This is a genomic window from Nocardioides sp. (assembly GCF_036503465.1).
Taxonomy (GTDB): domain Bacteria; phylum Actinomycetota; class Actinomycetes; order Propionibacteriales; family Nocardioidaceae; genus Nocardioides.
In genome coordinates, this window is the sequence record NZ_DASXWU010000014.1 from 1 (window position 1) to 56,784 (window position 56,784).

General features: G+C 70.9%; 51 protein-coding genes and 1 tRNA gene (1 of these 52 only partly in view). 14 read left to right on the forward strand and 38 right to left on the reverse strand.

Going from position 1 to position 56,784, the window contains the following annotated elements:
• Positions 1–397: 397 nt before the first annotated feature.
• The 5 genes from VGK78_RS01535 to VGK78_RS01555 form a co-directional block, all read right to left on the reverse strand.
• Positions 398–471: transfer RNA gene (locus VGK78_RS01535), tRNA-Met, on the reverse strand.
• Between the two features lie 38 nt (positions 472–509).
• The gene (locus tag VGK78_RS01540; protein WP_331525497.1) at positions 510–1,265 is read right to left on the reverse strand and encodes a hypothetical protein; all 756 of its coding nucleotides are present in this window, start codon (positions 1,263–1,265) and stop codon (positions 510–512) included.
• Between the two features lie 24 nt (positions 1,266–1,289).
• Positions 1,290–2,069: a methyltransferase domain-containing protein gene (locus VGK78_RS01545; protein ID WP_331525498.1), complete on the reverse strand. Its 780-nt coding sequence runs from the start codon at positions 2,067–2,069 to the stop codon at positions 1,290–1,292.
• A gap of 30 nt (positions 2,070–2,099) precedes the next feature.
• Positions 2,100–2,465, reverse strand: coding sequence for a DsrE family protein (locus VGK78_RS01550; protein WP_331525499.1), 366 nt, complete (start codon positions 2,463–2,465; stop codon positions 2,100–2,102).
• A gap of 86 nt (positions 2,466–2,551) precedes the next feature.
• Positions 2,552–4,114 (reverse strand): HD domain-containing phosphohydrolase, encoded by a 1,563-nt coding sequence (locus VGK78_RS01555; RefSeq protein WP_331525501.1) that lies wholly within the window; start codon positions 4,112–4,114, stop codon positions 2,552–2,554.
• Between the two features lie 242 nt (positions 4,115–4,356).
• Here VGK78_RS01555 and VGK78_RS01560 point away from each other — a divergent pair, with 242 nt between their 5' ends.
• The 3 genes from VGK78_RS01560 to VGK78_RS01570 all read left to right on the forward strand — a co-directional run bounded on the left by VGK78_RS01560 (position 4,357) and on the right by VGK78_RS01570 (position 7,523).
• Entirely contained in the window at positions 4,357–6,189 is a 1,833-nt protein-coding gene (locus VGK78_RS01560; RefSeq protein WP_331525502.1) for a CocE/NonD family hydrolase, read from the forward strand.
• A gap of 84 nt (positions 6,190–6,273) precedes the next feature.
• Positions 6,274–6,774: a SigE family RNA polymerase sigma factor gene (locus tag VGK78_RS01565; protein WP_331525503.1), complete on the forward strand. Its 501-nt coding sequence runs from the start codon at positions 6,274–6,276 to the stop codon at positions 6,772–6,774.
• Positions 6,771–7,523 (forward strand): hypothetical protein, encoded by a 753-nt coding sequence (locus tag VGK78_RS01570; protein ID WP_331525505.1) that lies wholly within the window; start codon positions 6,771–6,773, stop codon positions 7,521–7,523. The genes VGK78_RS01565 and VGK78_RS01570 overlap by 4 nt, the downstream gene beginning before the upstream one ends.
• Before the next feature lie 14 nt (positions 7,524–7,537).
• Here the strand turns inward: VGK78_RS01570 and VGK78_RS01575 are convergent, their stop codons facing one another.
• Positions 7,538–8,662, reverse strand: a complete 1,125-nt coding sequence (locus VGK78_RS01575; protein ID WP_331525506.1) for a YibE/F family protein — start codon at positions 8,660–8,662, stop codon at positions 7,538–7,540.
• A gap of 267 nt (positions 8,663–8,929) precedes the next feature.
• On the opposite strand from VGK78_RS01575, the gene VGK78_RS01580 reads away from it, so the two are divergent.
• The 3 genes from VGK78_RS01580 to VGK78_RS01590 all read left to right on the forward strand — a co-directional run bounded on the left by VGK78_RS01580 (position 8,930) and on the right by VGK78_RS01590 (position 11,070).
• A complete protein-coding gene (locus VGK78_RS01580) occupies positions 8,930–9,625 on the forward strand; it encodes an alpha/beta hydrolase (RefSeq protein WP_331525507.1) in 696 nt (231 codons plus the stop codon).
• 414 nt (positions 9,626–10,039) lie between these two features.
• Positions 10,040–10,171 (forward strand): hypothetical protein, encoded by a 132-nt coding sequence (locus VGK78_RS01585; RefSeq protein ID WP_331525508.1) that lies wholly within the window; start codon positions 10,040–10,042, stop codon positions 10,169–10,171.
• The gene (locus tag VGK78_RS01590) at positions 10,168–11,070 is read left to right on the forward strand and encodes a patatin-like phospholipase family protein (protein ID WP_331525509.1); all 903 of its coding nucleotides are present in this window, start codon (positions 10,168–10,170) and stop codon (positions 11,068–11,070) included. The genes VGK78_RS01585 and VGK78_RS01590 overlap by 4 nt, the downstream gene beginning before the upstream one ends.
• Here VGK78_RS01590 and VGK78_RS01595 read toward each other — a convergent pair.
• Genes VGK78_RS01595 through VGK78_RS01610 form a run of 4 tightly spaced genes read right to left on the reverse strand, consistent with a single transcriptional unit; the run spans position 10,958 to position 13,417 of the window.
• Complete coding sequence (locus tag VGK78_RS01595) at positions 10,958–11,683, reverse strand: OsmC family protein (protein ID WP_331525510.1); 726 nt, start codon at positions 11,681–11,683, stop codon at positions 10,958–10,960. The genes VGK78_RS01590 and VGK78_RS01595 overlap by 113 nt on opposite strands.
• A 42-nt stretch (positions 11,684–11,725) precedes the next feature.
• Positions 11,726–12,511, reverse strand: a complete 786-nt coding sequence (locus VGK78_RS01600; protein WP_331525511.1) for a methyltransferase domain-containing protein — start codon at positions 12,509–12,511, stop codon at positions 11,726–11,728.
• 34 nt (positions 12,512–12,545) lie between these two features.
• On the reverse strand, positions 12,546–12,803 hold the full coding sequence (locus VGK78_RS01605) for a hypothetical protein (protein ID WP_331525513.1): 258 nt from the start codon (positions 12,801–12,803) through the stop codon (positions 12,546–12,548).
• Positions 12,800–13,417: an RNA polymerase sigma factor gene (locus VGK78_RS01610; protein ID WP_331525514.1), complete on the reverse strand. Its 618-nt coding sequence runs from the start codon at positions 13,415–13,417 to the stop codon at positions 12,800–12,802. Before VGK78_RS01610 ends, VGK78_RS01605 begins: the two co-directional genes overlap by 4 nt.
• A gap of 120 nt (positions 13,418–13,537) precedes the next feature.
• Between VGK78_RS01610 and VGK78_RS01615 the strand changes: the two genes are divergently transcribed.
• Positions 13,538–14,320, forward strand: coding sequence for a class I SAM-dependent methyltransferase (locus VGK78_RS01615; protein WP_331525515.1), 783 nt, complete (start codon positions 13,538–13,540; stop codon positions 14,318–14,320).
• A gap of 1 nt (position 14,321) precedes the next feature.
• On the opposite strand, the gene VGK78_RS01620 is transcribed toward VGK78_RS01615, so the two are convergent.
• The 6 genes from VGK78_RS01620 to VGK78_RS01645 all read right to left on the reverse strand — a co-directional run bounded on the left by VGK78_RS01620 (position 14,322) and on the right by VGK78_RS01645 (position 21,533).
• The gene (locus tag VGK78_RS01620; RefSeq protein WP_331525516.1) at positions 14,322–16,031 is read right to left on the reverse strand and encodes an ATP-binding cassette domain-containing protein; all 1,710 of its coding nucleotides are present in this window, start codon (positions 16,029–16,031) and stop codon (positions 14,322–14,324) included.
• A 167-nt stretch (positions 16,032–16,198) separates the two neighbouring features.
• The gene (locus VGK78_RS01625) at positions 16,199–19,087 is read right to left on the reverse strand and encodes a UPF0182 family protein (RefSeq protein ID WP_331525517.1); all 2,889 of its coding nucleotides are present in this window, start codon (positions 19,085–19,087) and stop codon (positions 16,199–16,201) included.
• Positions 19,080–19,637, reverse strand: a complete 558-nt coding sequence (locus VGK78_RS01630) for a PPA1309 family protein (RefSeq protein ID WP_331525518.1) — start codon at positions 19,635–19,637, stop codon at positions 19,080–19,082. Before VGK78_RS01630 ends, VGK78_RS01625 begins: the two co-directional genes overlap by 8 nt.
• The gene (locus VGK78_RS01635) at positions 19,634–20,695 is read right to left on the reverse strand and encodes a YlbL family protein (protein WP_331525519.1); all 1,062 of its coding nucleotides are present in this window, start codon (positions 20,693–20,695) and stop codon (positions 19,634–19,636) included. Before VGK78_RS01635 ends, VGK78_RS01630 begins: the two co-directional genes overlap by 4 nt.
• Positions 20,696–20,722: 27 nt before the next feature.
• The gene (locus VGK78_RS01640; RefSeq protein WP_331525521.1) at positions 20,723–21,004 is read right to left on the reverse strand and encodes a hypothetical protein; all 282 of its coding nucleotides are present in this window, start codon (positions 21,002–21,004) and stop codon (positions 20,723–20,725) included.
• A 55-nt stretch (positions 21,005–21,059) separates the two neighbouring features.
• Entirely contained in the window at positions 21,060–21,533 is a 474-nt protein-coding gene (locus VGK78_RS01645; RefSeq protein WP_331525524.1) for a molybdenum cofactor biosynthesis protein MoaE, read from the reverse strand.
• Positions 21,534–21,572: 39 nt separating this feature from the next.
• Between VGK78_RS01645 and VGK78_RS01650 the strand changes: the two genes are divergently transcribed.
• Positions 21,573–22,886, forward strand: coding sequence for a zinc-dependent metalloprotease (locus VGK78_RS01650; protein ID WP_331525526.1), 1,314 nt, complete (start codon positions 21,573–21,575; stop codon positions 22,884–22,886).
• Between the two features lie 10 nt (positions 22,887–22,896).
• Here the strand turns inward: VGK78_RS01650 and VGK78_RS01655 are convergent, their stop codons facing one another.
• Together VGK78_RS01655 and VGK78_RS01660 are read right to left on the reverse strand one after the other, a co-directional pair.
• Positions 22,897–23,439 (reverse strand): M48 family metallopeptidase, encoded by a 543-nt coding sequence (locus VGK78_RS01655; protein WP_331525528.1) that lies wholly within the window; start codon positions 23,437–23,439, stop codon positions 22,897–22,899.
• Between the two features lie 111 nt (positions 23,440–23,550).
• Positions 23,551–24,615: a PHP domain-containing protein gene (locus VGK78_RS01660; protein ID WP_331525529.1), complete on the reverse strand. Its 1,065-nt coding sequence runs from the start codon at positions 24,613–24,615 to the stop codon at positions 23,551–23,553.
• Between the two features lie 647 nt (positions 24,616–25,262).
• Between VGK78_RS01660 and VGK78_RS01665 the strand changes: the two genes are divergently transcribed.
• Positions 25,263–25,421: a DUF5679 domain-containing protein gene (locus VGK78_RS01665; protein ID WP_331500056.1), complete on the forward strand. Its 159-nt coding sequence runs from the start codon at positions 25,263–25,265 to the stop codon at positions 25,419–25,421.
• 112 nt (positions 25,422–25,533) lie between these two features.
• Positions 25,534–26,340 (forward strand): hypothetical protein, encoded by an 807-nt coding sequence (locus VGK78_RS01670; protein WP_331525530.1) that lies wholly within the window; start codon positions 25,534–25,536, stop codon positions 26,338–26,340.
• 3 nt (positions 26,341–26,343) lie between these two features.
• Here the strand turns inward: VGK78_RS01670 and VGK78_RS01675 are convergent, their stop codons facing one another.
• The 5 genes from VGK78_RS01675 to VGK78_RS01695 all read right to left on the reverse strand — a co-directional run bounded on the left by VGK78_RS01675 (position 26,344) and on the right by VGK78_RS01695 (position 29,777).
• Positions 26,344–26,502: a hypothetical protein gene (locus VGK78_RS01675; protein WP_331525532.1), complete on the reverse strand. Its 159-nt coding sequence runs from the start codon at positions 26,500–26,502 to the stop codon at positions 26,344–26,346.
• A gap of 98 nt (positions 26,503–26,600) precedes the next feature.
• On the reverse strand, positions 26,601–26,801 hold the full coding sequence (locus VGK78_RS01680; RefSeq protein WP_331525534.1) for a hypothetical protein: 201 nt from the start codon (positions 26,799–26,801) through the stop codon (positions 26,601–26,603).
• 72 nt (positions 26,802–26,873) lie between these two features.
• On the reverse strand, positions 26,874–27,209 hold the full coding sequence (locus tag VGK78_RS01685; protein WP_331525535.1) for a WhiB family transcriptional regulator: 336 nt from the start codon (positions 27,207–27,209) through the stop codon (positions 26,874–26,876).
• A 124-nt stretch (positions 27,210–27,333) separates the two neighbouring features.
• A complete protein-coding gene (locus VGK78_RS01690) occupies positions 27,334–27,555 on the reverse strand; it encodes a hypothetical protein (RefSeq protein ID WP_331525536.1) in 222 nt (73 codons plus the stop codon).
• Positions 27,556–27,692: 137 nt separating this feature from the next.
• Entirely contained in the window at positions 27,693–29,777 is a 2,085-nt protein-coding gene (locus VGK78_RS01695) for a UvrD-helicase domain-containing protein (RefSeq protein ID WP_331525537.1), read from the reverse strand.
• Positions 29,778–29,849: 72 nt separating this feature from the next.
• On the opposite strand from VGK78_RS01695, the gene VGK78_RS01700 reads away from it, so the two are divergent.
• Entirely contained in the window at positions 29,850–30,113 is a 264-nt protein-coding gene (locus tag VGK78_RS01700; RefSeq protein ID WP_331525538.1) for a mycoredoxin, read from the forward strand.
• Positions 30,114–30,124: 11 nt separating this feature from the next.
• On the opposite strand, the gene nudC is transcribed toward VGK78_RS01700, so the two are convergent.
• A complete protein-coding gene (gene nudC, locus VGK78_RS01705) occupies positions 30,125–31,042 on the reverse strand; it encodes an NAD(+) diphosphatase (RefSeq protein ID WP_331525539.1) in 918 nt (305 codons plus the stop codon).
• Positions 31,043–31,135: 93 nt separating this feature from the next.
• A complete protein-coding gene (locus tag VGK78_RS01710) occupies positions 31,136–31,990 on the reverse strand; it encodes a hypothetical protein (RefSeq protein ID WP_331525540.1) in 855 nt (284 codons plus the stop codon).
• Between the two features lie 173 nt (positions 31,991–32,163).
• Here VGK78_RS01710 and VGK78_RS01715 point away from each other — a divergent pair, with 173 nt between their 5' ends.
• Together VGK78_RS01715 and deoD are read left to right on the forward strand one after the other, a co-directional pair.
• Positions 32,164–33,129: a glycosyltransferase family 2 protein gene (locus tag VGK78_RS01715; protein ID WP_331525541.1), complete on the forward strand. Its 966-nt coding sequence runs from the start codon at positions 32,164–32,166 to the stop codon at positions 33,127–33,129.
• 8 nt (positions 33,130–33,137) lie between these two features.
• A complete protein-coding gene (gene deoD / locus VGK78_RS01720; RefSeq protein WP_331525565.1) occupies positions 33,138–33,833 on the forward strand; it encodes a purine-nucleoside phosphorylase in 696 nt (231 codons plus the stop codon).
• Between the two features lie 86 nt (positions 33,834–33,919).
• Here deoD and VGK78_RS01725 read toward each other — a convergent pair whose 3' ends face one another.
• Positions 33,920–37,123 (reverse strand): ATP-dependent DNA helicase, encoded by a 3,204-nt coding sequence (locus VGK78_RS01725; protein WP_331525542.1) that lies wholly within the window; start codon positions 37,121–37,123, stop codon positions 33,920–33,922.
• 70 nt (positions 37,124–37,193) lie between these two features.
• A complete protein-coding gene (locus VGK78_RS01730) occupies positions 37,194–40,487 on the reverse strand; it encodes an ATP-dependent DNA helicase (RefSeq protein ID WP_331525544.1) in 3,294 nt (1,097 codons plus the stop codon).
• 49 nt (positions 40,488–40,536) lie between these two features.
• On the opposite strand from VGK78_RS01730, the gene VGK78_RS01735 reads away from it, so the two are divergent.
• Positions 40,537–41,718, forward strand: a complete 1,182-nt coding sequence (locus VGK78_RS01735) for a CoA transferase (RefSeq protein WP_331525545.1) — start codon at positions 40,537–40,539, stop codon at positions 41,716–41,718.
• A gap of 1 nt (position 41,719) precedes the next feature.
• On the opposite strand, the gene VGK78_RS01740 is transcribed toward VGK78_RS01735, so the two are convergent.
• The 11 genes from VGK78_RS01740 to cutA form a co-directional block, all read right to left on the reverse strand.
• Positions 41,720–42,523, reverse strand: coding sequence for an HAD-IIA family hydrolase (locus tag VGK78_RS01740; protein ID WP_331525546.1), 804 nt, complete (start codon positions 42,521–42,523; stop codon positions 41,720–41,722).
• A 95-nt stretch (positions 42,524–42,618) separates the two neighbouring features.
• The gene (locus VGK78_RS01745; protein WP_331525548.1) at positions 42,619–43,725 is read right to left on the reverse strand and encodes a ring-opening amidohydrolase; all 1,107 of its coding nucleotides are present in this window, start codon (positions 43,723–43,725) and stop codon (positions 42,619–42,621) included.
• Positions 43,726–43,768: 43 nt separating this feature from the next.
• Positions 43,769–44,701 carry a carbamate kinase gene (locus VGK78_RS01750; protein WP_331525566.1) on the reverse strand — a complete coding sequence of 311 codons (933 nt, stop codon included), beginning with the start codon at positions 44,699–44,701 and terminating at the stop codon, positions 43,769–43,771.
• 67 nt (positions 44,702–44,768) lie between these two features.
• Positions 44,769–45,638 carry a hypothetical protein gene (locus VGK78_RS01755; protein WP_331525549.1) on the reverse strand — a complete coding sequence of 290 codons (870 nt, stop codon included), beginning with the start codon at positions 45,636–45,638 and terminating at the stop codon, positions 44,769–44,771.
• Positions 45,639–45,853: 215 nt separating this feature from the next.
• Entirely contained in the window at positions 45,854–47,815 is a 1,962-nt protein-coding gene (locus tag VGK78_RS01760) for a hydantoinase B/oxoprolinase family protein (protein ID WP_331525550.1), read from the reverse strand.
• Positions 47,812–49,941, reverse strand: a complete 2,130-nt coding sequence (locus tag VGK78_RS01765) for a hydantoinase/oxoprolinase family protein (RefSeq protein ID WP_331525552.1) — start codon at positions 49,939–49,941, stop codon at positions 47,812–47,814. The genes VGK78_RS01760 and VGK78_RS01765 overlap by 4 nt, the downstream gene beginning before the upstream one ends.
• Before the next feature lie 37 nt (positions 49,942–49,978).
• A complete protein-coding gene (locus VGK78_RS01770) occupies positions 49,979–50,647 on the reverse strand; it encodes a lysophospholipid acyltransferase family protein (RefSeq protein ID WP_331525553.1) in 669 nt (222 codons plus the stop codon).
• 42 nt (positions 50,648–50,689) lie between these two features.
• Positions 50,690–51,523, reverse strand: coding sequence for a GNAT family N-acetyltransferase (locus tag VGK78_RS01775; RefSeq protein ID WP_331525554.1), 834 nt, complete (start codon positions 51,521–51,523; stop codon positions 50,690–50,692).
• Positions 51,524–52,497: 974 nt separating this feature from the next.
• Positions 52,498–53,892 (reverse strand): amidase, encoded by a 1,395-nt coding sequence (locus VGK78_RS01780; protein WP_331525555.1) that lies wholly within the window; start codon positions 53,890–53,892, stop codon positions 52,498–52,500.
• Between the two features lie 106 nt (positions 53,893–53,998).
• Positions 53,999–54,622 carry a carbon monoxide dehydrogenase subunit G gene (locus VGK78_RS01785; RefSeq protein ID WP_331525556.1) on the reverse strand — a complete coding sequence of 208 codons (624 nt, stop codon included), beginning with the start codon at positions 54,620–54,622 and terminating at the stop codon, positions 53,999–54,001.
• Positions 54,619–56,784, reverse strand: the 3' portion of a protein-coding gene (gene cutA, locus VGK78_RS01790; protein ID WP_331525557.1) for an aerobic carbon-monoxide dehydrogenase large subunit. The gene runs 321 nt beyond the window's last position; only the last 2,166 of its 2,487 coding nucleotides appear in the window; its start codon lies beyond the right edge, outside the window; its stop codon occupies positions 54,619–54,621. Before cutA ends, VGK78_RS01785 begins: the two co-directional genes overlap by 4 nt.

Sequence of the window (56,784 nt, forward strand, 5' to 3'; positions counted from 1 at the left end):
CGTTCAGGCCGTGGGTGTAGGTGTCGATCGTGCCGGGAGCCTTGGCCTCGGCGCGCATCGCCGCCTGCCACTGAGGCAGCAGGGTGCGGGCGTCGTCGGTGGTGAACTGGGCGAGCTGCGTGAGGTGGTCCATGCAGCCAGCGCACCAAGGCCAGGGCTTCCTCGGCTCGGTCCCCGGCTCAGCAAGGACTGCAGTCTTGGGCCGAACCCAGCGATGACGAGCACCCGCAGATCCCGGAGCAGGCAGGGAAGTCACGAGACCGTGTCGACACGACCGTCACGAGAGACGGCGTCGTCGTTGCGGCTGAGTCCGGTTAACCCGGCCCCAAGTGGACACATGATCAAGTCCCACAAACCTTTCAGGCGCGGAACCCGTAGGTTCCGCGCCTGAAATTCGTAGCGGGGGCAGGATTTGAACCTGCGACCTCTGGGTTATGAGCCCAGCGAGCTACCGAACTGCTCCACCCCGCGTCGGTGACTGTCACTCTACGGGAGGTCGGCGGGCGCGTTCAAATCGTCCGGCCCGTCTCCCGCGACCGCCCGATGGTGGCTGTCGAGGTCGTGGTTCCCGACCGCGGGGTGACGAAGATGCGACCGACGGCGAAGATCCCGCGCTGCGGGAAGTAGAAGTCGGCCAGATGTGCCTGCTCAGCCAGCGGACCGACCGGTCCGAGGTCCTCACCGTCGATCGCGGCGTGGCTGGCGGTCACGGACCAGATCTTCAGCGGGTTGGCGTCGAACTGCTGGCCGTTGGAGGTCTCCCCGGTGAGCCGCACCGTCCCCACCCGCAGCACCCGGCCGGCGGCGAGGCCCAGGGCGCCCAGCACCCGGGTCGACTGCCAGGCCCGCATCGGGAGCCCCGCCCCGGTGAGGCTCATCAACCGGGTCATCGGCGTGGCTCCGAGCTCGATGCTCCAGTCGACGTGGCCGTTGTCGACCGTGCGGACTCGTAGCTGTCGCTCGCCCGTCCAGGCCAGGTCGATCCGCTCGACGTACACCTGGTCCGCCTCGTCGCCGAAGTACCGGGTGCACGCGGCTTCGGCGCCCGCCGACTCGTAGAACGTCCAGCGGCCGGCAGGGTCCCGGTGCCAGACCGAGGTGAAGCCCGCCCCGATCGAGGATGCGGTCCACCGGCGCAGACCGAGGACGTGGCCGGAGGCGAACGGCAGTCCCAATACCCCGTACCCGACGAGCCGCTCTCCCGGTCCCGGCGGCAGCGTCGGGTGGTCCTCCGCCTGCTTCGCCACCTGGGACGGTGCCTTCATGCCGGACCCCTTCGGCTGGCTGGGCTAGGTCCGACGCGCGAGGATGCTCACGCTGGTCACGCCGTAGGCGCTCGTCGCCCCGACGGCGCGGTCGGAGACGAAGCGGTAGTCGTTGTCCCGGACGGTCTCCACCGAGAACCCGGCATCCTCGATCATCGCCAGGTAGTCGTCGCGTTGGGCGGCGCCGCCGATGCACGCCGCCCACAAGGACGCGTCACACGTCACGCCCTCGGGAAGCTGCGTGGCGCTGACGATGTCGGCGATCGCGAGCCGCCCGCCTGGCCGCAGAGCTGCCGCGGCGCTGCGGAAGACGGCCGGCTTGTCGGCGGACAGGTTGATGACGCCGTTGGAGATGACGCAGTCCACGGAGCCGGCCGTGGCCGGCGGCCGCTCGATGTAGCCCTCGACGAACTCGACATTTCCGAAGTCCGCTTCGTCGGCCAGCTGTGTGGCCTTCGCCAGCTGGGCCCTCGTCATGTCGACGCCCGTGACTGTGCCGGTGGATCCGACGGAGCGGGCAGCCAGCAAGCTGTCGGTTCCGCTGCCGCTGCCCAGGTCGAGCACCGTCTCGCCGGACGCGAGGTCGGCCAGGTCGAGGAAGTACCCGACGCCGGCGAACGACGCGATGGCCTCGGCCGGGATGGCGTCGAGGCCGGCTACGGGGTAGCCGAGGTGTTCGGCGAGTCCGCGGCCGGTCTCGAAGTGGAAGGGCTGGTCCGGTTCGAGGGCCACCAGCTCGTACATCGACTTGACCCTGGCTTCGAGGTCTGCGGTGTCGAGCCGTCTGGTGACGGTGTCGTTCATCGGATCTCCTCTTGCGATGGGGACGCGCGGTCAGTAGCTGAACGTGGTGGCGGGCTCATCGCCGATCCAGTTCCACATCGGGACTGTGCCGTTGAGCTCGGCCCCCTCGATGAGCTGCTCGGCGTCAAGCTCCTTGGCGTTGAAGCAGATGGGGCACACGTAGTACTTGCCGCCTGCGGCCTCGAATCGCTTGGCGAGGTCCTCGATCGGGGGGCAGCCTGCGCACGACGTGCCCAGCGCGACGCCGGGCAGCGCGAGCCGGACGGCTTCCTTGGTCAGGAACATCAGGGTCTCGCGCCCGTTCTCGGCGGCCCCTACGGCCACCAGGTACGCGATCATCACCTTCTCGGGGTCTTCCATCCCGGTGGACAGGTTGACGACGGCCTTCGTGGACATGGCTTCCTCCCTCAGTCGGGTCTGCTGTCGAATCCAGCAGCTCGCACGCTAGGGACGAAGGGAGGCGCCGTCGTCGGGTGAACTCCCTACAAATCGAGCGGGTCGAGCAGCCCGTTCCGGAGCGCGAAGATGGTGACCGTGGAGCGGGAGTGGGAGCCGGTCTTGGTGTAGATGCGTTCGATGTGGGTGCCGGCGGTCTTCTGGCTGATGCCGAGCTGGTGGGCCACGTCGCGGGTGGCGGCACCGCGGGCGATGAGGAGGAGCACCTCGACCTCCCGGGCAGTGAGACCCGCCGGCCCTGGGGTCGGTCGCCGGGTTCCGGCGCCGGCGGCAGCGAGGACAGCGTCGGTGGCAGCGGGGTCGAGGCGGCCGGCCGTGGCCTCGGAGCGGAGACGAGCAGCCGCCTCCTTCACGGTCCGCCCGGGGCCGTGCGTGCGGGGTGCGACGAGCTCGGCGAACGCGCATGCGGTCGCGAGTACTCGACCGGGGAGCGGTATGGCTGAGCCCTGAAGTCCTCGGTGATGGCCGGTGCCGTCCAGCCGTTCGTGTGCCAACGCGGCGACGGCCCCGACCCGGGCCAACGCGGGTGGTCGGGCGAGCACCCGCTCGGTGTAGTAGGAGCTCGCCCGAAGTCGCTCCTGCTCGCTCGCGGTGAGCGGCGTCTCCTTCATCAGGATGGTGGCGGGTACGCCGTGCAGCCCGACGTCGTGGACCAGGCCGGCTCGGCCGAGCGTGATGGTCTCCTCCGACGACAGGCGCAGGTGGCCGGCAGCGGCCACGGCGAGCTCGGAGACGCGTCGCGAGTGACCGGCCCGGGTCGGGCAACGCAGGTCGGTGAAGTCCGCCAGCGCGGTCAGAGCGTGGTCGAGCTCGGCGTGGGTCAACGGCACCGCGAGCTCGGGCTCGGCCACGATGCGACCGGAGGCGTCGTACACGTCGGGGACGTCGCGCAGGATGTCGTCCGCGGCGTCGCTGAAGACGTCGACGATCTCGGGGTCGAACTGTCGTCCGCGGCGCCGACGGGCTTCGCGCACCGCACCCGGGACTCCGCCGCGCCGGTCGTAGACCTCGACGACGTCAGCGAGGTGGAAGATGCGTACGGGTAGGGCGATGTCGGTGCCGCCGAGGCGACGCGGGACCCCTTGCCCGTCCCAGCGGGCGAAGAACTGACGGAGTGCGGTGGCGACGTCGGTGCCCAGGCCGAGGTCCTCGGCCAGGACCGAGGTCACCAGGCAGTGACCCTGAATGCCCTGGGCGACCCGACTCCCACCCGAGGCCAGCAGCGCGCTGATCGACCGCGCGCGTTGCCCGAGCGACCCACCGGCACCCGCATGGCTGAGAAAGAAGGCCAGGGCCGCCATCCCGCCGAGGTCGACGTCGTAGGAGTCGGCGCGGAACACGATGTCGTCTCCGAAGTTCGCCGCTACCTCGGGAGCGTCGGCCACACACCCCACCCACGCCAGCATCGCGACGTAGAACAGGTCGGGACGATCGACGGGTGCACGCATCCGCTCGGCGAGCCGGACCGAGATCTGCCACGACCTGAGCAGGTGCGACATCGGCTGCCCGAGCCCCAGGTCGGTCGCCAAGGAGAAGGCCCCCAGCAGATCCGGCAGCGTGATTTCTGAGCTCTTGGTGGTCTCGTCCATGGCGACGTCCGCTCCGTCACGGGCGGCCCACCGCCGGACCGCATTCAAAGCCTAGAGCGCTTCGTCCGCGACCGCAGCAGTGGTCTGACGCCCACTGGGTGCCGCAGCGTCTCGGCGTAACCGTCGAGGTACGGGTTCGTTTGGCTGTCGAGAGGGACACAGCGTCCCGTGGTCCGCGAAGGAATCGACGTCACCACCGTCGATCCGACCGAGGCCACTGACCTCAGCGAAGCGAGATCACCGTGAGACGAGGCCGACCCGCCATCATCGCCGCCCTCGGCGCGGCCGCCCTGGTCCTGTCGGGGCTCGCATCGGCGGGCCGTGCGCAAGCGACCGGCGTCGGCTACTCGCTCGAGCACGTTCATGTCGACGTCATGATCGGCCCGAACGGCGACCAGCCGTGCGGCATCACCGCTGACGTGTACCGGCCCGACGGCGTCTCCGCCGCCGACCCGGCGCCGGCGATCCTGACCACCAACGGGTTCGGCGGCAGCAAGGACGACAGCAACCAGGCAGCCATCGGCAAGGGCTTCGCCCAGGCGGGTTACGTCGTCCTCTCCTACTCCGGGCTCGGATTCGGCGGCTCCGGCTGCAAGATCACCCTCGACGACCCGGACTGGGACGGCAGGGCGGGCAGCCAGATGGTCGACGTCCTGGCCGGGACGAGGTCCTTCACCGACGAGACCACCGGTCAGACCGGTCGGATCGACTACGTGGCGCAGAACTCCCCCGGCGACCCCCGCGTCGGCATGATCGGAGGCTCGTACGGCGGCGAGATCCAGTACGCGGTCGCGATGCAGGACCCGCGGGTGGACGCGCTGATCCCGCTGATCACCTGGAACGACCTCTCCTACTCACTGGCGCCGAACAACACCAGCCTCGCCCACGGGGTCACCTACGACACGCCGGGCGTGGCGAAGAAGGAGTGGATCGATCTGTTCTTCGGTGAGGGCGTCGTCGACGGCGTCCAGGGTGCGCAGGTCGACCCCACCCGTGACGTCGGCTGCCCCAACTTCACCGACCAGGCGTGCACGTCGGCCGCCCAGCTGAGCACCGCCGGCTACCCCGACGACGCCACCCTGGCGCTGGCCCGCCATGCCTCGGTCGCGACGTACGCCGACAAGGTGAAGGCACCGACCCTGCTGGTCCAGGGCGAGAAGGACACGCTGTTCAACCTGCAAGAGGCAGTGTCCACGTTCCACGCCCTTCGGTCCCAGGGCACACCGGTCAGGATGGTGTGGCAGTCGTGGGGCCACTCCGACGGCACACCCGCGCCGGGCGAGCTCGACTTCAACGCCGCGTCTCTGCGCGACTCCTACCTGGGCAACCGGTTCCTGGACTGGATGAACCACTACGTCGCCGGGGACGACAGCGCTCCGGTCGGGCCGCTCTTCTCCTACTTCCGCGACTGGGTGCCCTACGACACCTCGCCTGCCAAAGCCGGCGCCGCTGTCGCGAAGGCCTACGCCACGAGCTCGACGTTCTCCGAGCAACCCACCGCGACCCTGTACTTCTCCGGCTCGGATGCGCTCACGCCGTCCCAGGACCAGATCCTCGCCGGGTCCGCAAGCTACGCCAACGCGTCCGAGGTTCCCACCTCCTACTCCGAGACCTCCGGGCTCGAAGGCAACCAGGTGAACAACCCGCCCTCGGACCAGCCCGGGACGTACGCGGCCTTCACCAGTCCACCGCTGGCGAAGAGCGTGGCACTTGTCGGCTCGCCCCACGTGACCCTCCACCTCCAGTCACCCAGCGCCGCCCTCAGCCAGACCGCAGGTCCGGCAGGACAGCTGATTCTCTTCGCCAAGATCTACGACGTCGCCCCGGACGGCACCCAGACATTGAAGAACCGCCTGATCTCCCCCGCACGGGTCGCAGACGTCAACCGACCTGTCGACGTCGCTCTCCCCGGGGTCGTCCAACAGTTCCCCGCTGGGCACCGGATACGGGTCGTGATCGCGGCCAGCGACGCGGCGTACGCCGACAATGCGGCCCCACAGACCGTCACCGTCACCACCAGCCCCCAGCAACCCAGCACGCTGCGACTGCCGCTCACCGGAGCCCTCAAGTTCTGACCCACTGAGGCGCGCCGCTCGCGTGCACAATCCGGTGCGAACGACGTGTCACCCGGCAGCGGGTCCACGGCGTCCAATAGGGGTATGAGGGAGTCACGCGCCGAGACGGAGTTCACGGCGTTCGTGCAAGGGGCTGGGACACGGCTGGAGCGCGCCGCAGTCCTGCTGACCGGGGACCGGCTCCTGGCCGAGGACCTCCTACAGGTCACTTACGCGAAGGTGTACCTGGCATGGAAACGGGTGGAGCAGGACCCGCTCGCCTATGCCCGGACCACACTCCTCCACGTCTACATCTCGCATCGTCGCCTGAGACGCAACGCCGAGGTGCCCACCGAGATTGCCTCCCGCGGCGAGCTCCCGGCGACCGACGGCGATGCCGCCAGGCGCCTGGACGTCTTGGACGCGTTGGCGACGCTCTCGGCCCTCAAGCGGGCAGTCGTCGTGCTGCGCTACTGGGAGGACCGCAGCGTGGCTGACACCGCGGTGGATCTGGGGCTCACCGAGTCGGTGGTGAAGACCCGTGCGCGGCGGGCTCTGGGAAAGCTGCGTCCACTGCTGGAACTCGACGAGAGGACCCCGTCATGAGCGAGCACGAGACCAATGTGAGGCATCTGGAGCGACTGTTGCGAGACCGGGTTCTCGACGTACACCCAGACCTGGAGGCCCGAGCTGCCGACGGTATCCGGGCGGGGTCACGCCTCCGCAGACGGCGGCGCCTGTGGGGAGCGCTCGCGGCCTCGGCCGGCGTGGTCGCACTGATCGCGGTCGGGACTCAGCTCGACGTCTCGCTCGGCTCCGCCTCCCCCACCCCCGGCGTCGCGACGGATCCCGACTCCGCGACCTCCTCCGGTGCGCCACCGTCCCCCACGAACTGCCCGACGCCGGCTGCATCGCAACGAAAACTCGCGACCATCCCGACCCCGAGCGCAGGCGGTCCCGTCAGCAGGGCCGTCAAGGAGAGGCTTGCCCGCCGGGCCGCGCATCAGGGGAGCCCGGCACGCATCACCGCCGAGTGCAAGAAGAGCATGCGGGCTGCTTCTCTGTCGGCAGGTACCACAGCACCCGAGCAGCTGCCCGTGTCCCTGGCTGCCCCCGGCTGGACCTGTCATCCACCCGGAGACGCGAAGTTCACCTGCACCGATGGAACCGCTTCGGTTGTCGTCACGGTCAGGCCCGCGCACGAACACGACGCCTACCTACACGACCCCGACAAGGCGAGCCCGGACCAGTACGTCAGCGATGTCCACGGCAAGGTCTTCGCGACGCTCGAGCGAGTCGCGAACGCACAGGGCATCTCTGTCGACGATCTGGGTCACCAGCTGGCTTGGAAGTGATCGGCGCAGCCCCATCACTCCGGTCGGGACTCGAGAGGGCTCGTTGCCTGGTCCGGCGCGGCCGAGGCCACCAGCGTCGCGATGGCGGTGGTGACCGGTACAGCCAGGATCAGACCGGTCGCAGTGACCAGGGTGCGGGCGATCTCCTCGGCGAGGGACTCACTGGAGATCAGCTGGATCAGAGGCCGGTCGTAGATGGTCAACAGCAGCAGAACAGCCAGAGACGCACCGGCGTAGGCGAACGCAATCGTGTAGATCGTCGAGGCAATGTGGTCCCGGCCGATCCGCATCGCACTGACGAACAGTCGGCGCCGCGACATCTGGGTGCCCGAAGCCGAGGCAGCACGCAGCTCCCACACCGAGGAGGCCTGGGTAATCGTCACGTCGTTGAGAACGCCGAGCCCAGCCAGGATGACGCCGCACACCAAGAGGCCCTGGAAGTCCAGCCCTGCCGCGAACGTCGACACCATGCCCCCGGTCTCGTCGGCGATCCCGGTCAGGTGGGTGTACCCCACCGACAGCACCGACAGGGCCGCCGTGAGCACGATTCCGACCAGCGTGCCCGCCAGCGCCGTGCTGGTCCGCAGGCTGGGACCGTGCGTGGTGTAGAGCACCACGAACATGATCGCCGAGGCGGCCACCACCGCCACCAGGATCGGCGGCTCACCCACCAACAGCGCTGGGACCAGGAAGTAGTAGATCGTCAACGCGCCGAAGCCCAGACCGATGAGCGCCATCATGCCGCGAAGGCGTGCCACTGCCAGGACGACCAGAACGAACCCGACCGTCAACCACAACAACGAGGATGTGCGGCGGGTCGTGTCGTAGGTGTAGGACGCCGGCTGGCCGTGCTGCGCCGGCGTCCGAACCAGCTGGACCACGTCACCGGCGCCGATCCCGGAGGCGGTGACCTCCGGTGCGATCCGCACCTCTGCCCGGTCACCCGCACCTGCTCCTGCCAGCACCCGCACCTCGATGGTCCCGCAACCACCTGCGCTCTCGCCTGCCTGGTCCGCGCCCTTGCAGGCAGGCGCGACGCGGGTGACGCGGGCCGTCGTGGTTGTCACCCCCGGCGCGGCAAAGGGGGTGTGCTGCCGGATGGCAGCGAGCTTGGTGCCGTCGGGCCACAGCAAGATCACACCCGTGACCGTCACCACCCCCACAACCGCCAAAGCCGCGAGCAGCGCAAGCCGAACACCCCGACCGATACGGAGATCGTCCCCGGAAGGCGCACGATGGGAATGGGTCACGTCGCCCCATCATTCACGACCCGCAGTCGCCAGTACGTCCGCTCACCGTGGCCACGCAGGCGCCGCACCCCCTGAGTCATCTTGCTGGAGCGTCGGGTGCGGGCCTTCTGGACCGTTCATGTTCGCTGTGCACCGCCCTAACGTTCGGAGATGGCTATGTTCGTGCTCGTCCACGGCGCCTGGCATGGGTCCTGGTGCTGGGAACGCCTGGAGCCCCGGCTGCGGGCCCTCGGCCACGATGTCGTCACGATGGACCTGCCCGTCGAGGACGGCGGCGCGACCTTTCTCACCTACCGCGACGCAGTGCTCGCGGCATGGCCGGACGAACCCGGCCGCAGCATCGTTCTCGTCGGGCATTCGCTGGGTGGGATGGTGATACCACTGGTCATCGCTTGCCGACCCGTGCAGGCAGCGGTCTTCTTGTGCCCCGTCGTTCCCAATGTCGACGGCATGCCGTGGGACCAGGCACCCGAGATGGGCGCCGCTGATGCGTACGCCACAGTGACCCGAAGGGACGGCGCGGTCTACTTCGACTCCCGCGACGAGGCGGTGACGACCTTCTACGGGATGTGTACGCCGCGCGACGCGGCCTGGGCCTTCGACCGCCTTCGAGCACAGAACTCGAGTTCGTTGTGGGATCGTCCGTATCCCCTGCAACAACTCCCGCCAGGACGCCGATTCGTCATCGCCGGCCAACACGACCGGGCCATCACCCCGGCGTTCCTGCACGCGGTCTCCGTGCGGCGACTCGGCACAGAGCCCATCGTCTTGGACTCGAACCACTCGCCGTTCTTGTCGGCCACCAGCACCCTCACCGACGTGCTCGACCGAATCTCACACCCGATTCCATGAGCGCTCCCGGCGGCCCCGAGACCGGACGTGAGAGTGCGGCAAACCTCCCCGAACCGCCCCACTCACATCCAGCCTCATCTACGACAAGCTCAGCGTCGATACTCGATACCCGCACCGCCGCAGTCTCACGAGATGACCCTGGCCACGCGCTGACGGCGGATCCCGTTCGGTCGTGATCCGCCACAGCCGACGCGCGGACATCTCGAGGCCGGATTCGCCAGCTGCGCGCGCGTGCTCGGACGCAAGTCCTTGCGGTCTCCCCGACGACGCCGGGTAAGAACCTGCCGACCTCCCACACCCATCAGTGACGACGAATTTTCGAATCGTCCTCGACCGGACACTCCGGATGCACGGCGGGTTCACGGCTTCAGATGCAGGGCGGGCCGCTTCGTGACGCACGGAGAGGAAGACGCCATGACCGCGACGACACGGCACACGCTGGTTGCCTTCCTGACGAACATCGCTCTTCCCTTCCTGGTGTTCCGCGCGGCAGCAAGCGCTCCGGCGGGCTTCAGGCGACGCGATGTCGAGACCGAGAAGCCGTGACCACGGCATTCGTGCTGTCCGGTGGGGGCAGCCTCGGCGCAATCCAGGTCGGCATGCTGCAGGCGCTGGCCGACTTCCACATCCAGCCTGACTTGCTCGTCGGCACCTCGGCCGGCGCCCTCAACGGCGCTTTCATCGCCGGCCACGGCCCGGATGCCGACGGGCTCGACGCCCTGGGCGGTGTATGGGCACGCCTTCGGGCGCGGACGGTGTTCAGCTTGGCTCCGCGGCAGACACTCACTGCGCTGGCGGGGAGCAGCACCGGCGTCTGCTCCGACCGAGGACTCCGTGCCCTTCTGGACCAACACCTGCAGTACGACGCCCTGGAGGACGCCCCGATCCCCTTGGTCGTTGTCACAACCGATCTGTTGACCGGCCGCGAGGTAGCCCTGAGCACGGGCGACGCACGTCGTGCGGTGCTGGCCAGTTGCGCCATCCCAGCCGTCTTCCCTCCGGTCATCCACGAGGACAAGGTGCTCGTCGACGGAGGTCTGGCGAACAACTCCGCAGTTTCCCAGGCGGTGCTCGCCGGCGCCGACACCGTCTACGTCCTCACCTCCGGATACGCCTGCGCACTCACCCACCTTCCACGCACCCCCTGGGGGGTCGCGACTCACGCACTCACTCTGCTCACGCACCAACGTCTCGCCGCCGACGTCGCCTTCTATGCCGACCGGGTCGATCTGATCGTGCTGCCCACACCCTGCCCGCTCCACGTCTCTCCGATCGACTTCGGCCGAGCCCGCGAGCTGACACGAGTCGGACGCGACCTGGCGCGACAGTGGCTCACGCAGGAAGGCGGGCGTCGACCACACCCGGAGCGATATCTGGGCCTTCACGATCACATGCGTGAGAGCAAGAACAGCGACCACGTGGCTCCCGCGACATCACCCGGCTGACTGCGCGACCCGACGATGGAACGTCGGGCCGCGCAGGCGTCGTCAGCGTTTGCGTGCGACGGTGACCTCGACCGGGGTTGCGGACGATGTCGAGCACCGGCGAGGTGCGCTGCACGTAGTTGCACAGCTCGTCGATCTGCTCGTCCGAGACATCGGCGTCGACGTGGTATTCGATCGCGATGTGCTGGTAGCCCGGCCGGGTGTCATCCGAGAGGCCGAGGAAGGCGTGCAGGTCGAGTTCACCCTCGATGTCGAAATCCAGGCTGCGCACCGTGATGCCCCTGGCGGCGGCGTTGTAGACGAACCCGACCGTGAGGCACGAGGTGAGCGAGTGTAGGACGACCTCGACGGCGTTCGGCCCTGAGTTGCCGCCGAGCAGGACGGGTGGCTCGTCGCCGACGAGCGTGAACGGCGCGGTCCGGGTGGTGTCTTCGCCGCCGGCGCCGTAGAAGCCCCCGATCTCGGTCCTGCTCCGCCCGCCGCCTTGCCAGCTGGTGGTGGCCCGGAAGCGGAACTCTGCGATCGACGGCTCCCCCTGGATCGCGCCGACGGTCTGGGTGAGCTGGGTGATGTTGACGCCGTTGCGCTCGACGTGGTCGGTCGACGTGGTCATGACGGTCTCCTGGAGAGTGGGCGGTACTTCGGGCTGTGGGCACTACTCGGGCTTGTGGGCGCGCATGACCATGCTGTGGGCGCCGAACCCGTCGGCGGTGCTGCGGGTCGACGCGCTGCTGCTGGCGGCGAAGTAGTCGAGATCGCCCAGGTGTTCCACGTGGACGAAGCCGACATCGATGAACATGTGCAAGTAGTCGGCCTGGGTGGTGGCACCGACGATGCACTCGGCCCACAGCTGCGGCTTGGCGCGGCATGCTGCCGACGGCAGGTCGTTGACGACGATGTCGGCGATCTGCACCCGGCCGCCGGGCCTGAGCACTCGGTAGATCTCGGTGATCACCGCCCGCTTGTCGGGCACCAGGTTGATCACCCCGTTGCTGGTGACCACGTCGACGGACTGGTCGGGTAGAGGGAAGTGCTCCGCGTTTCCCGCGAGCACTTCGACGTTCGGCATGCCGGCCGCGCGAGCGTTGGCCAGGGCCTTCTCGCGCATTGCCTCGGTCATGTCCAAGCCCAGGGCTCGGCCGCTCGGACCGACGGCCAGTGCCGCCAGCAGCAGGTCGGTGCCGGACCCGGAGCCGATGTCGAGCACGGTGTCGCCGGCGGCGATCACGTCGGCTGCGAACGGGTAGCCGACCCCGGCGAAGGACTCGACCGCCGCCGCCGGCAGCCGGTCGAGCAGCTCGGCTGGATAGCCGACGTACTCGGTCGCGAGACGACCGGTCGGGAAGTGGTAGCCCTTGCTCGGGTCGCGGGCGACCGACGTGTACATCGCCTGCACGGCGTCGAAGATGACGTCGCGTTGGTCAGAGGTGATCACGACCATGGCTGGTCCTCTCAGATGGGTTGGGTGGTGTCGGTCAAACGATGGGGGGCAGCGCGAACTCGCGCAGCAGTTCATGGACGCGGTCGACGACTGTTCCGGGCACCGGTTCGCGCCCCAGGTCCTTGACCTGAGCCTTGAGCCGTCGATCGAACTCCGAGCGGGAGTAGCACGACCGGCAGCTGTCGAGGTGCTCCAGGAGCTGCCTGTCGAGATGCTCGTCCAGCTCCTGGTCCAGGTGCTCGGCGAGCACCCGCAGCGCGTCCTCGCAGTTCTGGATCTCGAGATGCGTCAAGGCGTCTCTCCTTCATCTGTGCCATCTGGGCGTAGTCCCGCCTGGAGGGCGTGTTGCCAGAGGTGCTGCTGCAGCAGCCCCCTTCCCCGGGCCAGGCGCGATCGGACGGTCCCGACAGGGATCTCGAGACAGTCGGCGACATCTCGATAGCGCATCTCCTGGATGTCCACGAGGACGACCACGGTCCGGTACTGGGCCGGAAGCTGGTCGAGTGCACGCTGGAGGTCCTCGCGCAGGAGGCCGTTGAGGAACTCCTGCTCCGGGTTCCCCCACCACAGCAGGATGGGTTGGTGCAGCCTCTCGAAGAGCGAGAAGTCGGCTGCATCCGCACCCACGTTGTCGATCTCGGGACCGGTGCGCGCCCTGCGGTACTGCGAGAAGTATGTGTTGGCGACGATCTGGAGAACCCAGCATCGGAACGCCTCGCGGCGGCGGAGTGAGGGCAGGCCCTGCCAGGCCTTGGTCAGCGACTCGGCGACCAGATCCTCGGCGTCGGCGCGGCTGCGGCACAACCGGGCCGCGGCGCCGTACAGCTCGGGCAGCGTCGACTCCACCTGCTCCGAGAACCAGGCGTGGTCCGCGGTGGTCCGCGTTGCGGTCGCAACCTCGGTCACGTCGTCCTCCATTCCCGGTCCCTTCCCCTCATCCGGTGAAGACGCAGTTGAGCGCGAATGGTTCCCACCTGACCCGAAGTGCTCTGGGATCAGACCCGAGAGTGTTCTTATTCTGCGGCCATGGGCTTGCCTCTTGCCGACTTGTTCTCGTCGGTGGCAGCGGAGTACGAGACCCACTGGGCGCAGGTGTTGATGCCTGCGAACCGGCAACTGGTCGCGATGGTGCCGCTGGCCGAGGCCCTGGCCGTGTTGGACGTCGGCGGCGGAGTGGGTTCGCTGGCGCCCGTCCTGCAGGCCGCGGCCCCACGGGCTCGCGTGGTCGTCTCCGACCGCGCCGAAGGCATGGTGCGTCGGGCGCGCCTCGGCATTCGCGTGGTTGCCGATGCGAGTCGTCTGCCGTTCGGGTCGGAGGCTTTCGACGCTGTGTTCGTGACCTTCGTCCTGCAGTACATCGAGGAACCCGACCTGATGTTCGGAGAAGTGGCTCGAGTGCTGCGGCAAGGTGGCGCCGTCGCGGTGGCAGGGTGGGGCCGGACCCGCGGTACGCCGTCCGAGCAGATCTGGATGGATGCACTCGACGAATTCGGCGCGCCCCCTGCTACTTCTCCGCCCGCTGTGGATCGCGAGGCGATCGACACGCTCGGCAAGCTCGAGGAGGTACTCGCTCGGGCAGGCTTCGACCACATCCGGACCCGTCGACTCGCATGGTCAGATCACCCGGATACGGAACGGTTCATCAGCCGGATGACCAACATGGGACCCAGCCGCCGGCGCCTCGCGACGTGGGACGGGGAGTCACGCCGGGCCTTCGTCGAGACGATGCGCACCCGACTCGGGACACTCGACCCGGAGGCGTTCCGGAACGAGTCCGAGGTGCTCGCCGCGGTCGGCGTACTCCCATGAGTCAGCGCTGTGATTTCCGTGCGCTGCGGACCAGTGCTGCCCAGGTCGCCCCCAGGAAGACGGCGGCGAAGGCCGCGAGGATGAGCCAGTAGATGCCGATGGGCTGGGTGCCCGCGTTGCCGTAGGACTGAAGCAGCGGAGGGCCGAGTGGCGAGCCGCCGTCGGCGAGGATGTGGCGCGCGCCGAGGTCGCGGCCGATGGCCTCGAACGCCCATCGGGTGGGGATGACCGTGCTGAGGGCTGCGCCGGTTCCCGCCATGAGGTGCACCGGGAGGATGGCGCCGGAGAACAGCACAGCTGGGAAGCACAGCATCGGGAGGGCCAATGTCGCCTGGGGCACGGTCTCGACGGTGGCGGAGGTGAGCAGGCCGAGGCCGAGGGCCGCGACGGAGCACAGGGTCAGGCCGACCGCCATGGAGGTGTACGTCGACAGCGAACGGCTGGGCAGGCGGTCCAGGAGGCGAAGCACACCCAGCATCCCGATGACGACCACGAGGAGGAACGGCACCAGGACCGTCACCTTGGACGCGACGTAGGCGCCGAGTCGCAGTCCGACAAGGTGTTCGCGGCGCAGGATCGCCCGCTCGGTGCAGATCTGGAGCAAGCCATAGGTGAGTCCGAAGAAGAAGGCGGCGAAGACGACCCAGAAGCCGACCATCACCATAGAGCTCGGGCTCGGGTCCCCGAAGTCGAAGGCGCCCGGCTGGAAGAGGACCGCGAACATGCCGATGACCATCGCCGGCGACCCGAGCAGGATGGCAAGGGTCAGGCGGTTGCGCACCAGGGTCTCCATGGTGCGTCGGGTCAGGACACCCCATTGCGTGAGCCCGCTCGCCACCGGTCGCCTGTTCATGGGTGAGGCAGACACCTCCGGTGCCGCCTCGGCCACGACCACGGCGTCCGGGTGGTGAGTGCCCTCCGGATCGGTCACATAGCGATAGAGCTCGTGTACCGAGCCGACACCGTGCAGCGCCAGCGCCTGGTCGACGGTGCCGACGAACCCGAGCCGTCCGCCGCGCGTCACGCACACGACTCGGTCACAAGTCGCAAGGTCGTCGACGGAGTGCGTGGTGAACACGACCGTCGCCGATCGGTTGGCGAGCTCACGCAGCCGGCCGACGAGCTCGGAGCCGGTGATCGGGTCGAGGCCCGACGTCGGCTCGTCGAGGAAGAAGACGTGCGGGTCGGTGAGGAGCTCGACGGCGATGCTGGCGCGCTTGCGCTGGCCGCCGCTCAGAGACGCGACCCGGACCTGGGCCTGGTCGGTCAGGCCCACGGCCTCGAGGGCGTCTCGGACCGTGCTGTCGATCTCCGCCGCCGTGGTCGACGACGGGAGCCGCAGCCGAGCCGCGTAGCTGAGCGTTCGCGCGAGGGGCAGGTCGGCGTGGATGATGTCGTCTTGTGGCACGTAGCCCAGCACGCTGCGGAAGGTGCCGAGGTTCTCATACACATCGACGCCGTCGAAACGGACCGTGCCCGAGCTCGCCGGGGCGATGCCCGCCACCGCCTCCAGCAGCGTCGTCTTGCCCGCGCCGCTGGGACCGACGATCGCGACGAGCTCGCCGGCAGCCAGCGTGAGCGACACGTCCTCCAGGAGTGTCAGCTGGTCGCGGTTGCGGAGCCTGGCCTGCCGGGACAGTCGGTCGATGTCGATACGGACACCACGTCGATGGACTGCGGCGACGTCGTCGTGCTGCACCTGCTCGGTCATGCGGCTCCTCCGGTCCGGTGTCAGCCGGCGACCTGCCCTCGGCGGAGGGACTGGTCGATCCATTCAAGATATTGCTTGATCAGGCAACAGTGGGCTGATCGCGGGTGGCCGCGACGGTGCCGCACCCGCCCGCCTCGTGGCACACCCGAGCGCTCTACAAGAAGTCCCTACTTGAGGAGGTTCAGTGCCTTGGCGACCTCGGCGCGAGCCTGGTGGTTGAGCCGGACCCACTCGGCACCCTTGCCGTCGGCCAGCGCCCGGTCGGCGGCGGCGAAGTCGCGCTGGGCCTTCTCGAGCAGGGCATGGGCCCTGGCCATCGCGCTCTTGGCGCCGTTGTGCGTGCCGTTCTTCTCGTGGTGGCCGCCGTTGTGGTCGCCACCGTTGTTGGCGGGCGGGGGCGTGTTGCCGACCATGTCGCTGATGGCGTCGACGAGGGTGTTGCCGATCCCGGCCTTCGAGCCGTAGGAAACCATCACGTACCTCAATGTGAGGTACGACGAGCTCGAGGTCTGCTGCCGCGCGGCGTACACCGGTACGACGTACATCATCCCGGACGCGAGCGGCATCGACACCACGTTCCCGTACGACGGGGTGGCGTCGCCGAGCCGGAACGACTGGGTCTTGCGGCTGATCCGCGGGTCGGAGACCAGCTGGCTGTAGGCCTGCGCCGGCCCGTTCAGGTCGCCGCGCGGCTGCTCGACGGTGACCGTCCCGTAGTCCGGTGACGTCGGGTCGGAGTCGGCGGAGACGAAGCCCGCCAGGTTGGTCTTGTTGTTCGGCACGTAGCTCGACGTCAGCGACCACGTCAGCGCGCCGGTCCTCGGGTCGGGGACGAACATCCGGATCGGAGCCTGGTTCTCGTCCTTGGCGATGGCGTCGGGCGAGACCTGCCACTGGTTCTGCGCGGTGAAGAACTCGTTGGCGTCCGTCACGTGGTACCGCGCGTACTGGTACCGCTGCACCTTGAACAGGTCCTCGGGGTAGCGCAGGTGCGGCAGCAGGTCGCTGGGGATCTGGTCGCGGTCGAGCACGGTGCCCGGGAAGGCGCTGCGCCAGGCCTGCAGGATCGGGTCGGACTCGTCCCATGCGTAGAGGGTGACCTTCCCTGTGTAGGCGTCAACCGTCGCCTTCACGGCGTTGCGCATGTAGTTGATCTGGTCGGTCGGCAGGGTGCGCACCCCCGGCGGGCGACCGACCACGTCGCTGGTCATGTCGGAGAACGAGTCGCGCTCGGACTGCGGGTAGTGGTCGGTGGTCGTGTACCCGTCGACCACCCACAGGATCTTGCCGCCGACCACCACGGGGTAGACGTCGCCGTCGAGGGTCAGCCACGGAGCGACCTTCTCGACCCGCTCGGCGGGGTCGCGGTAGTACAACACCTTGCTGTCGGGCCCGACTCGCGACGAGAGCAGGAAGTTCGAGTCGCCGAACTTGATGGCGTACATCAGCTTGTGGAAGAAGCCGCCGACCCCGACGCCTCCCCCGCCGGCGTACGTCGTACGGCTCTGGGTGCCGGCCGACGCCAGGTCGATCTCGGTGTCCGCGGCCCCCGGCGCCTTGCCCACGATCGAGTAGCTCGGGCTGTTCTCACCGAAGTAGATGCGGGTCTCGAAGTGACCCGTGGACTTCTCCAGCGAGTCCTGGCCGGCGTCCCGGCCCTGCGCCCACTGGACCTGCCCGCTCTCCTCCGCGTCGTCCGCGGGCCGCTGGTTGGCGAACGCCGCGATCACGCCGCTGCCGTGGGTGTAGACGGTGTGCAGGTTCGACCAGTTCTGGTCGCTGGTGTTGATGCCGCTCTGGTCGAGCTCGCGCGCCCCGATGACGACGGCCCTGTCGACGCCGTCGATCGGGTAGTGGTCCACGTCCAGGGGGTCGCGCACCTGGTAGTAGCCGTACACCGCCTGCGTCTGGGCGAAGGCCTGCGAGATCAGGGACGGATCGACCACCGGCACCGACGTCGTCTGGTCGATCAGCTCCTGCACCGTCGCCGCCGTCGCCGGCGCGGTCCGCTGCTTGACCAGTTTGATCGAGTTCAGGTCGTACGCCGTGCGGGTGGCGGCGATGTTCTCTCTGATGTACGGCGCCTCCTTGTCCGGCCGGTTCGGGTTGACCTGGAAGTGCTGGACGAATGCCGGCCAGATCAGCCCGAGCAGGATCGAGGTGACCACCAGCAGCGAGATGCCGACCCCTGGCAGCAGCCAGACCCGCCGCCACGCCGTCACGAAGAACAGCAGCGCGCAGATCACCGCCACCCCGACCAGGATGTTCCGCGCCGGCAGCAGCGTGTGCTGGTCGGTGTAGCCCATGCCCGACACGACCGAGCCCGAGCCGGTGACCAGGTCGAACCGGTCGAGGTAGTAGCCGACGGCCTTGGCCAGCAGCGCCAGTCCGCCGAGGACCGAGAGCTGGACCGTGGCGGTCGTCGACATCCGCTCGGAGGTCGAGGACTGCAGCCGGATCCCGCCGTACAGGTAGTGCACCACGACGGCGGTGACCGCGCACAGCACCAGCACCGCGATCGCGAAGCTGACCACGAAATGCAACCACGGCAGGGTGAACACGTAGAAGCCGACGTCCTTGTGGAAGTAGGCGTCAGAGGAGTGGAACGGCTCGCGGTTGGCCCAGAGCAGGAACGTGCGCCACTTCCCGTTGGCGGCAACGCCGCCGAAGAGCCCGATCACCGAGGCGACCGACACCAGCAGCACCACCCGGATGGGCGCCACCGCGTCGCGGTAGCGGTCGAGCCCGGTCTGCTCCGGCGAGTCGGGTCGGTGGAACGGCCGCGCGCGGTAGGCGATCACCATGTTCACCGCGACGCTGATCGCCATCAGCAGGCCGAAGCCGAAGAACAGCCCGACCCGGGTCCACAGCATCGTGTCGTAGACCCCGGAGTAGCCGACCGAGGAGTACCAGAGCCGGTCGGTGTAGAGCGAGGCGAAGAGGGTGACCAGGAAGAACGCGACGATCACGCCGAGGATCGAGAAGAGCAGGATCCGCGCCCGGCGCGACCGGCGCGGCGGGAAGTCGTCGAAGTCCTCCTCGGTGCCCTCACTCATCGGGGCCGTCCTCGCCGGAGGCGAGCGCGCCCGGCTCGTCGAGGGTGGCCCGGACCAGGTCGAGCAGCCCCGGGACCAGGTCGGGTCCGGTCAGCACCGAGGTGTCGTCGTCGTGGGCGCGCAGCCGCATCGCGCAGTACGACGCGCCGGTGCGCGTCGCGGCGGCGACGATCCGCACCTCCTGCCGGTCGGGGTGCTCCGCGGCGTACGACGCGGCGCGTGCCGGCTCCTCGGGCAGCTCGGCCTCGACGTCCGGCGGCAGCACGACGCGCTCGACCAGGGCGGCACAGCCGTGCACGGTCTCGGGCCAGGTGATCGCGGTGAGCTGGTCCTCCAGAGGCCGCCCGGCGGCCAGCCCCTCCTGCTCGATCGGGGTCAACGAGGTCTCGCCGAGGGTGTCGGCCAGCTGCGGCTCGCGCTCGGCCAGCTGCGCGGTCTCGACCAGCGCGAACAGGCGGGCCGGCTGGTCCCAGCCTGCCTCCGCGGCGTGCCGCTCGATCTCGAGCACGGCTGTCGCCAGGCCCTCGTCCGCTTGCACGTCCGGGCTCATGCGGCCGGCCTGTCGGATGCGGTGCACTGCGGCAGCTTGGCGTCGTGGTTCTTGCCCCAGGCGGTGACCTCGGCGATCGCCTTCTCGAGGGTCGGCGCCTTCGCCAGCCGCATCGACCCGTGGTCGCTGGTCAGCGCGTCGGGGCAGTTCGCCGGCGGCACCAGGAACAGCTGCGCCCCGTCCCGACGGGCCCCGACGATCTTCTGCTGGATTCCGCCGATCTCCCCCACGCGTCCCTGCCCGTCGATGGTGCCGGTGCCGGCGACCCTGCCGCCGGAGGTCAGCGACCCGGGGGTGAGCGTGTCGTAGATGGAGAGCGAGAACATCAGGCCCGCACTCGGGCCGCCGATGTCCTGGTCGATGTTCACCTTCACGTCGAACGGGAACGTGTAGCCGAGCCCGAGCCGGATCCCGATCAGCTTGTGGCCGTCCTGCTCCGTGGGCGCGATCCGCACCGTGACCGGCTTCCCCTTGCGGTCGACGGTCATCGGCACGGCCCGGCCGGCGGGCACCTTCGCGATCAGCTTGACCAGCTGGGTCGCAGCCGTCACGCGCGTCCCGTCGAAGCGGCGTACGACGTCGCGGGTGCGGAGCTTGCCGTCCGCAGGCATGTGGGGGGTGACCGCGAGGACCTCCAGCACCGGCTTCGGGTGGTACCCGAGCTCGCGCATCGCGGCCGCGATCGCGGCGTCCTGGGAGCTGATCATCTCGACCTGCCCCTCCTGGACGTCCTGCTGCTGGCTGCCGCTGTCGCCGTACTGGATCTGGTAGGGATAGACCGCCTCGTCGCGGGAGAACCACGTGCGCATCAACGTGAAGAGGTCGAGCTTGGCGTCCCGCTGGGTGACCGAGACGGTGGTCATCCGCAGCTGGCCGTCGTCGGGGTAGGTGCGATGGCCCCGCACGTCGATGATCGGCTTCCCGTTGCTGTCCCCGAGCACGTTCAGGGTCAGACCGGGTGCGTAGGTGACGAACGGCAGCGGGTTGACCGCGGTGAACAGCCCGAGCGCGATGAACAGCGGCACGGCCAGCAGAGCGGCCCAGGTGCGCTGCGTCATGCGGGCAAGCCTCTCACCCGGCGGAAGTCAGGACGCGTGACGGGTGGCGGCGTCGCGGGCCGATCGGCGAGCGGCCGCGCGGCTGGACGGCCGGACCGCCACGCCGGTGCTGCGCTCGCCCGATCGCGACGTCCGCGGCGGTACGGCGCGAGGCACGACGCGGGTGGGCCTGGACATCGCCGCATCGAGCCGGCGTACGGCGACCTCGCGGTCGACCTCTCCCCGCCCCTCGCGGCCCAGCCACGAGACCCAGAGCATCGCCAGCACCGTCGCCACGGCCGGCGGCGCCAGCCACCACAGGATCTCCACCCGCCCAGGGTAAGGATCGCGTGCGCGGCCGCCCGCGAGGCGCGCCCGAGGGCGGTCAGGGCGTGCCGACCCACTCCTCGGTGCCGTCGGCGAAGCTCTGGTGCTTCCAGATCGGCACCTCGGCCTTGAGGGTGTCGATCAGGTCCCGCGAGGCGTCGAACGCCGTGCCCCGATGCGCCGAGGTGGTCGCGACGACCACCGCGATGTCGCCGATCGCGAGCCGTCCGACCCGGTGGACCGCGGCGACCGCGTTGACGTCGTACCGCTCGGCGACGTCGGTGCAGACGCGGCGCAGCGCGTCGAGGGCGGTGGGGTGGGCGGAGTACTCCAGACCGCGCACGTCGCGCCCGTGGTCGTGGTCGCGGACGCGCCCGACGAAGAGGGTGAGACCACCGGACGTCGCATCGTCCAGCGCCGCGACCACCTCGGCCACATCCAGCGCCGTCTCGCGCAGGTCGACGAGCCGCACGCGGTCGGCGGATGCGCTCGGATCCGGCCCGGTAGGGGCGCTGGAAGGGGAGGTCGCCACGAGAGAAACCCTAACCGCCGACCGCGTACCGTTGGCACCATGACCGAGCAACCGCCGCCCGACGACCAGAACCCGTTCCGGGGTACGCCGTTCGAGCAGTTCTTCGCCGGCGGTGCACCGGACCTCGGCCAGCTGTTCAGCCAGATCCAGTCGATGATGCAGCCCTACGACGGCCCCCTGAACTGGGACCTGGCCGTCGACACCGCCCGCAAGACCGTCGCGCAGCAGACCGACCCGACCCCGTCGCAGAAGCAGCGCGACGAGATCGCGGATGCGGTCCGGCTGGCCGACCACTGGCTCGACGAGACCACGAACTTCCCCTCCGGCGTCACCTCGACCGCGGCATGGAGCCGGGCCGAGTGGGTCGTCGGCACGACCGACGTGTGGAAGGTGCTGGTCGAGCCGATCGCGGCCTCGTCCGTCGGCGCCCTCGGCAACGCGCTGCCCGCCGAGGCGGCCAGCATGGGTGGCCCGATCCTGGCCATGCTCGGCAAGGCGGTCGGCGCCATGCTCGCGACCCAGGTGGGATCAGGTCTCGGCGCGATGGCCGGCGAGGTCGTGTCGGCCTCCGACATCGGCGTACCGCTGGGCGCTCCGGGCAAGGCGGCGCTGGTCCCGGCCAACGTCGCCCGGTTCGCCGAGGGTCTCGACGTACCGGAGAGCGACGTCCTACTCTACCTCGCGCTGCGCGAGGCGGCCCACCAGCGGCTGTTCGCCGGCGTGCCGTGGCTGCGCGACCACGTCATCGGCGCGGTCACCGACTACGCCCAGGGCATCGAGATCAACACCGACCGCATCCAGCAGACCATGGAGGAGCGCCTGCGCGGCGTCGACCCGAGCAACCTGCAGAACATGCAGGAGCTGATGGAGGGCGGGCTGTTCGACATCCCGAGCTCGCCGCAGCAGGACGCCGCCGTGAAGCGGCTCGAGATCGCGCTCGCCCTCGTCGAGGGCTGGGTCGACGAAGTCGTCAGCCAGGCCACGGCGGAGCGGATGCCGAACGCCGGCAAGCTCCAGGAGGCGGTACGCCGTCGCCGCGCGGCGGGCGGGCCGGCCGAAGAGACCTTCGCCTCGCTGGTCGGGCTCGAGCTGCGGCCGCGCAGGCTGCGCGACGCCTCGACCCTGTGGGGCTCGCTGCGCACCCGCCAGGGCGTCGAGGCCCGCGACGGCGTCTGGATGAGTCCCCACCTGCTGCCCACCGACGCCGACCTGGACGACCCCCTGGGGTTCCGCGAGGGCTCCGAGGCTCCCGACGAGCTCAGCGCCGACGACTTCGACGCCCAGCTGCGACACCTGCTCGACAGCGGCCTCGACGACTCCGGCGGCGCGGACGACACGCCTCGCCAGGAGTGAGCGCCGAACGTCAGACCGCGGGGACAGCCGAGCTCTCGAGCCTGGCCCCGGCTGAGTAGCCGTCGAGCCAGGCCTTGGCCCGCTCACAGTCGGGATAGCGCGTGACCCACGCCCAGAAACGGTCGTTGTGGCCGGCCTCGATCAGGTGGGCCAGCTCGTGCACGAGCACGTAGTCGACCACCCAGGCGGGCATCTCCTGGAGCCGTTGCGACAGCCGGATCGACCGGTCAAGCGGTGTGCAGGAACCCCAGCGGCTGCGCTGGTTGTCGACCCAGCGCACAGTCGCGGGCACCGCGCGACCCTCGAGCCAGGTGCGGCTGAGCGTGCGGGCGCGCTCCATCAGGTCGTCGTTGCTGGGGCGCCGCCGCGCCTCCGCCTTCTCCACCCGCGCGACCATGGTCTCCACCCATTCCGCCTCCTGGCGACGGCTCAGGCTGGCCGGGATGAGCACCACGATGCGATCGCCCTCGCGGTACGCCGAGACGGTGCGGCGGCGCCGCTTCGACCGGCGTACCTCCACGTCCGGGCGGCTCGTTCCGGGCGTGGTTGTCATGGCGAAAACGGTAACGGCCCCCGCCGACACCACGGCGTAGGCAGGCCGTGGCGGATAGTACGGATCACGCCGCACGCGACACGCCGGGCCAGGGGAGCGTGGCGATCCGTACTATCGCTTCCTGGCCCAGGCGAGAAGGCGGTCGCGGGGCCAGGTGTTGACGATCCGATCGGGGTCGATGCCCGCCGCCTCGGCGCGCTCGCAGCCGTAGTCGAGGAAGTCCAGCTGCCCGGGGGCGTGGCTGTCGGAGTCGATCGAGAACAGGCAGCCGAGGTCGCGGGCGAGCTCCAGCAGCTTCGTCGGCGGGTCGCGGCGCTCCGGGCGGGAGTTGATCTCGACGGCGACGTCGTGCTCGGCGCAGGCCCCGAAGACGGCCCTCGCGTCGAACGTGCTGCCCGGCCGGACGCCGCGGTTGCCGGTGATCAGCCGCCCGGTGCAGTGGCCGAGGACGTTGGTCCTCGGGTTGCGGATCGCGGCGACCATCCTCCGGGTCATCAGGTCGGGGTCCATCTTCAGCTTGGAGTGGACGCTGGCCACGCGGACGTCCAGCCTGGCCAGCAGCTCGTCGGCCTGGTCCAAGCTGCCGTCGTCGAGGATGTCGACCTCGATGCCCTTCAGCAGCGTGAACCCGGAGCCGGCCAGGTGCTCGTCGACCGCGTCGACGACCCCGAGCTGCTTGGTCAGCCGGGCGACGCTCAGACCGTTGGCGACGGTGAGCCGCGGCGAGTGGTCTGTCAGCACCAGGTACTCGTGACCCACCTCGATCGCCGTGAACGCCATCTCCTCGATCGGCGAACCGCCGTCGGACCAGTCGGAGTGCGAGTGCAGGTCGCCGCGGAGCGCGGCGCGCAGCTCCCGTCCGCCCGGCGCGAGCGGCCCTGCGTGCTCCGCCTCGAGCCTGGCCAGCCGCTCCGGCCGCTGCCCGCGTACGGCGGACTCGATCACCGCGGCGGTGCTCGGACCGATCCCGGCCAGCTCGGTCAGGGTGCCGGCATCGACGCGCCGGGCGACCTCGTCGGCGGGCAACGGCAGGATCGTGGCCGCAGCGTTGCGGAACGCCCGCACCCGCCGCGTCTCCTCGCGGCCCCGCTCCATCAGGAACGCCACGCGGCGCAGAGCCGCCACCGGCCCGTCCTCGTAGGGGCCGTCGTACGCCGTCTTCCCACCCGCGCTCAATCCGGCTCCCTTCGCTGATCCTGAGCCCCTTGTCCCCAGGCGTGGGAATTTCCGTCCACACCCGGTGCACGACATTCTCGCTGGTCAGCCAGCACGACCGGCGGCCCGGTCGACGGGGGTCCACAGCGCCTCCCCAGCCGGTCCCCCGCGTTCGCCCGGTTCTCCACAGGCTCGGCCGACCTTGTCCACAGGCTTGTCCACAGCCGAAGGGTCGAACCCGCCCGGACGCGTTGACCCGGTCCGGCGCGCGCTCCTAGCGTGCTCCGCAGACGGGGTCCCGGGATTCCGGACGGCGTTCGCAAGGGGAAGGCAGACGGCGTTCGGTCCCCGGGTCCCCGTCTCGCCATCTCTCGGGCCACCCACGGTTCCCCCACAGGGAGGGTCTCAACGCCCGGCGAACCCCGGTCGCCGCCGCCCCTGGTCAGCGTTGAGACCCCCCTGGACCCGGGTCGCGGCCCGGATCCGGGCTGAGCGTGGCCTGAGCGTGAAATAGACGTCTTCCACGCTCACCGGTGCGCCGAATGCACGCGTGCCCCCGCGTGCCGTAGGGTCGGAACGACCGAGAGCCACGTGTGGCCCGGTCCCGGCGGGCTTCCCCTGATCCCCCGTCGCGACGACCGAAGAAGAGAACAAGCAAGGAGGCCGTCATGGCGGAGACCTGGAGCGGCGAGTTCTACTGCGTCAAGTGCAAGGCCAAGCGCGAGGCGAGTGGCGAGGTGCGCGTCAACGACAAGGGCACCCGCATGGCCAAGGCCGTGTGCCCCGTGTGCGGCACGAACCTCAACCGGATCCTCGGCAAGGCCTGAGACCCCGCACAGACCTCATCGGAGGGCGCCACCCCGGGGTGGCGCCTTCCGCATGTCCGGGTCCTGTGGAGAGGCGCCGTCGAGTCGGCCGACCCTGTGACACCGTCGGTCGATGACACGACAGGCACGACCACCACGAGCGTCACGACCGGAGACCTGGGCGGACCTCAACCGACCCGTGCTCCGCGACGGGCTCCGCGTCGTACGCCGGGACGACCGGCACCTCCAGGTCGGGCTGGATCCGCCCGACCGGCTCGTCCTGGCCGACCGACCCGGACTCCTCGAGGCACTCACCCATCTCGACCGTCCGCCCCCCGACGCGCTGCGCGACCTGGTCGACGACCTGGTCACCGAGGGCTGGGTGATCGACGCCGCCGCCAGCAGCCGCCGGCGGGAGGCGGCCCGCTCCCGGCCGCCGGTGACGCTGACCGTCGACGCCGCGGTCGAGGCGCACGTGGTCCGGGCCTGCGCCGCGGCGGGACTGTCACGGTCCGTGGACTCCCCCACCCGGCTGGTCGCGACCGTCGGCGAGCCGCACCGCTCCCTCTCGGACGCGATGGTCCGCGACGACCTCTGCCACCTGTGGCTCGCGATCCTGCCCGGCTCGGTCAGGATCGGGCCGTTCGTGGAGCCCGGGCGCAGCGCGTGCCTCCGCTGCGTCGACGCCCACCTCGGCGACCGCGACCCGCGTCGCGCCACCGTGCTCCACCAGCTCGACGAGCTTCCGGCCGCACCGGCGACCGACCCCGACCCGTGCCTCGTGCAGATCGGGGCCGCATGGGCGGTCCGGGACGTCGTACGCCGGCTCGACGGCGGGACACCCGGTCTCCGGTCGGCCACGCTGACGGTGACCGCGGACCTCGAGGTCAGCCGGCGCGACTGGCTGCGCCATCCGCACTGCGGCTGCGCGTGGGGTTGAGCCTCACCACCACTCCGCGTCGAGCTTGCTCTCGATCGCGCGGAGGTGCTCGCGCGAGCACGTGTCGCAGTAGGTCTTCCGGCGACCGTTCTCCACCGACGTCACCCAGGTCATCGCCTCGGCGTCGTCGGCCTGCTTCCCACAGAAGTCGCAGGTCTTCACCTGAGCAAGGCTAGCCCGGCCCGGGCGTGCGAAGGCCCGGTACGACGTGGTCGTACCGGGCCTTCGGAACACTCGCGATCAGGTCGAGGCGGTGCCCCTCAGATGGCGCGGGCCAGGGCCAGACGCGCCTGCCGCGCGGCCTGCTCGGCCTTGCGGCTCAACCGCCGGGCCGCCGCCTGCTGGCGGCCACGACGCAGCTGTTGCGCCTCTCCCAGGCGCGCGGCCATCTGTGCGCGCGCGAGGTCTTCGTGAAGAAGTTGATTCATCATGATCTTGTTTCCGTTCTGGTGAGTGATCAAGGAAGTGCTTTCAGGTGGTGGATGGGTAGACAGTGGCCGTCGTCCGAGGCCGGTCGCCCGCCGATCTGCCGATCAGGCGGCCTGCTCGTTCTTGCGCGGGCGCCCGCGCGGACGCTTGCGGGGGATCACCACTCCTTGGAGGAACAGCTCTCCGCCCCAGACGCCCCAGGGCTCGCGCCGCTCCAGTGCTCCGGAGAGGCAGAGGTCCCGCACCGGGCAGTCCTGGCACAGCGCCTTGGCGTACTCGACGTCGGCCGGTGACTCGGCGAACCACAGGTCCGAGTCGTTGACTCGGCAGGGCAGCAGCTCGTCGGGCACCGTCTCGGCCGTGTCGTGGAGCTCGCCGAGCGTCGCAGGCAGCAGCGCGTCGGTGGTCCCGTCCCGGCGGTCGAGAACAGTGATGGTCATGTCTTTCACCTCCTTGTGTGACCTGATCGCTTCTGAGTGGGAAGTCTTCGGTGGAAATGACGAAGGCCGCGGATCCCATGTGACGGGTTCCGCGGCCTGGAGGCTGCCGATCTCTGCTGACTGGTCAACAGGTCGATGGTCTCCAGGCACTGGTCCCCGGGAAGTCGCCCTCGGCGGTCGCGAGACCCATGTCACCGATGTGGCGGACACGGGCGCACGTCGACACCTGAACGCCGGCGAACGCCGAAATGGCCGTGGCCTCGAGGGAGGTCTGGCCATACGCGGGCATGCCGAACGACGGCTTCTGAGCCTTCATCGTGCGGTTGATGTCGATCATGCGGGCCACCTCCTTCGGTGTTCGGGCGCCGACCCAGCCACGGGTCGTAGTGCGCAGTCGGCTACGTCGTGAGAGGAACGCTACCGGGGTGCCGTCGTAAGCGGCAAACCATTTAGTGCCTCTTTCCGAAGAAAGTTGCCAGGTCGTTACCCGGAGAGTCCCGCCAGGTCCTGGCCGACGACCTCGAGCAGCTCCTCGCCGTACCGCTCGAGCTTGGCGGGCCCCACACCACTGATGCGCAGCAGGCCGGCCGAGGACGTGGGGCGTTGCTCGGCGATCAGCTGCAGGGTCGCGTCGGTGAACACCACGAACGCCGGCACGCTCTCCTCGTCGGCGCGCGCCTTGCGCCAGGCGCGTAGTCGCTCGAACAGCTCCTCGTCGTACGACGCGGGGCAGTCGGCGCAGCGGCCCCGCTTCTTCTCCGCCGCGCTGGACAGCGGACGTCCGCACTCGCGGCAGTGAGCGGCCCGGCGCCCCTTGGGCTTGGCGCTCGCCGCCCGCGCCGACGCCGGCAGCAGCGCGTCGAGAAACCGTGACGGCTGCCGGTTGCCGCGGCCTCCGGGCGTCCGGGCGGCGGCCCAGGACAGCACGAGGTGCTCGCGGGCCCGGGTCATCCCGACGTAGAGGAGGCGACGCTCCTCCTCGATCTCGGCGTCGGTGGTGGCGTGGGTCAGCGGCATCGCGCCGTCGTGCATCCCGGCGAGGAACACCGCGTCCCACTCGAGCCCCTTCGCCGCGTGCAGGGTCGCGAGGGTGACTCCACCCGCCGCCGGGGCGTGCTGCTCGGCGGCGCGCCGGTCGAGGTCCGCCAGGAAGTCCGACGCCGTGAAGTCCGAAGGCGAGGTCTCGTCCGCCTCCTGGGCCATCGTCATCAGCGCCTGGAGCGACTCCCACCGGTCGCGGGTCTGACCGCGGGTCGTGGGCGCCTCGGCGGCCCAGCCCATGCCGGCCAAGGTGGCCCGCATCAGGTCGGGCAGCGACGAGCCGCCCTCATCGGTCCGCTCGTCGGTGCGCACGGCGGCACGCAGCAGCGTCACCGCCTGGCGCACCTCCGGCCGCTCGAAGAACCGCGCGGCGCCGCGCACGACGTAGGGCAGGCCGCGCGAGGCCAGCGCCTCCTCGAACGCCTCGGACTGGGCGTTGATGCGGAACAGCACCGCGATCTCGGACGCGGGCACGCCGTCGCGCATCAGCGCGCCGACGGCGTCGGCGACGGCATCGGCCTCGGCCACCTCGTCGGGCGCCGGCGTGTAGCGCACCGGTGGCCCCGCGGCGCGCTGGGCCCGGAGCCGCACCGGCGTCCACCCGGTGCCGGCGAGGACGGCGTTGGCGGCGTCGACCACCTCGGGCGAGGAGCGGTAGTTGCGCGAGAGCTCGACCGACGTCGTACCGGGGAACTTGCGCGGGAAGGCGCGGAGGTACGACGCGTCGGCGCCGGCGAAGGAGTAGATCGTCTGGGCCGGATCGCCCACGACACAGATCTCGTCGCGGCCGCCGAGCCACAAGTCGAGCAGCGCCGACTGGAGCGGGCTGACGTCCTGGAACTCGTCGACCACGAACCACTTGTACTGCGCCCGCACCATCGCGGCGACCCGCTCCTCCTCGGCCAGCATGCCGGCGGTGAGCAGCAGGACGTCCTCCATGTCCATGCGTGCCTGGGACCGCTTGACCTCCTCGTAGCCCGCGAAGAGCCGGCCCACGGTCTCGTGGTCGAGCCCCGCCACCGCGCGCCCGCGCCCGCCGGCTACCCGGGCGTAGTCGTCGGGGCCGACGTTGCTGACCTTGGCCCACTCGATCTCGGAGGCCAGGTCGCGCAGCAACGCCTGGTCAGTCTGCACTCTCAGCCGCCGGGCCGCGCCGACGACCAGCGGGATCTTCGACTCGGTCAGGGTCGGCAGCTCACCACCGTACGTCGTCGGCCAGAACCACCGCAGCTGCCGCAGCGCGGCACTGTGGAACGTGCGCGCCTGCACGCCCGGCGCGCCGAGCCGGTGCAGCCGGCCGCGCATCTCGCCGGCCGCGCGGGTCGTGAAGGCGACCGCGAGCACCTCGGTCGGGACGTAGATGCCCTGCGCGACGCCGTGCGCGATGCGGTGGGTGATCGCCCGCGTCTTGCCGGTGCCGGCGCCGGCCAGCACCCGCACCGGCCCGCGCAGCGCCTCTGCGACCTCGCGCTGCTCCGGGTCGAGCGCGCCCAGCAGGTCACGGGGCGGGTGGGGGCTGTCGGTCACGCGGGGAACAACTCCTGCAGGAGAATGGTTGAAGATGACATCACACTAGACGCGAGAAGGGACAGCCCTGAGATGACCGCCGCGGTGGCCAGTTCGGTGACGATGTACTCCACCCCGTGGTGTGGCTACTGCCACCGCCTGAAGGGCCAGATGGACCGCGAGGGCATCGCCTACGACGTCGTCGACATCGAGCAGCACCCCGAGGCGGCGGCGTTCGTCGAGAGCGTGAACAACGGCAACCAGACCGTCCCCACGCTGGTGTACCCGGACGGTTCCGCGCAGACCAACCCGTCGGTGATGCAGGTCAAGGAGAAGCTGGCGGCGCTCGCCTCCTGATCGCCGGCTCGTCACCACGAGCCGGGCAACGGGCCGCCGTACCAGTCCTCGACCAGCGACCGGCTGATCGAGACGCCTCCCGGGAGCACGAGCGTCCCCGCTGCCGTCTCCTCGCGCATCGCGGCGCGGGTGAACCACCGGGCGTCCTGCATCTCGACCCCGTCCACGTGGATGTCGCGCGACTCCGCACGACCGCGGAAGCCGAGCATCAGGCTCGACGGCAGGGGCCAGGGCTGGTTGCCGAAGTAGGTCACCTCGCCCACGACGATCCCCGTCTCCTCGGCGACCTCGCGGCGTACGGCGTCCTCCAGCGTCTCCCCCGGCTCGAGGAACCCCGCGAGGGTCGAGTAGCGGCCGGTTGCCCAGACGTCCTGTCGGCCGAGGAGCAGCTCCTCGTCAGGCGATCCCGGCTCACCGTGCGTGATCGCCATGATCACTGCGGGGTCGGTGCGCGGGAACTGACGGCGATGACACTCGGCGCACTCCAGCTCGTGCCCGGCGAGCCGCGGCTCCAACGGTCCACCGCAGCGCGGGCAGAACCGCGTGGCGAACAGCCACTCCGCGAGCCCGATCGCGTGGAAGACGAGCGGCGCCTGCTCGACCCCGGCTCCGGCCAGGTGTGGCAGCAGGTCGCGGATGCCCACCCACCCCTCCCCCTCGGCGTACGACGAGTCGACGACGTGGGCGAACCACACCCGGCCGTCCCGCTCGCCCAGCAGGACCCGCGTGCCCGCGCCGGCGGACTCGGGGATCTCCTCGCTCGCGATCCACGGGACGGACCCGTCGACCGGCCTCACCCGGCTGCCCGCGACCACCAGCACCCGGGTCTCCGGAGCCGCCCACGCCTCGTCCAGCCAGGCCTCGTCGGCCCGGTGCTCGCCGACCCTGTCGTGGGGATCGGCCGCCAGCTCCAGGTGCGGGAAGTTCACCCGGCCGAGGCTAGTAGGTCCGTACCGCAGCCACGACGCGAGCGACCGGGCCGGGGTTGCCCCGGCCCGGTCGTCTGTATCAGTGCTCGGCCGTCAGTGCAGGTTGACCATGTCGATCATGCCCATGGCCACGTGCGGCATCCCCGAGAACCGGTCCGGCCAGAAGCAGAACAGCGCGTACCGGCCCGACGGCAGGTCGAGGTGCCAGGCTGCCCTCCTGTTCGGCGAGATCACGCCGAGACTGGTGCTCCCCCGGAGCGCCCACGTCGGCCTGCCCTGGCCGCCCGTCTTGAAGAACTTGACCACCTGGTGCCGGGTGGTGCCCGCCTTCACGTGCTGGAGGACGATGAAGTGCGGCTGGTCGGCGCGGTTCCTCGTCATGACCCATCCGTTCGCCCGGATGGTGCCGTCGGTGCGGAAGCCGTAGCTGAAGGTCGAGATCGTCCCCTGGGTCGCGACCCGCTGGCGTGGAACCACCTTGCCCTTCACCGTCAGCACGGAGAAGATCGGAGCCTGCTGGTTCTGGTCGATGAACACGTAGCTGCCCTTGGTCAGCTTCTCCTGGAACCAGCCCGGCTTGTTCGCCCGTGCCTCCGCCCCCGCGAGCCAGTCGACGTTGTCATCGAGACGGGCGATCGCGGCGGTGTCACCCGAGAACGCCGGGCCGAAGTCGGCGCTGAGGTCCTGCAGGGTGTAGCCGGGATGGAGGTGGAACACCTGGAGGACCGCGGACCCCTTGGTCTTCTTGTCGACGGCCTTGAAGGTGACCAGCCCTGCGCGGATCGAGCTCGTGCTGAGCTTGATCGCTTTGTCGGTCACCTTCGCCTTGATGATCGGTGCAGCAGCGCGGGCCACGGGTTGCGCCGCGTCGGCGGTCGATGCGACGAGCTGTGTGCTCATCAGGGCAAGCCCCAGGGAGGCCCCCGCGGCGATCAGGCGATGTCTCATGTGTGAGTCCTCTCGGTGGAGCTGTCAACGAACCGCACCCGGTGTGACCCGGATGCTCGCCCATGGTGCGCTGCGCCCGGCCTCCTCGGAGTCCGCCGGAAGGATGATCCTGGTCCGCTTGCCAGGGTCGGGCAGTATCGTCGGGCCCCCGAGCACACTTGGAGACCGGACCGATGACCGCCGCCCGCCGCCTGCTGGCCTACGTGTTGCCGGTGCACGACGAGGCCGACGGTCTGCACGCCTTCCACGACGCGCTGGTGACCGCGACGAACAAGCGCCCCGATCTCGACTTCGAGTTCGTCTACGTCGACGACGGCAGCCGCGACGGCTCGCTCGACCTGCTCCTGGACCTGCGAGCCGCCGACGAGCGGGTCACCGTCATCTCGCTGGCCCGCAACTTCGGGCACCAGATCGCGGTCACGGCCGGACTGGACGCGGCCGCCGGACGCGACGCCGTGATCATCATGGACACCGACCTCCAGGACCCACCCGAGGTCAGCCTGCGGCTGATCGAGACCTGGGAGTCCGGCGCCGACGTCGCCTACGCCCAGCGCCGGACCCGGCGCGACTCGCCGTTCAAGCGTGGGACGGCCTTCGGGTTCTACTGGCTGCTCACCCGGCTCGCCTCGGTGGACATCCCACGCAACGTCGGCGACTTCCGGCTGATGGACCGCAGCGTCGTCGCGGAGGTGATCCGCTACCGCGAGCACGACCGCTTCCTGCGCGGGATCGTGGCACACGTCGGCTTCCGGCAGGAGGCGGTGCCGTTCGACCGCGATCCGCGCCACGCCGGCTCGTCGTCGTACCCCTTGCGCACGATGCTGAAGCTCGCCGCCGACGGGATCCTCGGCTTCTCGACGTTCCCGCTCCGGCTGATCTCGCGGATGGGTCTGCTGATCTCGCTGCTCAGCGTGATCGGCGCGCTCTGGGTGGTCTGGGTGCGGATCTTCATGCCCGAGAGAACCGTGCCCGGCTGGGCGTTCATCACGGTCGGGATGTTCCTGCTCGGCGGCATCCAGCTGCTGATGATGGGCGTGATCGGCAGCTACCTGGGGCGGGTGTACGTCGAGACCCAGGACCGCCCGCTGTACTCGCTGGCGATGGTCGCCCGCGGACGGAACGAGGAGAACCCGTCCTGAGCACTCACATCGGAGCCGCCGCAGGAGACATCGCCCCGGTCGTGCTGATGCCGGGAGACCCGCTACGGGCGACCTGGATCGCCGAGACGTTCCTCGACGACGCGCACTGCTACACCGAGGTGCGCGGCATGTACGGCTTCACCGGCACCTGGCGCGGGCAGCGGGTCTCGGTCCAGGGCTCCGGCATGGGGCAGCCCTCGCTCGCGATCTACGTCCACGAGCTGTTCACGTCGTACGACGTGCAGACGGTGGTGCGGGTCGGCTCGTGCGGTGCGCTCACCGAGATGCTCGCGATCCGCGACGTGGTGATCGCCTCCGGCGCCTGCACGGACTCCTCGATGAACCGGATCACGTTCGAGGGGCACGACTACGCCCCCGTCGCCGACTTCGGTCTGCTCCGGGGCGCCGTCGAGGCGGCCGAGGCACGCGGCACCGACGCACACGTCGGGCTGCTGTTCTCCAGCGACTCGTTCTACGCCTCCCGGCCGGAGCTCACGAGGCGGATGGTCGACTACGGCGTGCTCGCCGTCGAGATGGAGGCCAGCGCGCTCTACACGCTCGCGGCCAAGCACGGCCGGAGGGCGCTGGCGATCTGTACTGTGTCGGACCACATCGTCACCGGCGAGCAGACGAGCGCCTCCGAGCGGGAGAAGACGTTCGGGGAGATGGTCGAGATCGCGCTGACGGCTGCGCTGGGAGCCTGATCCGACGGGCCCGGCGTGGCCGTTCGGGCTGGCGGGCCCCAGGCCGGCTCGCGCTGCCGGCTCGCCGGGGATCCCTCCGGTGCGCCTCACACCACGGGGCGGAGGCTGACCAGCTGCTCCAGGGCGGACCGGTCGGGCAGGTCGGGCGGCTCGACGAGGTGCCCGCTACGGACGTAGTGGAACGCCGCCCGAACCCGCTCGAGCGAGACGCCGGCGAGGTCGGCCCAGGCGACACGGTAGATCGCCAGCTGGAGCGGGTCGGCGGTCTCGGTGCGGGAGGTCTTCCAGTCGACCACGAGCCAGGAGCCGTCGTCCTCGCGGTAGACCGCGTCGATCCGCCCGCGGACGACCTGGCCGGCGAGCACCAGGGCGAACGGCGCCTCGGTCCGATACGGCCGGCGGTGGCCGAAGGGTCCCTGCTCGAACGCTTCCATCAGCGCACGCAGGTCGGCATAGTCGTCGATCCGGTCGTCCAGCTCGGCGTCGGCGCGGCCGGGCAGCTCATCCGGGTCGATCAGGTCGGGCTGCCCGAGCCGCGACTCCACCCACTCGTGGAACCGGGTGCCGAGCCGGGCCGACGGCGCGGGCCGGCGCGGCATGGGTCTCGCCAGCTCGGCCGCGAAGCTGTCGGGGTCGTCACGCAGCCGCGCCAGCGCGGTGGCGGACAGACTGGCCGGGAGAGGGACGTCGACCACCGGTGCCTGCTCGCGCCGGGCCTCGGCCAGGAGCCGCTCGAGTGTCTCGTCCCAGTCGGCCACCACGGCGGCATGCACGAGGTCGGGCTCCGGCGCCTCGGCGCCGTCGGTCTCCAGGTGTGCCAGCACGCGCTCGGCGGCGTCGAGCCGTCGCAGCGCCTCGGCGGTCTGCTCGGTGACCGGCCACGCCGTCTCGCGGACCGTCGCGGACAACGGATTGGGCGTGCCTCTCGCCGGCTTGTCGCGCCAGGCGAGCGGCTCCTCGCCCCACTCGCCCAGCAGGTCGCGGACCATCATCTGGTACGGCGACGGGCCGAGCGGGGTCTTCCGGTCGTCCTTCCAGAGGTACGACGACACCACCAGCGCGTGCCGGGCCCGGGTGAACGCGACGTACCCGAGCCGGAGCTCCTCGGTCGCCTCGTGCTGCTTGGTGCGCTCACGGAAGGTCTTCATCGCCGCGGCGTCGTGACCGGGCAGAGCCGGCAGGTCTCGCTCGTCGCCGCGTAAGGGAGTCGGCAGGAACTCCTGACGGGTCGGCCAGATGCCCCGGCTCGTGGTGTGGGGGAACCGGCTCTCACAGGCGCCGACTACGAACACCGAGTCCCACTCGAGCCCCTTGGCGCGGTGGACCGTCAGCAGCTTCACCGAGTCGGCCGGCGTCGGCGTGGCGACGTCGAGGCCCTCGCCGTCCAGCTCGGCGTCGAGCCACGCAAGAAGGGCGGGCAGGGTCACCGCGCCGTCGACCGCCTGGAACTCGGCCACCGCCTTCACGAACAGGTCGAGGTTCTCACGCCGGGCGCGGGCGGCGTCGCTGACCGACGATGCGAGTTCGACGTCGATGCCGCAGGTGTCGATGATCCGCCGCACGAGCTCGAGCAGCGACTCCGAGGCGTGCGCCCGGAGCGACCGCAGCTCCGCCGACAGCAGGGCGAAACGCTCGCGACCCGCCTCCGAGTAGGGCAGGTCGCCCGGGTCGTCGAGTGCGTCGGTCAGCGAGACGACCTCGGTCGGGTCGGCTCCGGCCACGGCGTGGGCCAGCTCCTCCTCGATCGTGCCGGATGTGCCCCGGCCGGACTGCGCGTCCGCGAGCTCGCGCGCGCGGCGGCCGAGCAGCGCCAGGTCACGCGGGCCGACCGCCCAGCGCGGACCGGTCAGCAGGGCCAGCAGCTCGCTGTTGGCGCTCAGGTCGTGCACCAGCGTGAGCGTCGCCAGCACCTCGGCCACCTCGGGCAACCGGAGCAGGCCCTTGAGGCCGACGATCTCGACCGGGATCTCCCGCGAGGTGAGGGCGTCGAAGACGTCGGCGGCATGGGCGTTGTCGCGGACCAGCACCCCGATCTCGCGCCAGCCGCGGTCGGGGGCGGCGTCGTGGGCGTCGCGCACCCGCTCGGCCAGCCAGGCCAGCTCCTCGGCGTACGTCTCGTGGACGGCGACCTGCACCTCGCCCGCATCGTCGCAGCCGGGGTCGAGCGGCTGCACGGAGGCGAAACCGTCGAGCAAGGGCTGGGCCAACCGGTTGGCGAGGTCGAGGATGCGGGTGTCGGAGCGCCGGTTGACCGTCAGGGGGTACGTCGGGACGTCGGCCGAGCCGTTCGCGCTCGGGAAGTCCTCGCCGAAGCGCAGGATGTTCGAGACCGAGGCGCCGCGCCAGCCGTAGATCGCCTGGTTGGGGTCGCCGACCGCGGTGACGGCGTGCCCCCGGCCGGATCCGGCGTCGGGCCCGGAGAACAGCCGCGACAGCATCAGCGCCTGCGCGACCGAGGTGTCCTGGTACTCGTCGAGCAGGACGATGCGGTACTTCTCGCGCTCCAGAGCTCCGACCATCGGGTGCTCGGCGGCCAGGCGTGCGGCCAGCGCGATCTGGTCGGAGAAGTCCATCAACCCGAGGTCGCGCTTCTGTCGCCGGTAGTGCTCGACCAGGTCGAGCAGCTCCTCGCGCCGGGCGAACGCCTCGGCGACCTTGTCCTCGTCGCTGCCGGTCAGCTCGGCGGCGAACAGCGCCGCCTCGCGCGCGTCGAAGCCGCGCACGTCCACGACGTCGACGAGGTGCTCGGCCATCGCGCCGTCCAGGGCGAGCAGCCACTGGATGACGTGGGGCGGACTGTCCGAGAGCGCCTCCACCGGCCGGCTGTGCCGGTCGATCACCCGGCCGGCGAGCTGGTAGCGGGCGGCGTCGGCGATGACCCGCGTGTCGGGCTCGTGGCCGATCCGGAGTCCGTGCTCGGTGAGCAGCGAGGCGGCGTAGGCGTTGTACGTCGCCACCATCGGCTCGAGCACCTCCTCCTCGCCCTCCTCGCCGACGACACCCCGGGCGAACCCGGCCGACTCGAGTGCGTCGCGGATGCGGCCGCGGAGCTCGCCCGCGGCCTTGGTCGTGAAGGTCAGGCCGAGCACCTGGTCGGGCGACACCTGGCCGGTGACGACGAGGTACACCACGCGCGCGGCCATCACGGAGGTCTTGCCGGATCCGGCTCCCGCGATCACGACGGCCGGGTCGAGTGGGGCGCTGATCGCGGCCCACTGCTGGGGGCTGACCTCGTAGTCGGTGCGCATCACCGCGCGCAGGTCGGCCGGGGTGCGGATCTCCCGGCTCATCTCGGGGTCCCCGCGGCGTTGTCGGGCGGAGGAACGGGGCGGGGGAGACCGAGAACGTCGTGGGGTGAGCTCATGAGAGAACCGTCCCGGCGGTGCGTGCGGGACAGAACCGCTCGAAGGCGCAGTAGTCGCAGTGCGTGCCGGGCCGGGCCGGGAACTCCTCGGCGCGCAACCGACGGGCAGCCTCCATCAGCTGCCGGTCGATGATCCGCAGGCCGTCGGCGCCGGGCTGCTGAAGGTCCTGCTCCTGGACACGCATCGCGCCCCCGACCTCCTGACGGAGCTGCCAGAGCTCTGCACCACCGGGCTCCCCGTGACCCTCGACCGCGCCGTGCTCGACGGCCAGCTGGTAGAGCCCGAGCTGGGGGTGCTCGTCGATCTCGGCCTGGGTCGGCTTCCCCTTGCCGGTCTTCAGGTCGACGACGACGATCCGGCCCTGGGCGTCCAGCTCGAGCCGGTCGGCGTAGCCGTGCAGCAGCACGCGCTGGCCGTCGGGCAGGTCGACCTCGGCTCGCAGCGGCACCTCGGTGGCGATCAGCGCCCGGGCTGCTGCCTCGTGCTTGACCAGGAAGCGGTCGAGCGCGTGCCGGACCTCCTCGCGCTCGCGCCCACTGGACCACGGCGTCCGGAAGGGGATCTGGCCCCACACGTCGTCGACGTGCGCCATCAGCGCGTCGACCACCTCGCTGCGCGTGCGGCCGGTGACCGGTTCGTCGCCGCGACCGATCCGATCGGCCAGGGCATGGACGACGTTGCCGAAGCCCTGGGCCTGGGTGGTCGCCCGCTCAGCGCCGGCCTCACGGTTGAGGAACCACTGCGCCGGGCACAGGGTCAGGCTGGTCAGTGCGCTGGCCGAGACCACCACCGGCTCGTCGGCAGGCCGGAGCGGGCGGTCGCCCGCGCTCCAGGCACGGGTGCCCCACCAGGTCGCGGGGTCTGCGCCGGGCACCCGGACCGCACCGGCGCGGTGCTCCCGGGTCAGCCTCGCCAGCCGGGCCGCGGCGGCGTCGCGGAGCGGCTCGGGGTTGTTCGCGTCGGCGGCGGTGCGCCGGAGCTCGGCCACCAGGCCGGCCAGGGAGAGTGGCCGGCGCGGGCGCCCCGCGACGTGGGTGATCCGGTGACCGTCGTCATCGGGGTACAGCTCGGTCAGGAACCGCGACGGCTGCTCCCCCTCGTCGTCGGTCGAGGCGACCGCCGTGACGACCAGCCGTCGCCGCGCGCGGGTGCAGGCGACGTAGAAGAGGCGTCGCTCGTCGGCGAGCAGCTCGCGGGTCGTGGTCGGCGGGGCGAGCGTGCCGCCGACGCCGATCCGGTCGGCGCGCAGCAGCGTCGCGCGGCGCCGCAGGTCGGGCCAGGCGTCCTCCTGCACGTGGGCGACGACGACCAGTGGCCACTCCAGGCCCTTGGCCCGGTGGGCCGTGAGCAGGCGTACGGCGTCGTCGCGCACGCCCTGTTCGGCCAGGGTGTCGGCCGGGATCTGCTGGGCGCGCAACGTGCGCAGGAACGTCTCGGCCGACGTGTGCTCCTGCTGGTCCTCGGCGCGGGCGGCCGCGTCGAAGAGCGCGACCACCGCGTCGAGGTCGCGATGGGCCATCCGGGCCGCCACCCCCCCGCGCCGGGTCACAGCGCGGAGCCGCTCGGGCCAGGGCGTGCCGTCCCAGAGCACCCAGAGCGCCTGCTCGACGGTGGCTCCGTCGGCGAGCTCGTGGCGAACGTTGCGGAGCAGGCGGGCGAGGGCCAGGGCGCGGCGTTCGGCGTCAGTCGGGTCCCTCCGGTCGGCGAGCACGCCGGGGTCGAGAAGCGCCTCGCGGAGCAGGTCGGGCGACGAACGCGGCGTGCGGCCCTCGGCCCCGGCCTCCCGACGTTCGCGGGCGCGCAGGCCGCGGGCCAGGGTGCGTACGTCGGAGGCGTCCATGTCGGCCAGGGGCGAGGCGAGCAGGTCGGCGGCACGGGCAGGGTCGACGTACGCCGGATCGTCAGGGTCTGCGACGTCGGCGTCGACCGCGATGGCGAGGGCGTCGAGGAGGGGCGCGACCGCCGGCTCGCGGACCAGGAGCGTGTCGTCGGAGGCGACCTCGACCGGCACACCGGCGGCGAGCAGCGCCCTGCGGAGCCCGGGGATCGTCGTGCGGCCCGACCGGACCAGCACGGCCATCTCCGACCAGGCCAGACCGTCCTCGAGGTGGGCGCGGCGGAGCAGGTCGGCGAGGTGCTCGGCCTCGGCCCGGTCGGTGTCGAAGGTGAGCAGCTCGACACGCCCGTCGTCGTCCGCCTCCGAGGTCGGCCCGAGGAACCGCTCCAGCGCCTGGCGCGGTATGCCGGCGGGCACCGGCAGCCGGGCCGCCACCCGCTGTGCGGGGCGCAGGATGTGGGAGCCGAAGCGCCGCGTCGTGCCGAGCACCACCGCCTCGGCCGGACCCCCGTCGGGACGCCGGAAGGACTGCGGGAACTCGAGGATCCCCCGCACCTCGGCGCCGCGGAAGCCGTAGATCGACTGGTGGGGGTCGCCGACGACGACCAGCTCGCGGGCCGGAGCGCCCGGACCGGTCACGTGGTCGCCCGCGATCGCCCTCAGGAGGGCGACCTGGGCGGGGTCGGTGTCCTGGTACTCGTCGACGAAGACGTGTGTGTAGCGGCGCCGCAGCTCGTCGCGCACCGGCTGGTCGGGGTCCTGGAGAATCCGGACGGCGGTGGCGATCAGGCTGGCGTAGTCGAGGAAGTTCTGGTGGCCGGAGACCACGTCGTACTGCTCCATGAAGGCCGCGGCCGCGACGTACTCGGGGAGGCTCTCGCGCAGTCCGAGCTCGCGCAAGGCCTCCCAGCCGAGACCCTTCTCCTGGGCGCGGGCGAGCACCTGTGCGACCTCGGTGGCGAAGCCCCGGGTGCCGATCGCACCGGTGATCGCCTCGGGCCAGACGATCGACTCCGCCTCACGGGTCAGGATCTGCTGGAGCACGACGTCCTGCTCCGGTGCGCTGAGGAGGCGCAGCGGCTCGTCGTACAGCTCGCGCGGCGTCCACTGCCGGATCAGGCCGTAGGCGAACGAGTGGAACGTCGAGCAGGTCGACCCCGACATCGTGCGCCCGACGCGCGCGGCCACGCGGTCGCGGAGGTGCTCGGCGGCCTTGCGCGAGAAGGTCAGGCCGAGCACGGAGTCGGGGTGGACGCCGCGGTGCTCGATGCGGTCTGCGATCGCCTCGACCAGGGTGGTGGTCTTGCCGGTGCCGGGACCGGCGAGGACGAGCAGTGGCCCGGACTCGTGGTCGACGACGCGACGCTGGTCGGCGTCGAGGTCGATCGGCTTGCCGACCAGCTGGGCGTCGACGACAGCCGGCACGAGGCGGTACGTCGTGTGCTCCGGCATGGACCCAGCCAATCATCCGCCGCCGACGATTCCGTCTAGGTTGGCGCGCATGGATGACAACGGTCCCCTCTCCGACATCCTCGTGGTCGACCTGACCCGCGCGCTGGCCGGACCGCAGGCGGCGATGATGCTCGGCGACCTGGGCGCGCGCGTGATCAAGGTCGAGAGCGAGACAGGCGACGACACCCGCGCCTGGGGACCGCCGTGGGCCGGCGAGACGGTCTCGACAGGCTCGACCACCGAGATGCGCGACTCGACGTACTTCATGTCGGCCAACCGGAACAAGGAGTCGATCGTCCTCGCCCTCAAGGACCCCGCGGACGCCGAGGTGCTGGCCGCGCTGGTACGCCGTGCCGACGTACTGCTGGAGAACTTCCGGACCGGCACGCTCGACCGGCTCGGCTTCCCGGTCGCGCGCCTGCACGAGCTCAACCCGCGACTCGTGATCGGCTCGATCACCGGCTTCGGCCACGACGGGCCGGAGGCACGTCGTGCGGGCTACGACCAGATCGCGCAGGGCGAGGGCGGGCTGATGTCGGTGACCGGCATCGACCAGCCGACCAAGGTCGGCGTCCCGATCGCAGACCTCCTGGCCGGGATGAACCTCGCGTACGGCGTGGTGGCGGCGCTGCACGAGCGTCACCGCACCGGCGTCGGCCGGGTCGTCCGGACGTCCCTGTTGGCGGGTGTGGTGGGGGTGCACGCGTTCCAGGGGACGGCGTGGCTCCAAGGTGGCCGCGTGCCCGGCGTCTCCGGTGCCCACCACCCGGCGATCGCGCCGTACGGAATGTTCGCGACCGGGTCGGCGCCGGTGCAGGTGGCGGTGGGGTCGGAGGGGTTGTGGCGGAGGTTCGCGGCGGTCGTGGGACTGGACCCCGACGAGGAGCGGTTCGCCACGAACCGCGACCGGGTCGCCCACCGCGAGGAGCTGATCGAGGCGCTCGAGGCGCACTTCGCGACCGAGCCGGCCGAGCACTGGCTCGACCTGCTGCTGGAGGCGGGGGTCCCGGCGGGGAAGGTGCGGTCGATGGACGACGTGTACGCCTGGGAGCAGGTGCGCTCGCAGGGGCTGGTGCTCGAGGTCGACCACCCGGCGTACGGGCCGTTGAAGCTGTCGGGCTCGCCCGTGCGCTTCGACGACAACCCGTACTCGGGCGGACGCGAGACACACGTGGCGCCGCCGACGCTGGGTCAGCACTCCGAGGAGATCCGCGCCTGGCTGACCGAGTGAGTCAGCGCTGCTCGCCGGAGAGCTCGGCCACGAGGGGCACCAGGTCGGCGATCGAGTCGACGACCTTGCTCGGCTTGTAGGGGAAGCGCGGCACCTCGTCGGGACGGGTCGAGCCGGTCCCGACGAGGATCGTGCGCAGGCCGGCCTCGAGGCCGCTGACGATGTCGGTGTCCATCCGGTCGCCGACCATCACGGTGGTCTCGGAGTGCGCCTGGATGCGGTTCAGGGCGCTGCGCATCATCAGCGGGTTGGGCTTGCCGACGAAGTAGGGCTTGCGGCCGGTGGCGGTGCTGATCAGGGCGGCGACGCTGCCGGTGGCCGGAAGGGTGCCCTGGTGGCTCGGACCGCTCACGTCGGGGTTGGTGGCGATGAAGCGGGCGCCGTTCTCGATCAGCCGGATGGCCCGGGTGATCGCCTCGAACGAGTAGGTGCGGGTCTCGCCGAGGACGACGTAGTCGGGGTTGCGGTCGGTCATCACATAGCCGATGTCGTGCATGGCGGTGATCAGCCCGCTCTCCCCCACGACGTACGCCGAGCCGCCCGGGCGCTGCTCGTCGAGGAAGTCGGCGGTGGCGAGGGCCGAGGTGAAGATCCGGTCCTCCGGTACGTCGATCCCGCTGCCCAGCAGCCGGGCCCGCAGGTCGCGCCGGGTGAAGATCGAGTTGTTGGTGATCAGCAGGTACGTGACCCCGCTGCCCTTCAGGGCCTCGATGAACTCCGCCGCCCCGGGGATCGGGTCCTCCTCGTGCACCAGCACGCCGTCCATGTCGGTCAGCCAGGTGTGCACCGGCCGCGACTCACTCATGGGTCCATTGTCACGGATGCCGCCTCCGGCCGTTGCCGCGGTTGGGGGCGCCTGCTGCAGGGATCCCCGGCCCACCGGGTATCCCTGCGAAACCCTCAGCCCAGGTCCACGATGGCGGCGACCGGGCCGCCGCCGTCGGGGCCCTGGTGGGCGGCGGAGACGGAGACGAAGACGGCGGGGTCGCCGGTGACGGCGGCGGTGACGCCGCCGACGGCGGCCTTGATCTGGCGGTGCCAGTGCACGTCGGAGTCGTCGAGCATCGCGTTGCGGCGCCCGCGGACGTGGCCGTCCTGAGAGGCCTCGCACTTGAGGAACACGTTGACCAGCCGGCCGTCGAGGTCCTCGGTGCGCGGGCGTTCGGGAACGTCGAGGCCCGCGGACCGGATGGCGTCCCAGATGCCGTCGGAGTCGAGGGCGTCCTTCATCACCGAGTGGCCGATCCGGTAGCGCCCGCCGATCCCGGGCGCGTTGCCGACGACGACCACCTGCGCCCGGTCCAGCTCGACCCCGGAGGAGCACGACGCCACCGACGAGTACAGCGTCCGGTCGTGGAGTACGTCGGAGTCGGCGGGCATCTCGATCTCGCCGAGCGCGACCGCGATGCCGAGCGCCGTGCCGCCGTTGGAGACGTCCATCGACGTCAGCGTGTCCTCGGTGAACACGTCGTGGCCGCGGCTCTTGGCGTCACGGATCGTGTCGATGGTCAGCAGCGGCGTCTTGGTCTGCACGTAGTGGACGTCGGAGGGGTCGGTGATCCCCGCCCGCTCCATGGCGACCTTCACCGCGGCCGCGACCTTCTCGATCATCCCCCGACGCCCGATCTCCTCGGGCAGCAGCGGCTCGCTCATCGCGAACCCGACCGTCAGCCGCGGCTCTTCCGTCGCCTCGACCTCGGCGTCGGGCAGGGTCGCGAAGATCGTCGCGTGCGGGCTGATCACGCCGTCCGTGCCGCCCGACCACACGATCGGGATCTCCCTGACCGCCTCCGGGTCCGCGCCCTTCGCCACGAGAGCCTCGCGGAAGGCGCGGTCGGCGATGATCCGGGTGTAGTCGTTGACCCCGCCGTTGCCCTCGGTCTTGCCGATGATCGCGATCACCCGGTCGGCCCGGAGGATCCCGTCGTCGACGAGCTTGGTCAGCTCGGAGGCGTCCGAGACGGAGTGGATCGGGACCTTGCGCACTTCGATGGCAGACGGCGACATGGCGCGATCCTTGCAGGTCTCGACTTCGCTCGACCACCAGCGGTCAGTCCGGTACGACGACCGTCCCGGTGTACCCGACGTCGGTGACCGCGTCCACGATCCGATCGAGGCTCGTGATCACGCCGGGCAGGTCGGTCCCCTGCACGAACCGGCACACCGCGTCCACCTTCGGCCCCATCGACCCGCTCGCGAAGTGCCCCTCCTCGGCGTAGGCCTGCATCTGCGACAGCGTGACCCTCCCGATCGGCTCGGCCTCCGGGGTCCCGAACCGCAGCACGGCCTGGGGTACGTCGGTCGCCACCACCAGCACGTCGGCACCGACCAGGACACCGAGCAGCGCCGCCCCGAGGTCCTTGTCGATGACCGCCTCGACCCCGGACAGCGACCCGTCGTCACGGCGTACGACGGGGATCCCGCCGCCGCCGTTCGCCACCACCACGAACCCCGCCCGGATCAGCTCGAGGACGGCCGACGCGTCGAGGATGTCCAGCGGCTCGGGCGAGGCCACGACCCGGCGCCAGCCCTTCTCCCCGCGGTCCTCCCAGACCTCGCCGTGATCGACCAGCACCCGCGCCTCCTCGGCCGGCAGGAACCGGCCGATCGGCTTGGTCGGCTTCACGAAGCCCGGGTCGCCGGGGTCGACCAGGGCGCGGGTCACCAGCGCCGCGCTGCGCTTCTGGATGCCTCGCGCGACCAGGGCGGCGTCCAGCGCATCCATCAGGACGAAGCCGAGGGTCGCCTGCGTCTGCGCGCCGCACCAGTCCAACGGCACCGGCGGTACGACGCCCGCCGCCAGCTCGTTCTTGACCAACAGGTTGCCGACCTGCGGCCCGTTGCCGTGCGTGATCACGACCTCGACGTCGTGCGAGATCAGCTCGGCGACGGCGTCCATCGCCACCTCGGCCGCCGCGATCTGGTCCTCCGGGCGGGCCCGGCCATCGGCGCTCGTCATCGCGTTCCCGCCCAGCGCCAGCATCACTCGCACAGGCCGACCGTAGTGGCCGCCGCGCGGAAAACCCGGGAGGCGGGCGTCCCGGCCTGAGTCACCACTCCCAGCGGATGCCGAGGATCCCCGGCCCGAAACCGCGCGCCAGGGCGTGCGCGCTCGAGCCTCCGCCGAGATCGAGCTTCTCGGTCTCCTCCTCGTCGCCCAGGATGGCGTAGCGCTCGACGTGTCCCGGCACGTGCCCGGGGTCGAAGCGCACCCACACCAACAGCTCGTTCAGCCGCCGCGCCGCGTAGTGGTCGAGCCAGGTCTCGTCCGCGGCGTCGGCGAGCTCGATGGTCAGCTCGTAGGGGTGCAGCTCGCCCTTGGCGAGCGGTCGGTCGAGCACCAGCTCGGTGGCGTAGACACGGGTTGCGTGGTCGGTCGTCACACGGCCGATCGTGCACCCCGCGACCGGGACGAAGCGGGGCACCCGTCCGCGGCCGTCGGTGGTGAGGATCAGCGGGGTACGCCGTGCGCCGTCGCGCCGCGCCTGCATCACCGCGCGCACCCGGTACTCCCGCACCCGTCCGTCGGCGCCGACGTCGACGCTGAGGTGCCGCACCTGCTCGACCAGCTCGTCGTACAGGCCCTCGAAGCCCAGGTCCTCCAGGGCCTGTTCGATGCCGGGGTGCTCGGCGAACAGCTCGCGCAGGGTCCGCTCGGCCGGACGCGGTCCGGGGCGACGTGACGGGCCGAGCCGGGACACCAGGGTCCCCGGAGCCACGCGCAGCAGTCGCTCGATCTCCACCAGCGCGTCCCGCGACGTGCCCCGCTCCGGCTGGCTGCGACCGGAGCGCCAGTAGCTGAGTGCGGCCGGGCTCACCGGATGTCCGCGCTCGACCAGGCGCTGGTGGAGCCACGCCAGGCTCACTGCGCGCCGGGACACGGCCTCGGCGAACGCTCCGGCGAACCCGAGATCGCCCATGGTCCGGTGCCCTCCTCCCGATGCGCGGCCGATGTCGTGGACGAGGACATGACAACGCGGATCGGTCCATCACACAACCGACCTGCACGATAAGTGATGGAGAACCGCCTACGCTGCCTGCGCGGGTGCCCGTGGTGATGACCGGCCACCCGCGAGATGCCGGGTACCGGGGGGTCCCGGCATCTCACCCATCCGAGGTCGAGTCCCGCGCACCGTCAGTCGCGCACGTCCACGTCGGCGTACGGCGCGCCACCGGCGAGGCGGGCGTACCCGGGGCCGCGGTCGAAGAACGGCGTCTCCGGCAGGGCCGGCCTGTTGCCGGCATGCCGTTCGCGCTCGGCGACCGTGGCGTCCGCGTCGTACGCCAGGTCGTCCGCGTCCGGCGACCCCGTGAGCACGACGCCGTAGTCGGCCAGCGCGGCCTCCGGCGAGACCTTGCGCCACACCACGTCGCGGACCACCAGGTCGGGGTCGCGCTCGAGCGGGTCGCCCCAGCCACCACCGCCGGTCGTGCGGATCCGGATCACCTCGCCGGCCCGCACCGGCTCGGCGTCGGCCAGCGCGTCCACCTCGCGCTCGTGCGGGCCTCCGGGATCGATCGTCACCTGGAACGGCCGCCCGGCCCGGCCGCCGTTCACGCCCCAGCAGGACAGGATCGACCGATCGGCGATCGACATGAAGTGGGCGTCCTCGAGCATCCGGATGTGCTTCTCGTAGCCCAGGCCGCCGCGGAACCGCCCGGCTCCCCCGCTGTCCGTCGCCAGCGAGAGCGCCTCGACCCGGAACGGGAAGCGGGCCTCGGTGAACTCCGTCGGCAGGTTCCGGGAGTCGGGCACCACGTGGATGGTGTCCTCGCCGTCGGCGTAGTAGCGCCCGCCCGAGCCGCCACCGAGCACCTCGCGCATCAGGTACGGCCGGCCCTCGCGGTCCTCGCCGTACACGCCGGTGTAGCGGATGGTCTCCTGGTCGGCGGGCATCCGACCGTCGACGGCCTTGGCAAGGACGCCGGCGAGCACGCCGAGGAGTCGGAGGATGACGAACGTGCGAGCGTTGGTCGGCGCCGGGAACACCGGGGTCAGGAGGGTCCCGGGCTCGGGGAACCGCATCTCGATCAGGGGTACGACGCCCTCGTTGACGTCCAGCTCGGCCATCCGCTCCGGGGTGTCGGCGAGGTTGCGCAGGATCGGGGCGAGCCACTTCTTGAGGAAGACGCCGTCGCTGTAGTCGCCGCAGTGGTTGATCGGGCCCTTGGCCTGCGGGCTGGTGCCGTCGAAGTCGAGGACCAGCCGCTCGCCGTCGGGATCGTCGGGGCCGGTGCGGGTCAGCGTGATCCGTTGCGTGTGCAGCCGCGGCTCGTCGACACCGTCGTGCTCGGCGTAGTCCTCCCACACCCAGGAGCCGACCGGGATCTTGGCCAGGATCTCCCGGCGGTAGGTCTGCGTCGTCCGCTCCAGGATCGCGTCGAAGCAGGCCTCGACCTCGGCCACGCCGTACCGCTCGAAGAGCTCGCCGAGCCGGCCCGCGCCCATCAGGCACGCCGAGCACTCGGCGTCGAGGTCGGCGGCCAGCGACTCGGGCATCCGGGAGTTGCGGGTCATGATCGACAGCGCCGCGCGGTTCGGGACGCCGGCGTCCCACAGCCGGATCGGCGGCACCATCAGGCCCTCGGTGAAGACCGTGGTCGCGGAGCTCGGCATCGATCCGGGTACGGCGCCGCCGATGTCGTCGTGGTGGCCGAAGGCCTGCACGAACGCCACCACTCGGGGGGCTCCGCCCCCCGTGGACCTCCCGACAGCGCCGCGGGCGAAGACCGGCACGGTCACGCAGAGGTCGGGGAGGTGCCCGATCCCGCCCTCGGAGCGGTAGACGTCGTTGTGGAAGAACACGTCGCCTTCTCGCATCTCCTCGATCGGGAAGTCGCGGGCGACCGGGTGCACGAGGGCCGAGTAGGAGCGGCCGGTCAGCTTGCGCAGCAGCCGGTCGTGGATGCCGGCCCGGAAGTCGTGGGCGTCCCGGATCATCGGGCTGCGACTGGTGCGCGCGATCGCGGTCTCGACCTCCGCCTCCACGCTGGCCAGCGAGCCCTGGACGATCTCGACCAGCACCGGGTCGGCGCCGGCACCCGCATCCGGCGTCACGTGGCCGTAGGGGAACGCCGTGGAGACGCGCCGGCTCACGAGCCCACCTCGTCGGTCTCGCCGGTACGACGTACCAGCAGGTTGCCGAAGTCGTCGACGGTGGCGGCGAAGCCGGGATGGACCGGCACGGTCGAGCCGTACTCCTCGATGATCGCCGGTCCCTCGACGGTCGTCCCGGGTGCCAGGTCGGGACGCCAGCGGACCGGGATGTCGACGTACCCCGCGTTCGCGTCGAAGCAGACCGGGCGGGTCGGCCTCGCGTGCGAGCTCGCTTCGCCTCTCGCTCCGGTCGCTCCCCCCCGCGCAGCCGGGGCGAGGCGTCCTCGCTCGGGACGGGTGATCGGGCCGATGCCGGAGACCCGCAGGTTCACCCACTCGACCGGCTGGCTCGGGTCGCCGGCGAAGTCGTAGCCGTAGAGCCCCCGGTGCTCGGCGTGGAACGCCGCGACGACGCCGTCGAGCGCCGCCCGGTCGAGGTCCCCCTCGGGCACCGGCACCCGCACCTCGAAGGCCTGGCCGAAGTAACGCAGGTCGGCGGTGCGCGCGAAGACGTGGTCGGACTCCGCGAAGCCCTCCCGCAGCAGCGCGTCGCGGGCCCGCACCGTCAGCCCGTCGTACGCCGTGTGCAGGGCGACGACGTCGAGGTCGCTGTCGAGCGCGACCTGGGTCTGCACGTAGTCGTTCTTCACGTCGACCGTCAGCAACCCGAACGCCGAGACGTTGCCGGGGTCCGGGGGCACCAGCACGGTCGGGATGCCCAGGACGTCCATCAGCCGGCACAGCAGCAGGGACCCCGAGCCGCCGAACGTGGTGAGCGTGAAGTCACGGACGTCGAGGCCGCGCTTGACCGTGACCTGGCGCAGCGCGTTCGCCTGGTTCCACGCGGAAATCTCCAGCACGCCCACCGCCGCCGCCTCGGCCGAGAGCCCCAGCTTCGCGGCCAGGTCCTCGAGCCCGCGTCGCGCTGCGTCCACGTCCAGCGGGATCTCGCCACCCAGCAGGTGCGGCGGGATCCGCCCGAGCACGACGTGGGCGTCGGTGATCGTGACGTCGGCGCCGCCCTGGGCGTAGCACAGCGGGCCTGGGTCGGCACCTGCCGACTGCGGGCCCACCTTGAGGGCGCCCTCGGGCGAGAGCCAGGCGATCGACCCGCCGCCGGCGCCGACGGTCACCACGTCGATCATCGGGATCTTGCTGGGGAACGCCCCGACCGAACCCTCGGTGGTCAGCGTCGGCTCACCGTCCACGACCACCGACACGTCGGTGGACGTACCACCGCCGTCGCAGGTGAGCACCCGGTCGAAGCCCGCCACTCGTGCGATCAGGGCCGCCCCCAGCGCACCCGCGGCGGGACCGCTGAGCACGGTGGTGATCGGCTGGTGGACGACCTCGTCGGCGCTGAGCACGCCACCGTTGGACTTCATCACATAGAACGGAACCCGGCGATCGCCGGCGTACGCCGACAACCGAGTGCTGATGTTCGACACGTACGCCGAGAGCCGGGGCTTGACCGCCGCGTCGACGAGGGTGGTCATCGCCCGCTCGTACTCGCGGTACTCCCGCAGCACCTCGCTGCTGATGCTGACGACGGCGTCGGGATGCTCCTGGGCCAGGATCTGGCGCATCCGCTCCTCGTGGACCGGGTCGGCGTAGGCGTGCAGGAAGCAGACGCCGAGGGTGTCGACACCTCGGTCGCGGAACCACCGCGCGACTGCGCGCGCCCCCTCCTCGTCGAAGGGCCGCACCTCGGCGCCGGTGAAGTCGAGGCGGCCGCCGACCGAGCGCACCAGGTCACGCGGCACGATCCGCGGCGGCTTGACCCAGAAGTAGGAGTTGCCGTAGCCGTCGGGCACCGACTGCCGCGCGATCTCGAGCATCGCGTCGTACCCCTCGGTCGTGATGAACCCGAGCCTGTCGACCTTGCCCTCGAGCAGCTGGTTGGTCGCGACGGTGGTGCCGTGGCTGACCGCCGAGATCTCGTCTCCACCCGCGTCGTCGAGCAGGTCCAGCACCTTGTCGATGCCGGCCAGGAACCCGTCGGCGGGGTTGGCCGGCGTGGACGGCGCCTTGGTGGTGACCAGCTGGCCGGTGTCCTCGTCCAGCGCGACCACGTCGGTGAACGTGCCCCCGGTGTCGATCCCCACCCTGATCCGACGCCCGGCCATGCGCTGATTCAAGCAGGCGGGCGCCCGGGCCGACGGCTCAGGCGTCCGGCGCCCGGTCGTTGTAGACGCCGGCCTCCTCCTGACCGGTCAGCTTGGCGATCACCGCCATCACCTCGTCGGTGATCTCGCGACGGGCGCGGCCGGGAGGTACGCCGTCGTACCGACTGCGGACGTCGATCGGCTCGCCGAACGTGACCGTGATCCGCACCAGCCGCGGTCGGGTGGAGCCGACGGGCTGGAGCCGGTCGGTGTCGACCAACCCGACCGGGACGATCGGCGCACCGGAGGTGAGAGCCAGCTGGGCGACGCCGGTGCGCCCGCGGTAGAGACGGCCGTCGCGGGAACGGGTGCCCTCGGGGTAGATCCCGAACGCGCCCCCCTCGGCCAGCACCGACAACGCCGTGTCGAGGCTGGCCAGCGCGGCCCGGGAGTCGTCGCGGTCGACCGGTAGGGCACCGAGCGACTCGTACCACGCCTTCGCGAGCCGGCCGCGGACGCCGGGTCGCTCGAAGTACTCGGCCTTGGCCAGGAAGTTGACCGGCCGCGGGACCACGATCGGGATCACGACGCTGTCGGCGAAGCTGAGGTGGTTGCTGGCCAGGATCACCGGACCGGTCGACGGCACGTGCTCGAGCCCGGTGACGTTCGGCCGCCACAACGCCTTGGCCAGCGGCGGCACGACCGCGTGGAGGAGGCCGTAGAGCACGCGTTCATCTTGCCGCACCCGAGGACGAGCTCGGCGGCGGCGTCAGGAGCGGCGCCAGACGTACGGCGTCGTGGTGGTCACCGCGACCAGGCCCGAGCGCTCCAGGATCGGCCGGGACATGACCGTGCAGTCGCTGTTGATGTAGCGGACGCCCTCGGCGAGCGCCGCCCTCGCTCGAGCCGCGGTCAGCGCCCGGTAGATGCCCTTGCCGCGCCACTCCGGCAGGGTCGAGCCGCCCCAGATGCCGGCGAACTCGGTCCCCTCGACCCGGGCCAGCCGGCCCGAGCAGACGACCCGGCTGCCCTCGTGCGTGGAGGCCTCGGCGACCCAGAACTGCTCGAGGCCGTGCATCCGGTCGAGCCGGTCGAGCATCTCCTCCCCGGACGGCCCGCCGCCGAAGATCCGCGCCGCGACCTCGCTGGCCTCGACGACCAGCGCCTCGCGCTCGGGCAGCTGGTCGACGCGGCGTACCGTCACGCCCTCCGGGAGCTCGACGTCGACCGCGAGGTGGCGCGCCTCGCCGATCATCACGGTCTCCACCTCGTCGGGCTGCAGGCCGTGGGCGCGGAGCCGCTGGTCGAGGTCCGGCGGCCAGTCGTGGCCGCGGGTCTTCCACTCGAACTCCTCGACCTCCGGACGGGCGGCATAGAACGCCACGGTCTCGGCGATCAGCGCATCGACCGCGTCGAGGGTGCCCAGGCTCTCGAGGGACTCGTAGCTGACGAACCCGCCGCGGTTGACGAGCGCCCGCCACAGCGGTCCGGACCGGTCCCAGCTCAACCCCCCTTGGACCTCGGAGACGCCGCGCAGCTGGGCGTCGTACGCCGCGAGCAGGGCGGCTCGTTCCTCGGGGGTCGCCTGGGATCCGTCGGGCATGCATGCTCCTGTTCGTGAGGGGTGCGACGCACAGCATCGCCCGGCGCCTCGGTGCCCGGCGACCGAAATAGTTGAAGGGCCCCTGTCGGTATGAGCGACAAGGGCCCTTCGGGTCGGTGGTCCGGGGGTCCTCGGCACGAGGCCGTGGTCCTCCAGAACACCTGGTGACCGGTACTGGTGACGCTCCCGGTCGAGCCGGTCGGCTCCTGGCGATCCCGGCGGCCTCATCACCCGGCCACCGCCACCTCCTCCCGGCAAGCCGGGCGGTGGTGGCACGGAACGTCGTCTCCGACCGATCCCGCTCTCCCCGGAGGGAGTGCGTGGGAGAAGTTCTACGGCCCGCAACCCCCACGCCACAAGGGGTTCGGGCCGAGGATTTCGCCGGAAACCGATTTCCTCAGCTTGCTCCACAGGCTGTCCCGCGTCCGTCCACAAGTTCTCCCCAGATGTCCACAAGTTCGGCGCCGACCTGTTGAGGTGTGGTCCAGACCAGTGGAGGCTCGCTGGTCGAGGAGACCGAGTCATGAACGCGACTGGGTTTCGAGAGGGCTCGGAAATAGATGAAGGGCCCTCATAGGTATGAGCTACAAGGGCCCTTCGGCGGTGATCCGTCCTGCCCCGGCACAAGTCCGTGGCCCTTCGGAACACCAGGTGACCGGTACTGGTGACGCTCCCGGTCGATCCAGCTGGCTCCTCCGATCCCAGCGACCCCGTCACCTGGCCGCCGCAGCCCCTCTCGGGCAAGCCCTCGAGGCACTGTTCGGATCTTCGTCTCCGACCGATCCCGCTCTCCCCGGAGGGAGTGCGTGGGAGAAGTTCTACGGCCCGCGTGCCCAGCGCCACAAGGGGTTTCGGGACATTTCTTTCACATACTTCGAGTTCCGGCGGGTCCTCCACAAAGATCCGGCCACTCGTCCACAGATCCGCCCCGTGATCTCCACAGATCTGGGAATCCGGCTGTGGATGGTGTGCCCCTATCCGGTCAGGCCGAGCCGCTCCACGGAACGCGCGACGCCGAGCAGCCGCGCGTCAGCACCGAACGGCGCGACGATCTGAACGCCGACCGGGAGCCCGTCGCGGGTGTGGCCGGCGGGCACCGAGATCGCGGGACAGCCGGTCGCGGTGATCAGGTACGCCGATCGCATCCAGTCCAGGTACGTCGCCATCGGGCGGCCGTTGATGTCCTCGGGGTACTCCTGGTCGACCGGGAACGGCGGCACCTGCGACGTCGGCAGGACCAGCACGTCGTACGCCCCGAAGAAGCGCCGCATCCGCTCGGACAGTGTCGACCGCTGCTCGTAGGCACGGGCGACGTCGGCGCCGGTCAGCCTCCCGCCGGCCCGGATGTTGTCGGCGAGCGACGGCTTGAAGGAGTCCGGATGCGCCGCGAGCAGCGCGCCGAAGTCGGCCTGGAACAGCCACGCGCGCAGGGTGCGGAACGTGTCGTCGGCGATGTCCAGGTCGGGCTGGTCCGGCTCGACCCGGGCCCCGGCTCCGGCCAGTGCGGTACCGGTCTCCTCCACCACTCGGCGTACCTCCGTGTCGACCTCGAGCAGGCCGCCGAGGTCGGGACTCAGCGCCACTCGCAGCCCGTCGAGGGCGACCTCCGGCGGCGTCGCGAAGTCGACACCGGGGTCGGCAAGCGCCGTGGGCACGCGGACGTCCGGTCCGGCGATCACGGAGAGCAGCAGGGCGAGGTCGTCGACGTTGCGGGCGAGCGGGCCGCTGGTGTCGGTCGTCTCCCAGAAGTTCGCGTCGGGCCAGGAGGGCACGCGCCCCAGCGACGGCCGCAGCCCGACGACCCCGCAGAACGACGCGGGGTTGCGCAGGGAGCCGCCCATGTCCGAGCCGTCGGCGAGCGGCACCATCCCCGCCCGCAGCGCGCAGGTCGCGCCGCCGCTGGAGCCACCCGCGGACCGCGTCGGGTCGACCGGGTTGAGGGTCGTGCCGAAGATCGTGTTGAAGGTGTGCGACCCGGCGGCGAACTCCGGGACGTTGGTCTTGCCGATGATCACCACCCCGGCGGCGCGGATGCGCTCGACGATGAGCTCGTCGGCCTCGGGAACGTGGTCGGAGAAGAGCGGCGAGCCGTACGTCGTACGCCAGCCTGCGACGTCGTGGGTGTCCTTGAACGCGAACGGAAGCCCGTGGAGGGGGCCGAGCGTCTTCCCTCGGGCCGTGGACTCGTCGGCGGCCGCCGCGCCGGCGCGCGCTCGCTCCTCGTCCAGCGAGACGATCGCGTTGAGCTGCGGGTTGCGCTCGGCGATGCGCGCCAGGTGCAGCTCGAGCAGCTCGCGGGCGGAGATCTCCCGACGTCGTACCGCCGCCGCCATCTCGCGAGCCGTGGACTCGACGGTCAGTTGGGTCATCGGCGAATTCCCCGCCTGAGCGGGTAACTCGACACTTGTTGGGGGAAATCTCCTCCGCCAAGTGCAGAATTCCCCGCCTGAGCGGGGAATTCGCGCCGCCCGCGTCTCACTGCCGCCGCCCGAGGAGGCGGCCGGCGACGACACCGAGCAGCACGAGCCCGGCGCCGACGGCGATGCCGGCCAGGAAGTCCTGCTGCGACGCCGGGGGCCGGGGCGGCGCGGTGAAGACCTGGCCGACCTCATGGCCCCGGGCTTCGGCGGCCTGCCCCACCACCGGTGCCGCGACGGATGCACCACCCAGCGCGGAGGCGACGTTGTCGAAGAACTCGCGGGCCATCCGGTTGGACACCGACCCGAGCATGCGCTGCCCCACACCGCCGACCATGCCCCCGACGATGGCGTCGGCGTCGTACGACACCGTGGTCGCGCCGTCCCCGTCCGACGCGAACGCGACGTTCACGGAGGCGTCGATCGTCCCGGGCGCGCCGGCTCCCTGGAGTCTCATCACCAGCGAGTCGTGCGGCTTCAGGTCGGACAGCGCGCAGGTGCCGTCGTAGGTGCCTCGGATCGCGGCGACGCCGGCGGTGACGCTCATCGCGTAGGTGTGCTCGGCGGTCGTCTCGAGCCGTTCGCAGCCCGGGATCGTGCGGACCAGGACGGCGGGGTCGAGCAGGGCGTCCCAGACCTTCTCGACCGGGAAGGGGATGGTCTGGTGGCCGCTGATCCTCATGAGGTCTCCTTGCTCGACGTGCGCGACCGGCCCGACGTGCTCTTCCTGGCCGCGCGGCTCCGCCGCGGCTTCGCTGCCGGTGCGGGATGACTCTGCCGTAGCGCGAACAGCTCGGACGGCGAGATCGGCATCGCGGTGACCACGAGCCCGTCGTGGTACGGCGCCTCCGCGTCCTCGATCGCAGAGGCGAACACCGCCGCCGACGGGATGACCCCCGCCTCGCCGGCGCCCTTGATCCCCAGCGGGTTCAAGGGCGACGGGGTCTCCAGGTGGTCGATGTCGATGTGCTCTGGCACCTCGGTCACGTAGGGCATCAGGAAGTCCATGAACGACGCGTTGACCAGCTGGCCGGACTCGTCGTACGCCATCCGCTCCAGCAACGCCCCGCCCACGCCCTGCGCGACGCCGCCGTGGATCTGGCCCTCGACGATCATCGGGTTGATCAGCCGGCCACAGTCGTGGACGACGGCGTACTTCAGGATCCTGATCTCGGCGGTGTCGGGGTCGGTCTCGACGATCACGGCGTGCATGCCGCTCGCGAACGTCGACCGCTCCGGGCTGTAGAAGTCGCGCCCCTCGAGTCCTGGCTCGTCGTCCTCGGCCACCGGCGGCTTCCCCGGGTCGCCGACGGTGAACTGCGTGGCCGCCTTGGACGCCTCGTCGAAGGCGTAGCGGAGCGGGTTGGACAGCACCGCCACCGTGCCGAGGTCGATCGTGGCGTCCGTCCCGCGCACCGACACGACGCCGTCGGCGATCTCCAGGTCCTCCTCCGACGCCTCCAGCGCGTCGGCGGCGATGCGCAGCACCTTCTCGCGCGCACGCAGCGCCGCCAGGTGTACGGCGGACCCGCTCATCACGGCTGCCCGGGACGCGAACGTGCCCACGGCGTACGGCATCCGCCGGGTGTCGCCGGTGACCACCTCCACGTGGTCGAACGGCACCCCGAGCGCGTCGGCCGTGATCTGCGCGAACACCGTCGCATGCCCCTGGCCCTGCGTGGTGAGCCCGGTGGCCACCTTGACCTTGCCGGAGGTCTCGATGTGCACGTGGGCACCCTCGTACGGCCCGACGCCGGTGCCTTCGACGTAGCAGGCCAGGCCGATCCCGACCCGCCGTCCCTCGCGCGCCATCTTCTCCCGGAACGCCGCGAAGTCGTCCCACCCGACCAGCGCCTTGAGCTTGTCGAGGGAGGCCGGGTAGTCGCCGGAGTCGTACTCGAGCTCGCGGCCGTCCTGGAAGACCAGCCCGTGGTCGTAGGGGAACTCGTCGGGCTGGATGAAGTTCGCGGCCCGCACCTCGGTGCGGTCCTTGCCGAGCGCGGCCGCGATCGCGTCCATGGTCCGCTCCATGACGTAGCAGCCCTGCGGCCGGCCGGCGCCGCGGTACGGCGTGACCATCACCGTGTTCGTGTAGAGGCTCTCGAAGACGACGCGATAGGCGCCGGGCTTGTAGGGCCCGAGCAGCTGGGTCGAGGTGATGATCGGCACGATCAGGCCGTACGGCGTGTAGGCGCCGTTGTCGTGCCAGAAGCGCACGTCGAGCCCGAGGATGCGTCCCTCGTCGTCGTAGCCGACCTCCACGTGGTGGAGCTGACCGCGCTCGTGGGCCGCGGAGACGAAGTGCTCGCGCCGGTCCTCGGTGAACTTCACCGGCCGTCCGAGCGTGCGGGCGGCGAGCGGCACCAGCAGCTCCTCGGGCCAGGGGTGGTTGATCTTCACCCCGAAGCCGCCGCCCACGTCGGGCGTGACGACGTCGACCTGGGCGAGGTCCAGCCCGAGCTTGGCCGCCACCGCCGCCCGGACCCCGGTCGAGGTCTGCGTCGAGGACCAGACGGTCAGCCGGCCGGTGTCGGGATCCCAGCGCGCGACGGTGCCGCGGCCCTCCAGCGGAGTCGAGGCGCTGCGCTCGACGGTGAGGTCGAGGCTGAGCGTGTGCGGGGCCGACGCGATGGCGGCGCGGGCGTCGCCGTTCTCCTGCTCGAGCCGGGCCGCCACGTTGCCGGGGACGTCCTCGTGGACCAGGTGGTCCGCGGCCCGCGCCGCCTCGAGCCCGACCACCGGGGGAAGGAACTCGTAGGAGACCTTGATCCGGCCGGCCGCGTCCTCGGCGAGGTAGCGGTCATCGGCCACCACGAAGGCGATCGCCTCGCCGACGTGGTTGAC

Bases quoted from the DNA above. Each gene is read 5' to 3' on its own strand.
- VGK78_RS01615 (WP_331525515.1), top strand. From the start codon at position 13,538: ATGGGCTTGCCTCTTGCCGACTTGTTCTCGTCGGTGGCAGCGGAGTAC.
- VGK78_RS01750 (WP_331525566.1), bottom strand. From the start codon at position 44,701: ATGCTGGCGCTGGGCGGGAACGCGATGACGAGCGCCGATGGCCGGGCC.
- VGK78_RS01630 (WP_331525518.1), bottom strand. From the start codon at position 19,637: ATGAGCCCGGACGTGCAAGCGGACGAGGGCCTGGCGACAGCCGTGCTC.
- VGK78_RS01725 (WP_331525542.1), bottom strand. From the start codon at position 37,123: ATGAGCCGGGAGATCCGCACCCCGGCCGACCTGCGCGCGGTGATGCGC.
- VGK78_RS01650 (WP_331525526.1), top strand. From the start codon at position 21,573: ATGACCGAGCAACCGCCGCCCGACGACCAGAACCCGTTCCGGGGTACG.
- VGK78_RS01710 (WP_331525540.1), bottom strand. From the start codon at position 31,990: ATGAGACATCGCCTGATCGCCGCGGGGGCCTCCCTGGGGCTTGCCCTG.
- VGK78_RS01755 (WP_331525549.1), bottom strand. From the start codon at position 45,638: ATGGGCGATCTCGGGTTCGCCGGAGCGTTCGCCGAGGCCGTGTCCCGG.
- VGK78_RS01540 (WP_331525497.1), bottom strand. From the start codon at position 1,265: ATGAAGGCACCGTCCCAGGTGGCGAAGCAGGCGGAGGACCACCCGACG.
- VGK78_RS01775 (WP_331525554.1), bottom strand. From the start codon at position 51,523: ATGCCCGACGGATCCCAGGCGACCCCCGAGGAACGAGCCGCCCTGCTC.
- VGK78_RS01600 (WP_331525511.1), bottom strand. From the start codon at position 12,511: ATGGTCGTGATCACCTCTGACCAACGCGACGTCATCTTCGACGCCGTG.
- VGK78_RS01620 (WP_331525516.1), bottom strand. From the start codon at position 16,031: ATGACCGAGCAGGTGCAGCACGACGACGTCGCCGCAGTCCATCGACGT.
- VGK78_RS01550 (WP_331525499.1), bottom strand. From the start codon at position 2,465: ATGTCCACGAAGGCCGTCGTCAACCTGTCCACCGGGATGGAAGACCCC.
- VGK78_RS01740 (WP_331525546.1), bottom strand. From the start codon at position 42,523: ATGAGTGAGTCGCGGCCGGTGCACACCTGGCTGACCGACATGGACGGC.
- VGK78_RS01685 (WP_331525535.1), bottom strand. From the start codon at position 27,209: ATGACCATCACTGTTCTCGACCGCCGGGACGGGACCACCGACGCGCTG.
- VGK78_RS01785 (WP_331525556.1), bottom strand. From the start codon at position 54,622: ATGAGGATCAGCGGCCACCAGACCATCCCCTTCCCGGTCGAGAAGGTC.
- VGK78_RS01565 (WP_331525503.1), top strand. From the start codon at position 6,274: ATGAGGGAGTCACGCGCCGAGACGGAGTTCACGGCGTTCGTGCAAGGG.
- VGK78_RS01580 (WP_331525507.1), top strand. From the start codon at position 8,930: ATGTTCGTGCTCGTCCACGGCGCCTGGCATGGGTCCTGGTGCTGGGAA.
- VGK78_RS01765 (WP_331525552.1), bottom strand. From the start codon at position 49,941: ATGGCCGGGCGTCGGATCAGGGTGGGGATCGACACCGGGGGCACGTTC.
- VGK78_RS01670 (WP_331525530.1), top strand. From the start codon at position 25,534: ATGACACGACAGGCACGACCACCACGAGCGTCACGACCGGAGACCTGG.
- VGK78_RS01700 (WP_331525538.1), top strand. From the start codon at position 29,850: ATGACCGCCGCGGTGGCCAGTTCGGTGACGATGTACTCCACCCCGTGG.
- VGK78_RS01555 (WP_331525501.1), bottom strand. From the start codon at position 4,114: ATGGACGAGACCACCAAGAGCTCAGAAATCACGCTGCCGGATCTGCTG.
- VGK78_RS01735 (WP_331525545.1), top strand. From the start codon at position 40,537: ATGGATGACAACGGTCCCCTCTCCGACATCCTCGTGGTCGACCTGACC.
- VGK78_RS01625 (WP_331525517.1), bottom strand. From the start codon at position 19,087: ATGAGTGAGGGCACCGAGGAGGACTTCGACGACTTCCCGCCGCGCCGG.
- VGK78_RS01780 (WP_331525555.1), bottom strand. From the start codon at position 53,892: ATGACCCAACTGACCGTCGAGTCCACGGCTCGCGAGATGGCGGCGGCG.
- VGK78_RS01545 (WP_331525498.1), bottom strand. From the start codon at position 2,069: ATGAACGACACCGTCACCAGACGGCTCGACACCGCAGACCTCGAAGCC.
- VGK78_RS01715 (WP_331525541.1), top strand. From the start codon at position 32,164: ATGACCGCCGCCCGCCGCCTGCTGGCCTACGTGTTGCCGGTGCACGAC.
- VGK78_RS01570 (WP_331525505.1), top strand. From the start codon at position 6,771: ATGAGCGAGCACGAGACCAATGTGAGGCATCTGGAGCGACTGTTGCGA.
- VGK78_RS01665 (WP_331500056.1), top strand. From the start codon at position 25,263: ATGGCGGAGACCTGGAGCGGCGAGTTCTACTGCGTCAAGTGCAAGGCC.
- VGK78_RS01655 (WP_331525528.1), bottom strand. From the start codon at position 23,439: ATGACAACCACGCCCGGAACGAGCCGCCCGGACGTGGAGGTACGCCGG.
- VGK78_RS01595 (WP_331525510.1), bottom strand. From the start codon at position 11,683: ATGACCACGTCGACCGACCACGTCGAGCGCAACGGCGTCAACATCACC.
- VGK78_RS01585 (WP_331525508.1), top strand. From the start codon at position 10,040: ATGACCGCGACGACACGGCACACGCTGGTTGCCTTCCTGACGAACATC.
- VGK78_RS01635 (WP_331525519.1), bottom strand. From the start codon at position 20,695: ATGACGCAGCGCACCTGGGCCGCTCTGCTGGCCGTGCCGCTGTTCATC.
- VGK78_RS01745 (WP_331525548.1), bottom strand. From the start codon at position 43,725: ATGTCGCCGTCTGCCATCGAAGTGCGCAAGGTCCCGATCCACTCCGTC.
- VGK78_RS01730 (WP_331525544.1), bottom strand. From the start codon at position 40,487: ATGCCGGAGCACACGACGTACCGCCTCGTGCCGGCTGTCGTCGACGCC.